General features: G+C 69.6%; 50 protein-coding genes, 3 pseudogenes and 1 riboswitch (1 of these 54 cut by a window edge). Of the genes and pseudogenes, 32 read left to right on the top strand and 21 right to left on the bottom strand.

Annotated elements, in window-relative coordinates; genetic code table 11:
• Positions 1-1,212: the 3' portion of a glycosyltransferase 87 family protein gene (locus tag OHT21_RS00875; protein WP_328766161.1), read on the top strand. 159 nt of this gene lie to the left of the window's left edge; 1,212 of the gene's 1,371 nt are visible here — the last part of the coding sequence; its start codon lies beyond the left edge, outside the window; the stop codon is at positions 1,210-1,212.
• A 35-nt stretch (positions 1,213-1,247) separates the two neighbouring features.
• Here the strand turns inward: OHT21_RS00875 and OHT21_RS00870 are convergent.
• The 3 genes and pseudogenes from OHT21_RS00870 to OHT21_RS00860 form a co-directional block, all read right to left on the bottom strand.
• Positions 1,248-1,928, bottom strand: a pseudogene (locus OHT21_RS00870) (D-alanyl-D-alanine carboxypeptidase family protein); the annotation flags it as partial.
• A gap of 334 nt (positions 1,929-2,262) precedes the next feature.
• Positions 2,263-3,462 carry a transcription termination factor Rho gene (rho, locus tag OHT21_RS00865; protein WP_443050303.1) on the bottom strand — a complete coding sequence of 400 codons (1,200 nt, stop codon included), beginning with the start codon at positions 3,460-3,462 and terminating at the stop codon, positions 2,263-2,265.
• A gap of 241 nt (positions 3,463-3,703) precedes the next feature.
• Positions 3,704-4,534: a class I SAM-dependent methyltransferase gene (locus OHT21_RS00860; protein WP_328766159.1), complete on the bottom strand. Its 831-nt coding sequence runs from the start codon at positions 4,532-4,534 to the stop codon at positions 3,704-3,706.
• Positions 4,535-4,701: 167 nt separating this feature from the next.
• On the opposite strand from OHT21_RS00860, the gene OHT21_RS00855 reads away from it, so the two are divergent.
• From OHT21_RS00855 to OHT21_RS00845, 3 genes are read left to right on the top strand one after another with little or no spacing between them, the layout of a single operon-like run.
• Positions 4,702-5,439: an SgcJ/EcaC family oxidoreductase gene (locus tag OHT21_RS00855; RefSeq protein WP_328766158.1), complete on the top strand. Its 738-nt coding sequence runs from the start codon at positions 4,702-4,704 to the stop codon at positions 5,437-5,439.
• Positions 5,436-5,777 carry a YciI family protein gene (locus OHT21_RS00850; protein WP_328766157.1) on the top strand — a complete coding sequence of 114 codons (342 nt, stop codon included), beginning with the start codon at positions 5,436-5,438 and terminating at the stop codon, positions 5,775-5,777. Before OHT21_RS00855 ends, OHT21_RS00850 begins: the two co-directional genes overlap by 4 nt.
• A gap of 4 nt (positions 5,778-5,781) precedes the next feature.
• Complete coding sequence (locus OHT21_RS00845) at positions 5,782-7,035, top strand: RNA polymerase sigma factor (protein WP_328766156.1); 1,254 nt, start codon at positions 5,782-5,784, stop codon at positions 7,033-7,035.
• 137 nt (positions 7,036-7,172) lie between these two features.
• Here the strand turns inward: OHT21_RS00845 and OHT21_RS00840 are convergent, their stop codons facing one another.
• On the bottom strand, positions 7,173-7,829 hold the full coding sequence (locus OHT21_RS00840; protein WP_328766155.1) for a TetR/AcrR family transcriptional regulator: 657 nt from the start codon (positions 7,827-7,829) through the stop codon (positions 7,173-7,175).
• A gap of 123 nt (positions 7,830-7,952) precedes the next feature.
• On the opposite strand from OHT21_RS00840, the gene OHT21_RS00835 reads away from it, so the two are divergent.
• The 4 genes from OHT21_RS00835 to OHT21_RS00820 all read left to right on the top strand — a co-directional run bounded on the left by OHT21_RS00835 (position 7,953) and on the right by OHT21_RS00820 (position 11,110).
• Positions 7,953-9,155 carry an FAD-dependent oxidoreductase gene (locus tag OHT21_RS00835; RefSeq protein ID WP_328766154.1) on the top strand — a complete coding sequence of 401 codons (1,203 nt, stop codon included), beginning with the start codon at positions 7,953-7,955 and terminating at the stop codon, positions 9,153-9,155.
• A gap of 37 nt (positions 9,156-9,192) precedes the next feature.
• Positions 9,193-9,411, top strand: coding sequence for a transposase (locus OHT21_RS00830; protein ID WP_328766153.1), 219 nt, complete (start codon positions 9,193-9,195; stop codon positions 9,409-9,411).
• A 204-nt stretch (positions 9,412-9,615) separates the two neighbouring features.
• Entirely contained in the window at positions 9,616-10,341 is a 726-nt protein-coding gene (locus tag OHT21_RS00825; RefSeq protein WP_328766152.1) for a class I SAM-dependent methyltransferase, read from the top strand.
• 79 nt (positions 10,342-10,420) lie between these two features.
• Complete coding sequence (locus OHT21_RS00820; RefSeq protein WP_328766151.1) at positions 10,421-11,110, top strand: CPBP family intramembrane glutamic endopeptidase; 690 nt, start codon at positions 10,421-10,423, stop codon at positions 11,108-11,110.
• 524 nt (positions 11,111-11,634) lie between these two features.
• Here OHT21_RS00820 and OHT21_RS00815 read toward each other — a convergent pair.
• Both OHT21_RS00815 and OHT21_RS00810 read right to left on the bottom strand, forming a co-directional pair.
• Positions 11,635-12,600 (bottom strand): acetylxylan esterase, encoded by a 966-nt coding sequence (locus OHT21_RS00815; RefSeq protein WP_328766150.1) that lies wholly within the window; start codon positions 12,598-12,600, stop codon positions 11,635-11,637.
• Positions 12,601-12,706: 106 nt separating this feature from the next.
• Entirely contained in the window at positions 12,707-13,291 is a 585-nt protein-coding gene (locus OHT21_RS00810) for an Rv1733c family protein (protein WP_328766149.1), read from the bottom strand.
• Between the two features lie 170 nt (positions 13,292-13,461).
• Between OHT21_RS00810 and OHT21_RS00805 the strand changes: the two genes are divergently transcribed.
• Positions 13,462-14,337 (top strand): universal stress protein, encoded by an 876-nt coding sequence (locus OHT21_RS00805; protein WP_328766148.1) that lies wholly within the window; start codon positions 13,462-13,464, stop codon positions 14,335-14,337.
• A 216-nt stretch (positions 14,338-14,553) separates the two neighbouring features.
• Here the strand turns inward: OHT21_RS00805 and OHT21_RS00800 are convergent, their stop codons facing one another.
• On the bottom strand, positions 14,554-15,309 hold the full coding sequence (locus tag OHT21_RS00800) for a ferredoxin reductase (RefSeq protein WP_328773926.1): 756 nt from the start codon (positions 15,307-15,309) through the stop codon (positions 14,554-14,556).
• A 19-nt stretch (positions 15,310-15,328) separates the two neighbouring features.
• Complete coding sequence (locus OHT21_RS00795; protein ID WP_328766147.1) at positions 15,329-15,934, bottom strand: sulfite oxidase-like oxidoreductase; 606 nt, start codon at positions 15,932-15,934, stop codon at positions 15,329-15,331.
• A 126-nt stretch (positions 15,935-16,060) separates the two neighbouring features.
• Here OHT21_RS00795 and OHT21_RS00790 point away from each other — a divergent pair, with 126 nt between their 5' ends.
• The 4 genes from OHT21_RS00790 to OHT21_RS00775 all read left to right on the top strand — a co-directional run bounded on the left by OHT21_RS00790 (position 16,061) and on the right by OHT21_RS00775 (position 20,869).
• On the top strand, positions 16,061-16,981 hold the full coding sequence (locus OHT21_RS00790; RefSeq protein ID WP_328766146.1) for a quinone oxidoreductase family protein: 921 nt from the start codon (positions 16,061-16,063) through the stop codon (positions 16,979-16,981).
• A gap of 375 nt (positions 16,982-17,356) precedes the next feature.
• Positions 17,357-18,151, top strand: coding sequence for a putative protein N(5)-glutamine methyltransferase (locus tag OHT21_RS00785; protein WP_328766145.1), 795 nt, complete (start codon positions 17,357-17,359; stop codon positions 18,149-18,151).
• Positions 18,152-18,243: 92 nt separating this feature from the next.
• Positions 18,244-20,259, top strand: a complete 2,016-nt coding sequence (locus OHT21_RS00780) for an NADPH-dependent 2,4-dienoyl-CoA reductase (RefSeq protein ID WP_328766144.1) — start codon at positions 18,244-18,246, stop codon at positions 20,257-20,259.
• Between the two features lie 40 nt (positions 20,260-20,299).
• Positions 20,300-20,869, top strand: a complete 570-nt coding sequence (locus OHT21_RS00775) for a PadR family transcriptional regulator (RefSeq protein WP_328766142.1) — start codon at positions 20,300-20,302, stop codon at positions 20,867-20,869.
• A gap of 21 nt (positions 20,870-20,890) precedes the next feature.
• Here the strand turns inward: OHT21_RS00775 and OHT21_RS00770 are convergent, their stop codons facing one another.
• From OHT21_RS00770 to dhaK, 4 genes are all read right to left on the bottom strand, one after another.
• Entirely contained in the window at positions 20,891-21,463 is a 573-nt protein-coding gene (locus OHT21_RS00770) for a hypothetical protein (RefSeq protein WP_328766141.1), read from the bottom strand.
• A gap of 213 nt (positions 21,464-21,676) precedes the next feature.
• A complete protein-coding gene (locus OHT21_RS00765; RefSeq protein WP_328766140.1) occupies positions 21,677-22,087 on the bottom strand; it encodes a PTS-dependent dihydroxyacetone kinase phosphotransferase subunit DhaM in 411 nt (136 codons plus the stop codon).
• A complete protein-coding gene (gene dhaL / locus OHT21_RS00760; protein WP_328766139.1) occupies positions 22,080-22,679 on the bottom strand; it encodes a dihydroxyacetone kinase subunit DhaL in 600 nt (199 codons plus the stop codon). The genes OHT21_RS00765 and dhaL overlap by 8 nt, the downstream gene beginning before the upstream one ends.
• A gap of 63 nt (positions 22,680-22,742) precedes the next feature.
• Positions 22,743-23,735: a dihydroxyacetone kinase subunit DhaK gene (gene dhaK / locus OHT21_RS00755; protein WP_328766138.1), complete on the bottom strand. Its 993-nt coding sequence runs from the start codon at positions 23,733-23,735 to the stop codon at positions 22,743-22,745.
• 172 nt (positions 23,736-23,907) lie between these two features.
• Here dhaK and OHT21_RS00750 point away from each other — a divergent pair, with 172 nt between their 5' ends.
• Complete coding sequence (locus OHT21_RS00750; protein WP_328766137.1) at positions 23,908-24,279, top strand: ferredoxin; 372 nt, start codon at positions 23,908-23,910, stop codon at positions 24,277-24,279.
• Between the two features lie 126 nt (positions 24,280-24,405).
• Here the strand turns inward: OHT21_RS00750 and OHT21_RS00745 are convergent, their stop codons facing one another.
• Positions 24,406-24,975: a histidine phosphatase family protein gene (locus tag OHT21_RS00745; RefSeq protein WP_328766136.1), complete on the bottom strand. Its 570-nt coding sequence runs from the start codon at positions 24,973-24,975 to the stop codon at positions 24,406-24,408.
• Between the two features lie 131 nt (positions 24,976-25,106).
• Positions 25,107-25,248: riboswitch (cobalamin riboswitch) on the top strand.
• Positions 25,249-25,285: 37 nt separating this feature from the next.
• Between OHT21_RS00745 and OHT21_RS00740 the strand changes: the two genes are divergently transcribed.
• The 5 genes from OHT21_RS00740 to OHT21_RS00720 all read left to right on the top strand — a co-directional run bounded on the left by OHT21_RS00740 (position 25,286) and on the right by OHT21_RS00720 (position 32,846).
• Positions 25,286-25,519 (top strand): CbtB domain-containing protein, encoded by a 234-nt coding sequence (locus OHT21_RS00740; RefSeq protein WP_328766134.1) that lies wholly within the window; start codon positions 25,286-25,288, stop codon positions 25,517-25,519.
• Between the two features lie 25 nt (positions 25,520-25,544).
• Entirely contained in the window at positions 25,545-26,300 is a 756-nt protein-coding gene (locus OHT21_RS00735) for a CbtA family protein (protein WP_328766132.1), read from the top strand.
• 157 nt (positions 26,301-26,457) lie between these two features.
• Complete coding sequence (locus OHT21_RS00730; protein WP_328766131.1) at positions 26,458-27,636, top strand: acyl-CoA dehydrogenase family protein; 1,179 nt, start codon at positions 26,458-26,460, stop codon at positions 27,634-27,636.
• A 630-nt stretch (positions 27,637-28,266) separates the two neighbouring features.
• Positions 28,267-31,110, top strand: a complete 2,844-nt coding sequence (locus OHT21_RS00725; protein WP_328766129.1) for a carbohydrate-binding protein — start codon at positions 28,267-28,269, stop codon at positions 31,108-31,110.
• Positions 31,111-31,139: 29 nt separating this feature from the next.
• On the top strand, positions 31,140-32,846 hold the full coding sequence (locus tag OHT21_RS00720; RefSeq protein WP_328766128.1) for a ThuA domain-containing protein: 1,707 nt from the start codon (positions 31,140-31,142) through the stop codon (positions 32,844-32,846).
• A gap of 154 nt (positions 32,847-33,000) precedes the next feature.
• On the opposite strand, the pseudogene OHT21_RS44575 reads toward OHT21_RS00720, so the two are convergent.
• A pseudogene (locus tag OHT21_RS44575) lies at positions 33,001-33,168 on the bottom strand (PAS domain-containing protein); the annotation flags it as partial.
• 306 nt (positions 33,169-33,474) lie between these two features.
• Here OHT21_RS44575 and OHT21_RS44570 point away from each other — a divergent pair.
• Entirely contained in the window at positions 33,475-33,783 is a 309-nt protein-coding gene (locus OHT21_RS44570; protein ID WP_443050302.1) for a hypothetical protein, read from the top strand.
• 106 nt (positions 33,784-33,889) lie between these two features.
• Positions 33,890-36,133: a glycoside hydrolase family 9 protein gene (locus OHT21_RS00705; RefSeq protein ID WP_328766127.1), complete on the top strand. Its 2,244-nt coding sequence runs from the start codon at positions 33,890-33,892 to the stop codon at positions 36,131-36,133.
• Here the strand turns inward: OHT21_RS00705 and OHT21_RS00700 are convergent.
• The 4 genes from OHT21_RS00700 to OHT21_RS00685 all read right to left on the bottom strand — a co-directional run bounded on the left by OHT21_RS00700 (position 36,078) and on the right by OHT21_RS00685 (position 41,791).
• Positions 36,078-36,521, bottom strand: a complete 444-nt coding sequence (locus OHT21_RS00700) for a hypothetical protein (protein WP_328766125.1) — start codon at positions 36,519-36,521, stop codon at positions 36,078-36,080. The genes OHT21_RS00705 and OHT21_RS00700 overlap by 56 nt on opposite strands.
• 21 nt (positions 36,522-36,542) lie before the next feature.
• Positions 36,543-36,674 (bottom strand): RICIN domain-containing protein, encoded by a 132-nt coding sequence (locus tag OHT21_RS00695; RefSeq protein WP_328766124.1) that lies wholly within the window; start codon positions 36,672-36,674, stop codon positions 36,543-36,545.
• 12 nt (positions 36,675-36,686) lie between these two features.
• Positions 36,687-38,168, bottom strand: a complete 1,482-nt coding sequence (locus OHT21_RS00690; protein ID WP_328766122.1) for an arabinofuranosidase catalytic domain-containing protein — start codon at positions 38,166-38,168, stop codon at positions 36,687-36,689.
• A gap of 71 nt (positions 38,169-38,239) precedes the next feature.
• A complete protein-coding gene (locus tag OHT21_RS00685) occupies positions 38,240-41,791 on the bottom strand; it encodes a ThuA domain-containing protein (protein WP_328766120.1) in 3,552 nt (1,183 codons plus the stop codon).
• Between the two features lie 655 nt (positions 41,792-42,446).
• Between OHT21_RS00685 and OHT21_RS00680 the strand changes: the two genes are divergently transcribed.
• The 6 genes from OHT21_RS00680 (at position 42,447) to OHT21_RS00655 (ending at position 50,425) form a co-directional block, all read left to right on the top strand.
• Positions 42,447-43,958, top strand: coding sequence for a sugar ABC transporter ATP-binding protein (locus OHT21_RS00680; protein ID WP_328766119.1), 1,512 nt, complete (start codon positions 42,447-42,449; stop codon positions 43,956-43,958).
• On the top strand, positions 43,955-44,926 hold the full coding sequence (locus OHT21_RS00675; RefSeq protein WP_328766118.1) for an ABC transporter permease: 972 nt from the start codon (positions 43,955-43,957) through the stop codon (positions 44,924-44,926). Before OHT21_RS00680 ends, OHT21_RS00675 begins: the two co-directional genes overlap by 4 nt.
• A 1-nt stretch (position 44,927) precedes the next feature.
• Complete coding sequence (locus OHT21_RS00670; protein ID WP_328766117.1) at positions 44,928-45,899, top strand: ABC transporter permease; 972 nt, start codon at positions 44,928-44,930, stop codon at positions 45,897-45,899.
• A 39-nt stretch (positions 45,900-45,938) separates the two neighbouring features.
• Complete coding sequence (locus tag OHT21_RS00665; RefSeq protein WP_328766116.1) at positions 45,939-47,111, top strand: ABC transporter substrate-binding protein; 1,173 nt, start codon at positions 45,939-45,941, stop codon at positions 47,109-47,111.
• Between the two features lie 4 nt (positions 47,112-47,115).
• A complete protein-coding gene (locus tag OHT21_RS00660; RefSeq protein ID WP_328766115.1) occupies positions 47,116-47,997 on the top strand; it encodes a sugar phosphate isomerase/epimerase family protein in 882 nt (293 codons plus the stop codon).
• Positions 47,998-48,124: 127 nt separating this feature from the next.
• On the top strand, positions 48,125-50,425 hold the full coding sequence (locus OHT21_RS00655) for an RICIN domain-containing protein (protein WP_328773925.1): 2,301 nt from the start codon (positions 48,125-48,127) through the stop codon (positions 50,423-50,425).
• A gap of 301 nt (positions 50,426-50,726) precedes the next feature.
• Here the strand turns inward: OHT21_RS00655 and OHT21_RS00650 are convergent, their stop codons facing one another.
• Both OHT21_RS00650 and OHT21_RS00645 read right to left on the bottom strand, forming a co-directional pair.
• Complete coding sequence (locus OHT21_RS00650; protein WP_328773924.1) at positions 50,727-51,332, bottom strand: lytic polysaccharide monooxygenase auxiliary activity family 9 protein; 606 nt, start codon at positions 51,330-51,332, stop codon at positions 50,727-50,729.
• A gap of 207 nt (positions 51,333-51,539) precedes the next feature.
• Positions 51,540-51,914, bottom strand: a complete 375-nt coding sequence (locus OHT21_RS00645; RefSeq protein WP_328766114.1) for an IS3 family transposase — start codon at positions 51,912-51,914, stop codon at positions 51,540-51,542.
• A gap of 122 nt (positions 51,915-52,036) precedes the next feature.
• Here OHT21_RS00645 and OHT21_RS44565 point away from each other — a divergent pair, with 122 nt between their 5' ends.
• Complete coding sequence (locus OHT21_RS44565; protein WP_443050708.1) at positions 52,037-52,273, top strand: hypothetical protein; 237 nt, start codon at positions 52,037-52,039, stop codon at positions 52,271-52,273.
• 19 nt (positions 52,274-52,292) lie between these two features.
• Here the strand turns inward: OHT21_RS44565 and OHT21_RS00635 are convergent, their stop codons facing one another.
• Positions 52,293-53,063, bottom strand: coding sequence for a FadR/GntR family transcriptional regulator (locus tag OHT21_RS00635; protein WP_328766113.1), 771 nt, complete (start codon positions 53,061-53,063; stop codon positions 52,293-52,295).
• A 158-nt stretch (positions 53,064-53,221) separates the two neighbouring features.
• Here OHT21_RS00635 and OHT21_RS00630 point away from each other — a divergent pair, with 158 nt between their 5' ends.
• From OHT21_RS00630 to OHT21_RS00615, 4 genes and pseudogenes are all read left to right on the top strand, one after another.
• Positions 53,222-54,418, top strand: coding sequence for an ABC transporter substrate-binding protein (locus OHT21_RS00630; protein ID WP_328766112.1), 1,197 nt, complete (start codon positions 53,222-53,224; stop codon positions 54,416-54,418).
• Positions 54,419-54,422: 4 nt separating this feature from the next.
• A complete protein-coding gene (locus tag OHT21_RS00625; RefSeq protein ID WP_328766111.1) occupies positions 54,423-55,334 on the top strand; it encodes a carbohydrate ABC transporter permease in 912 nt (303 codons plus the stop codon).
• Positions 55,334-56,161 carry a carbohydrate ABC transporter permease gene (locus OHT21_RS00620; RefSeq protein ID WP_328766109.1) on the top strand — a complete coding sequence of 276 codons (828 nt, stop codon included), beginning with the start codon at positions 55,334-55,336 and terminating at the stop codon, positions 56,159-56,161. The genes OHT21_RS00625 and OHT21_RS00620 overlap by 1 nt, the downstream gene beginning before the upstream one ends.
• A gap of 3 nt (positions 56,162-56,164) precedes the next feature.
• A pseudogene (locus tag OHT21_RS00615) lies at positions 56,165-57,043 on the top strand (mandelate racemase/muconate lactonizing enzyme family protein); the annotation flags it as partial.
• Positions 57,044-57,120: the final 77 nt, after the last annotated feature.

The raw sequence follows: 57,120 nt of genomic DNA, 5'->3' as shown, positions 1-57,120 counted from the left end.
ATCTACGACTACCACGTGCCTGGGACGACGTACGGCTTCACCTACCCGCCCTTCGCGGCGGTCAGCATGGTCCCGATGGCGCTCCTCGGACTGCACGCCGCGATCGCCGTCGGACTGCTCCTCAACCTCGCGGCGACAGCCGTGGTCCTAGGCATCCTGATGCCGCGCGAACTGCGTCGCCGACACGGCTGGTTCGGTTTCGCCTTGGCCATCTGCATGCTGGCCATGTTCGAGCCCGCCCGCGACACCTTCAGTTTCGGCCAAGTCAACCTTCTGCTGCTGGCACTCGTCCTCGTCGACGCCTGGCTGCTGTCCACCGGGCGCGGTCGCCGGGCGGGCGTCGGCATCGGGCTTGCCGCCGCGATCAAGCTCACGCCCGCGATCTTCATCGTTCTGCTGCTGCTCGCCCGGCGCCCCCGCGCTGCCTCGGTCGCGGCGGCCGTCACCGCGACCGCCACCGCCCTCGCGGCTTGGGCGGCACCAGATCCCTCCCGCTTCTACTGGACCGAGGCCGTCTGGGACACGACCCGCATCGGCCGCCTCGCCTATGTGTCCAACCAGTCCCTGCAGGGCGTACTGGCTCGGCTCGCCGACCCCGCCGAACCGAGCCGTATCGTCTGGGCGCTGGCCGCTCTCGCCGTCCTGGGCGTCTGGGCCTGGCGCGCCCACCGGGCCATCGCCGCCGACGACCTGATGGGCGCCTTCGCTCTGACCGGGCTCGTCGCCTGCCTGGTCAGCCCGATCACCTGGGTGCACCATCTCGTCTGGCTGCTGCCGTCCTTCGCGATCCTCGTCGAGGAGGGGCTGCGGCGCCGGCGGCTGCTGTGGGCCGCGGGCGTGTCGTACGTGCTCTTGTGCAGCAGCGTGGTGTGGCTGTGGTTCGACGACGCGTCCGGTGTCGACGGCTTCCTCGGAAGCAACCTCTACGTGTGGATCACCCTCGGCCTGCTGTTCGCCCTGCCCGTCGGTCAGACACGCGTGAACCATCTGGTGCGCAGCACCACGGCCACGGCTCCCGCACCCAGACAGGCCGCGCCCGAGATCGCCCCCGCCGCCGCCCACCGGTCGGAGCCGTCGGCGACCACCATGGCCGCGGGCACCGGCGCCGGGCCCGCCTGCGGTACGGAACGCGAGGGCACCAGCGAGCCCACCGGCTCGACACGCCCGGCGGCCCCGAAGCCCCAGTCGAGCAGCGAGCGCGCCTCTTCGTAGACGGCGAAGCGGCCGCCCGACCGAGGGTTCATCACCGTGACGACCAACGTGCGCCCGCCCCGGCGTGCGGCGGCGATGAGCGTGTTGCCCGCCTTGGAGGTGTAACCGTTCTTGACGCCGATGAGCCCCCTATAGGGCTCGACTCCGTCGGCTCCGGTCAGCAGCCGGTTGGTGTTCTGGATGTCGTACGACCGGCCCTTGACCGGGAATCTGGCCGTCACCGTGGCGCAGTACCGGGCGAAGTCCGCGTTGCGCAGCCCTGCCCGCCCGAAGACAGCCAGGTCGTACGCGGACGACACCTGGCCCGGCGTGTCGTATCCGTCGGGCGAGACAACCCGCGTGTCGCGGGCGCCGAGCGCGCGGGCCTTGGTCTGCATCTGGGCGGCAGTGGCACGCCAGCCGCCGTTCAACGCGGCCAGGACGCGCACGGCGTCGTTGCCAGAGTTGAGGAAGACACCCCGCCACAGGTCAGAGGCACGGTAGGTGCGCCCCGCCTCGACGCCGACACGGCTGCTGCCGTCCCCGACCCCCTTCAACTCCCGCTCCGTGACGGTTTGTTGGATCGCTGCGGGCAGCGTCGGCAGCAAGGTCACCGCGAAGAGAGCCTTCAAGGTGCTGGCGGGCGGCAGCTTGCGGTGCGCGTTGCGGGAGGCTAGCACCTCACCGGTGCCCGCGTCGGCCACCAGCCACGACCGGGCGGAGAGTTTGGCGGGCATCTTGGGCGCCCCGTCCCCGAGCCGTACGTGCGTCCCGGACCGGTACAGTCCCGTGGGCTTCGAGGCCGACGGGCTCGGCGCGAGCGGCTCGGCTTCGGCAGGCGCGGTGGAGACGTCGGCTCCGGTATGTGCCGCGGCAGCGGGGCTGGGTGCGAAGGCCAGCGCGGTGGCCATCCAGGCGGCGGAGCAGCAGACGGCGACACGGCAAGAGAGTCCGATGGTCATACCGCAAACGTAGGAATGGCCAGGGGACATCCCCGGCTCCCCGGGCCGAGCCGCGGCATCGAGCACCCGGATGCCGCAGCGGGGCCACGGCCTTGCAGGCGGGGGAGGCTCACCGGCCTCCGGGCACGGTCTGCTGGACCTGACGCAGAAACGTGGCGTTGTCCGGCGTGTCCCGCATCCGCTCCAGCAGAGTTTCGAGGCCCGCCTGCGTGTCGCCGCGGGAGTGCAGGGCGCGCCGCAGACCTCGTACCGCCGCCAACTCACTTGCCGGAACCAGGAGTTCCTCGCGTCGCGTGCCGGACGGCGTGATGTCGACGGCCGGAAAGATCCGCCTGGACGCCAGCGCGCGGTCCAGGCGCAGCTCCATGTTGCCGGTGCTCTTGAGCTCCTCGAAGTAGAAGTCGTCGGCACGCGAGCCCGTCTCCACCAGTGTCGTGGCGAGGATCGTGAGCGAACCGCCCTCCTCGGCAAGACGCGCGGCACCGAAGAGCCGCTTGGGCCCGGCGAGCGCGGCGGCGTCGACACCGCCGCTGAGGGTGCGGCCACCGGTGGCGGCCGCGTTGTTGTGCGCCCTGCACAGCCGGGTCAGCGAGTCCAGAAGGATCACGACGTCCTGCCCCGCCTCGACCAGCCGCTTGGCCCGCTCCACGGCCAGCTCGGCGAGCGCGATGTGCTGCTTCGGCGCCCGGTCGAAGGTCGAGGCCAGCACCTCACCGCGTACGGAACGCCGCATGTCGGTGACCTCCTCGGGACGCTCGTCGAGCAGCACCACCATCAGATGGCACTCGGGGTGGTTACCGGCCACGGCGGCGGCCAGCTGCTGAAGCAGCACCGTCTTGCCGGTCTTCGGCGGGGCGACGATGAGCCCGCGCTGGCCCTTGCCGATCGGCGAGACCAGGTCGATGACCCGGGTCGTCAGGCCGCCCGCCGGGTGTTCGAGCCGCAGCCGCTCGCGCGGGTGCAGCGGTGTGAGGTCACGGAAGTGCGGGCGGGAGCGCAGCTCTCCGGGTGAGCGGCCGTTGACGCGCTCGATCCCGGTGAGGGCGCGCTGCTTGCCGCGTACTGCTGCGCCTACGCCTTCGACGAGGTCTCCCTTGCGCAGGCCGTACCGGCGGATCAGCGCGGGGGAGACCTGGAGGTCGGTGGACTCGGGCAGGCAGCCGGTGGCACGCAGATGGCCCTGTCCGTTGGGGGTGATGTCGAGTACGCCGGTGGCCTGCTCCTGCGTGTGCGAAGTGGGCGGGCGTTCGAGTGTGGTGGTCATGTGGGTGGGTCCTTTCGCGGACGAATGCATGTGGTCGGGGGTCATGTAGGGGAGAGGCCGGATGACGGGGCGGCATGGTCACGCCCCGTACGGCGGAGACATCACCTCTCGTGCGGCGGGCGGGAACGCCCATGGCCGTACGTGAGTGAAGAGAGGTGGTGCTGAGAAGCTGCTTCGCCGGTCGGAAAAGGACGGGCGGATCAGCTGACTGAGATGAGACCAGCACCGGCGCCCTAGAAGGGGCGTACGCGAGTGCTAGAACAACCGTAGCACGGCAGGATTTTGATCAGCGGCGGGCGAGAAGTCCGTACAGGAGCGGGATGCGCGGGGAGCTGTCCGGCAGGCGCCACCAGCCGGACGAGGTGCGGTTCATCTCGGGCCAGCGGGGCCACGGAAGTTCGTCGCTCTCCCGGAGCCGCTCGATCCGCAGACCGGCTCCCACCAGAGCGCCCACGACCTCGCCGAGACCGTGCATCCACTCATAGCTGTCGGTCGCGCCCTGAACCGGCGGGCCGTCCGTGTACGTGTACCTGCCGGTCCGGTGTACGGCTGTCCCGCGGCCCAAGTAGTCGTGACGCAACAGGAGTTCGGAACCTTCGCCCTCGGCGGGCTTCGGGCCCAGGGAGTTGAGGAGGGGGTGGAACTCGGCGATGTACAACCGGCCCTCCGGACGCAGGAGTTGAGCGACCGTCGCCGCCCAGCGGTCCAGATCGGGCAGGTAGCACAGGGCGCCCTTGCCGGTGTAGACGACGTCGAACCGTCGCCCGCCGAGGGCTTCCACGGCGTCGTACACATTGGCCCGTACGTACTCGACGTCGGCGCCCGCACGCCCGGCGATGTCCGCCGCGGCCTTGGCCGACGCCTCGGAGATGTCGAGACCCACCGCCCGGGCGCCGCGATGGGCGAAGGCGATCGTCTCCGTGCCGAGGTGGCACTGGAGGTGGAGGACGTCACGGTCGGCCAGTTCACCGAGGTCCTCCCACTCCCAGGCGGCGAACCAGCGCTCCGGATCGAGGGAGGTGTCAAGGCCGTAGAACCGGCTGGCGAGGTGGACGGGGGTACGGGCGTCCCAGTTGGCCTGGTTGGCGCGCATCATCCGCTCGTGCTCGTCGGTCATGAACGTATCCAACCGCGGACGGGCTCCGGGTGGGAATAACTCCCCGATCCTCCCTGGTGCTTCCGGATGTGGCTGCCGTCCGGCAGGACAATCATGGGGAGGTGTCGATTCGGCGCCGGCCCGTTCGTCGGTGGGGTGTCAGGACCTCATGAGCACCAGGAGGAACCATGAAGTACATGCTGCTGGTCTGCGGTGACGACACCGCCGACGCATCCGGCATGGCCCCCGTCGAACCATGGGTCGAGGAGCTGAGCGCCCAGGAAAATGTACGACTGCATGGCCACCGGCTGCGGCTGCCCGCCGAGGCGGTCACGGTACGGGTGCGTCGCGGTGAAGTGCTGCGTACGGACGGGCCGTTCGCGGAGACGAAGGAATACGTCGCCGGGTACGACATCCTCGAGTGCGACAGCATGGAGGAGGCCATCGAGGCGGCCGCGAGGCATCCCGTGGCGACCATCGGGGCCATGGAGGTGCGCCCGTTCTGGGAGGACGAGGACGCCAAGGGAGAGATCCGCCGCCTCGACGACGAGCTGACGCAGGCCACGCGCGAGCGGGACATCGAACGGATGGCGGCCTGTTACGCGCCCGACGTCGAGGTCTTCCACCCCATGAGCGGTCTCGAGCAGCGCGGGATCGACGCCTTCCGCAAGGCCCAGGAATGGTGGTTCTCCACGGTCACCGGACCCGTGAGCCGTGACGTGCTGGAGTTCCGCGTCCGGGTGGACGAGAGCGTCGCGTTCAGCCACTCCCTCGTCCGGAAGCGCGCCACGCTCACCACCGGCGAGCCGCTGGACACCACGGTGCGGGTGACCACCGGCTATCGCGCCGCGGGCGACCGCTGGCAGATCGTCCACCAGCACCTTTCGGTCCCGTTCGACGCAGGCGTGGAGGAGAACCGGTCATGAAGTACGCACTGTTCATCTGCACCCCCGTCGGCGGCGAGGAACTCAGCCCCGAACAGATCGCCGACGATCCCCGTTTCACGTCGTACATCGACGAGGTGCGCAGCCGCGACATCGTCAAGGGCGGGGCACGGCTGAGGCCGGCCAGCGACGCCACCACCGTGCGCGTCCAGGGCGACGAAGTCCTGCTCAGCGACGGGCCGTTCGTGGAGTCCAAGGAGTACGTCGCCGGCATCGACATCGTCGAGGTCGCCGACCTCGACGAGGCCATCTCACTCGCCTCCAGGCATCCCGCCGCGCTCGGCGGCGGCTCCATCGAGGTGCGGCCGGTCTGGGAGTGAACGGTTGGGAGTGAACGACGTCGAGGAGGCGGTGGCCGCCGCCTTCCGCGAGGAATGGGGCCAGGTTGTCGCCACCCTGATCAGGGTGACCGGCGACTGGGACCTCGCCGAGGAATGCGCGCAGGACGCCTTCGCGCAGGCCCTGGACCGGTGGCGGCGCGACGGAGTCCCGCGCCGCCCCGGCGCCTGGCTGACCACGACCGCGCGCAACCGGGCCCTGGACGTGCTGCGCCGGGAGGCGGTGGGGGCGGCGAAACTGCGGGAGGTGGCGGTGCTGGCGCGGGACGACGGGCCGTACGACCCGGACGACGAGGACGACAGCGGGGTGACGGACGACCGGCTGCGGCTGATCTTCACCTGCTGCCATCCGGCGCTGCCCATGGAGGCGCGGGTCGCCCTGACCCTGCGTACGCTCGCGGGGCTGACCACGCCCGAGATCGCCCGGGCCTTCCTCGCACCCGAGGCGACGATGGCGCAACGCCTGGTGCGGGCCAAGCGGAAGATCCGTAACGCCGGAATCCCGTACCGCGTACCGCCGGCGCATCTGCTGCCCGAGCGCACGACCGGTGTGCTGGGCGTGGTGTACCTGCTGTTCAACGAGGGGTACGCCGCCACGTCCGGCGCCGATCTGGTGCGTACGAACCTGTGCGCGGAGGCCATCCGCCTCGCCCGCGTGCTGGCCCGGCTCATGCCCGACGAGCCCGAGACGCTCGGCCTGCTCGCGCTGCTGCTCCTGCACGACGCCCGGCGGGGCACGCGGGTGGACGCGGCGGGCGATCTGGTGACGCTGGAGGACCAGGACCGTACGGCGTGGGACCGCGCTGCGATCGACGAGGGCGCCGCCCTGCTGGAAACCGCTCTGCGCCGCGGCCGGCCGGGGCCATACCAGATCCAGGCCGCCATCGCCGCCTGCCACACCACTGCCGCCACGGCCGAGGACACCGACTGGGCCGATATCGCCGCGCTGTACGGGGAGTTGAGGCGCTTCGTGCCCTCCGCGGTGGTGGAACTCAACCGCGCGGTTGCGGTCGGCATGGCCGAGGGACCGGAGGCGGGGCTGGCCCTGCTGGCCGAGCTGGAGAAGGCGGGCGACCTGGCCGGATACCACCTGCTGCCCGCCACCCGCGCGGATCTTCTGCGGCGCATGGGGCGGACGGGGGAGGCGGCCGAGGCGTACGCGCGGGCGCTGGAGCTGGTGGAGAACGAAGCGGAGCGGCGTTTTCTCGAGAAGCGGCTCGCGGAGTGTCGATCGGCGTAGGGGGCGTTCGTCGGTGGGGTGAGTACGTGTTTCTGAACCGGGTGCTTCGGTCGGGTGTGTGAGCGCGCGATCCCCACCGTGTGGTGAAGCTGGGGGACAGCGGTGCCGTAGATGGCAGAGGTTCGGGCCAAACGCTGTCAGGCAGACAGCAGGTAGCGCACCGCCGTCTCTGCCAGATCGGCGATGAACGCGTCGTCCTCGACAGGTGCCGGCCTGGCGAATTCCGGACCGTAGGCGACACGGATGACCGACGCGGCGAAGACGGTGCTGAAGCAGGAGTGGACCGCGGTCTCGACGTCGGGGAGCGTGATGGCGTCCGCCGCCCGAAGGACCACCTTGGCGAATCCGTTCCCGAACTCCTGGCCGTAGCGGGAACCTCGGCGCCGGACTTCCGGATGCGACGCGGAGGTCAGGACGACGGCCCGTAGGAACCGTTCGTGGCGCAGGGACATGCCGACCGTTTCGGCCACTGCTGCGCGGACGAGTTCGGCCGGAGGCAGGTCTGCCCATCGGCTGTTGTCGGAGAAGACCTGCTGCTCCGCGCGCAGGCGCTGGATGCCGTGCTCGTAGACGGCGAGGAAGAGAGCGTCCTTGCTGGTGGTGCGGGCGTAGATGGCCGGCGGCGCGACTTCGGCCCGCTCGCATACGGCGGCGATGGTGAACGCCTCGTACCCGCCGTCCTCCAGGATGGACACCCCGGCATCGAGCACCCGGTTCCACGCCTCGCGACTGCGGCGCTGCTTGGGCGGCCGGATCTCCAGGTCGGCCGCTTGCGCCGCTTGGGCCTCGCCCATGACCTCAGCCTCCCATTCCCCAGGTGCATGCACAGGTCTTGACTGAACCGTAGTTCACACTACAGTCTGCGGCTAACAGTAGCGCTCGCTACTGTTTTCCTCCCGATGACGCGAGGTGTCCCCATGCCTGTTCCGAACAACCCCGGCGGCCGCGTCGCCGTCCTCGGCGCCGGTCCGGCCGGTATGGCCGCGGCCCTGTCCATAGCCCAGGCCGGTCACGAGGTCACCGTCTACGAGCGCTACCGCGAGGCGCGGCCGGCCGGCAACATCCTCAACCTGTGGCCGCCGCCCCTGAAGGCGCTCCGCGCACTCGGAGTGGACACCGAAGACCTCGGCTCCCCCACGGATTCCGAGTTCCGCAACCTCCGTGGCCACGTGCGCGTGCACGTCAAGCAGGACCCGGAGACCAAGCGCGCATACGGCGGCGGGTTCATCGGACTGCTACGGCCCGAACTGTACGAGCGGATGCTCGCCGCCATCCCGCCGGGCACCCTCCGGTTCAACCAGCAGGTGACCCGGATCGAGCAGAACGAACAGGCGGTCACTCTGCACTTCGCCGACGGCAGCACAGCGGAGCACGACGTACTGGTCGGCGCCGACGGCATCGACTCGCTGGTACGGCGCACGCTGTGGGGGGATACGCCCAAGCGCGAGCACCGACTGCACATCTTCGGCGGATTCACCTTCACCAACGTCCCCGGCACCGAACCGAACATGTGCGTCCTGACGCACAGCAGGACAGTGCAGGGAAGCTGGACATCGATCCGGCACAAGGGCCGCGACGGCTTCCAGTGGTGGGTACTCACCGCCACCGACCCCGACGCCCCGGCACCGTCCGACCTCAAGGCCGCGGCCACCGCGTTGGCCGCGGAGTTCCCCGCGCCCCTGCCCGGGCTGATCGCCCAGACAGAGCCGGACAACGTGCAACGCTGGGTGCTGCGCGACCGGCCCCGCCTGAAGCAGTGGTCCAAGAGACGGGCCACCCTCGTGGGCGACGCCGCACACCCGACCTCGCCCTACGCCGCCTACGGCGCGGGCATGTCCATCGAGGACGGCTACTTCCTCGGCAGGGCCCTGCGCGGCGTCGACCTCACCGACCCCACCGCCGTACAGCGTGCATTGCAAAGCTACGAGGACCCGCGCAAGCCCCACACCGCCCGGCAGGTCCAGCAAGCATGGATTCTCGGCAAGGTCTTCCACCACGCGCCGGCACCACTGCGGCCGGTCCGGGACTTCATCCTCGACCACACCCCGCTTCTGCAGAAGGTCGCAGGCGACACCAACCCCCGCGAAATCCAGAAGCAGCTGGCCCTCATCCAGGACTGACGTACCGCTGGAGGGGACTGGTCGATCCTGCGACGAGGTGTCCTGGCCAACGTCGCCTTTACTGAGAAGCCGCTCAACGGATCATGGAACGTGCGGGTCGAACAGGGTTCCTGGTCTGCTGCCGGTGCCGTCCTGGCTCCACGGCAGAGGCGGGCAGCCGCAAGGCTATTGCCACCGCCAGATGCTGGACGCGATCCGCTACCTGGTCGCGGGCGGGATCTCCTGGCGGGCGATGCCCGCGGACTTCCCCGCCTAGGGCCGGGTTTATTTCCTTCCGCGCCTGTGCCACCGCCCTCTGGCACCCGGTGCACCCGGAGGCAGGGGGCCGGGCGAGCCAGACATCTGGCTCGCGGGCCTCCGCCTGGGGAGCTGAGGGCTTCAGCCGAGGACGCTGTGGTGCACAAGAGGCCTTCGCCCCGTGTGCACCACAGCGCGCTCATGCCTGGCTAAGCTGGCCGCGATGTTCACCCCGGAGGGCCCCACGTTCCGCGAGCTCGCCGTTCAGGCGCTGTCGTCCGTCGAGCACGGCTACGACCTGCTCGCGCCGAAGTTCGACCACACCCCGTTCCGTACGCCGGACCCGATCCTGCGCTCCGTCGCCCGGGCGCTGGAGCGGATCGGACCCTTCGACAGCGGGCTCGATCTGTGCTGCGGCACCGGCGCGGGCATCGACGTGCTGCGCACCGTATGCCGGGAGCGGATCACCGGCGTCGACATCAGCGCGGGCATGCTCGCCGTGGCCCGCGAACAGACGCGTCCCGCCGGGCCGCCGGTGGCGTGGGTACGCGGCGACGTGCGCGCCTTGCCGTTCGGGCCGGCCTTCGACCTGGTGGTGAGCTTCGGGGCGTTCGGCCACTTCCTGCCGCGCGAACTGCCGGGGCTGTTCGGCCAGGTGCACTCGGTGCTGCGGCCCGGCGGACGGTTCGCCTTCCCCGTCGTGGCTCCGGCCCGCCCCGGCTCTCCCGGCTACTGGGCGCTCCTCGCCTTCGATACAGCGATGCGCGTACGCAACGCGGTGTGGCGACCCCCGTTCGTCATGTACTACCGCGCCTTCCGCCTCAGCGACGTACGCCGCGAACTGATCCGCGCCGGCTTCGTCGTGGACCTGGAGACACTCCCCGAGTTCGGCCGCAGGGACGACGGCAGTCCGCGCTGCCGGATGGTGGTGGCGACCCGCCAGGGGTAGCCGACGCCTTGAGGATCAGTGCTCCACAACGAGGGCGAGTGAGGTGACAGAGCTTTCGCAGCGCAGGCAGAGCGGCCCGATGTCCACTGGGACAGCGCTGGTGGCCGCCGTCACGCTGCTGGTGCTCACGAACCTGCTCAACAACCGGTGGGCGCCGTCCTGGATCGTGCTCAGCTCCGCGATCGCCTCGGCCGCGCTGATCGCGATCACTTTCCGGGCCGGTGGCGGGTGGGCCGACCTCGGACTGTCCCGGGACACGCTGCGCCGCGGTCTCGGCTGGGCGCTCGCGCTGGTCGGGATCGTCGCGGCGGTGTACCTGTGCGCGGCGGCCATGCCCGTCACCCGCGAGCTGTTCGAGGACGAGAGGGCGAGCGGACTGAGCGGCGCGGAGGTCGTCGGCCGGGTGCTGATCAAGGTGCCGATCGGCACGGTGCTGCTGGAAGAGGTCGCCTTCCGCGGAGTGCTCTACGGACTGGTGCTGCGCGCCCGCGGCCCGGTCGCGGCCACCTTGTTCTCCTCCGTACTCTTCGGCCTCTGGCACATCCTGCCATCGCGCCATCTCACCGACTCCAACCAGGCGGTGGGCTCACTCTTCGGGCATACGGCCCTCGGCACCGTCCTGGCCACCTTCGGCGCGGTCCTCCTCACCGCAGCGGCAGGCTGCCTGTTCTGCTACCTGCGACACCGCACGGGCAGCCTGCTCGCCCCCACGGGACTCCACTGGGCGACCAACTCACTCGGCTACGTGTTCAGCTCTGCGCTGGCCTGAACCGGCCCGAGCGCAAGAACCGGAACGGCGGCGTCCACGACGTAGCTCCATTGTCCATTCCCCTGAACTGGGCTTACGGACAACTCCCGTTGTCTCGAGAGTCGAGTCACCGGCCTCGCCGGCGACGTGTCCCGACGTGGAGGAGAGACGTACATGCCCAGCCAGCCTCGTACCAGCCGCCGCACCCTGGACTCCCGGAGGGAGTCACACGTACCGCATTCCCGCCATCGTGCAGGCGCCCAGGTCCGGTGACCTGCTCGCCTTCGCCGAGGACCGGCTCGGCGACGCGGACGACAACGGCAACATCAACCTCGTGATGCGCCGCTCCAAGGACGGCGGCCGTACGTGGGGCGAGCTGAAGGTGGTCTGGAGCGACGGAAGGAACAATTTCGCCCGACAACCAGGCATACCGCGACCTGAAGAACGCCATGGCCTGAGCCCGAGCGCCGGGAAACGACGAGTCCTCGCCCTCCCAAGGGCGAGGACCCGCAACTCCGCGACCGCGATGCCGGCAACCGCTCCCTCTACAGGCGCTTTGGCAGCCACGCCAACTGGGCCGCCTCCTGGTACGGGCCGCCGCCCTCATGGTCGTTGAAGTCGTACACCTCGATCGTCTTCTCCTCGTGGGGCCAGGCGTTGAATGCGGCGAACACCGTCGACGGCGGGCAGGTCTGGTCCTCCAGGGCCGCGGAGAACAGGGCGGGCGCCCGGCCCCGCGCCGCGAAGTGCACGCCGTCGAAGTAGGCCAGCGTGCGCCGCACCTGCTCGGTGCGACCGCGGTGCGTCTTGAGGTACTTGCCTATCTCCCGGTACGGATCGCGGTCCGTCAGCGTCGTCGCACGCGGGAAGTCGCACAGGAACGGCACGTCCGGGGCGATCGCCGCCAGATCCGGTACGAGACCGGCGACCGCGATCGTGATGCCGCCGCCCTGGCTGGAACCGACCGCCGCGGTGCGCGAGGCGTCGATCAGGGGATGCGAGCGGGCCGCCTCCACGGCCCGTACCGCATCGGTGAACACCCGCCGGTAGTAGTAGCTTTCGGGATCCTCGATCCCCCGGGTCATGAAGCCGGGAAACGCGGGTGCGCTGCCCACCGGGTCCGGTGTGTCACCGCCTCCCCACGCACTGCCCTGCCCCCGGGTGTCCATCACGAAGTGCGCGAAGCCCGCCGAGGCCCACAGCAGATGCGTATGCGGAAGTCCGCGCCCACCGCCGTACCCGACGAACTGGACGACCGCAGGCCGCGGTGTGTCCGCCGAGGCCGGCAGCGTCAGCCAGCCCTTCACCGGGTGACCGCCGAAGCCGGCGAACGTGACGTCGTACACCTTCACGGTCTTGAGCTGCGTCTCGACCGGCTCGAAGGAGGCGTCCAGGTCGTACTCGCGCGCCTCCTGAAGCGTCTTGGCCCAGAAGGCGTCGAAGTCCTCGGGCTCGACGGACGCGCTGCGGTAGTTCCGGAGCTGGTCGAGGGGCAGGTCGAACAAGGCCATGGATGACCGCCTTTACGGGATCACGGGACAGGGTGCGGATGATCACACCGTACGGTGGCCGTCAGCGCGCCACCAGACCCTTTTCCGCGCACCGGCCGCGCCCCGGTCATGCCCAGCGTCGACCCCACTCCGGTCCCGTACGGGCCCACTCGCGTTCCCACTCGGCCATGCGATGGCGCAGGGCGACGCGGCTCACGACGAAGTGTCCGGCCAGAACGACGGCCGCGGCGCCGCCGGCGCTGCAGCCACCCACCGCGAGCGCCTGCTGCCAGATCGCCGTGCTGTCCGCCGGGGCGGCGACCACCCGGCCCGCCTCGTCCAGCCATACATGGGCGTGGTCGCCGGGGCGGGTGCCGGCCGGGACCCGGGCCTCGCCCGTGCGCACTCGTGCGCCGGACTCGGTCCAGCGCACGGCGACCCAGTAGCTGGGCTGCTTGCCGCCTGTGGCGCTGGGTATCGCGGCGGGCGCCCGCTCGGTGACCTCCGCGCGCACCCGATGGCGTTCGGCCCGTTGCTCCGCGGCCGCGTCCCGCGCCGCGTCGTACGCCTGCCAGCCCGTGACGAGTCCGGCCAGCGGGGCGCCGACGCACAGCAGGACAGCGACAACCAGGGCCGTCCACGCCTCCACCACGTCACAGCGGCGGCGCAGCGGATTGGGCCGCCAACGCCAGCCGCGCACCCGCGTGCCCATGTCCACGCCTCCTCCCGTCGTACGTCGCCCGAGTTCCCCATCGGCGCCGAACGGACCCTCTGAGTCGCCATCCCGTCGCGGCCGGTGCACGCGCCGGCGCGAATCCGCCCGCGCACGACTGATACGCGCCCCGCGTGGAACCCGGGCCGGGACGAGGAGAGGCGTGAGCCATGGGCAAGGACATCCGGGCCATCACCGTCGGCATCGACGGCTCCCGCGCCGGCCTGGACGCCGCGGACTGGGCGGCCCGCGAGGCTCAGCGCCGTCACCTCGCGCTGCGCCTGCTGCAGGCCGGTCCGGACCCCGCATCGCCGCCGGACGGCGAGCCGTCCCGCGTGACACTCGACCGCGCCGCCGTCCAACTCGCGTACGCTCACCCGGCGTTGGACATCATGGCCCGTCGCACCGACACCCCCGCAATCCCGGCGCTACTGGCCGCCGCTGCGGAGTCGGAGGCGCTGGCCCTCGGCTCCCGCGGCTTCAGCGACGTCGCCGGTTTCCCGGTCGGCTCGGTCGCGCGCGCCGTGGCCGCCCGCGCCGAGCGGCCGGTGGTGCTGGTGCGCGCGGGAGAACTCCCCGAGGACGAACGCGTGCCCGTCGACGAGGCGACACCGCCGGCCCAGGTCCCGTACCTGCCGGTGGTCCTCGGCCTGGACCTCTCGCACTCGGCCGACCGCCTCATCGGCTACGCCTTCGACGCGGCCGCCACCCGCGCGGCACCCCTCCACGTCGTGCACGCCTGGACGCTGCCACCGCCGCCCGGCTACGCCGTCGGCACGCGAACGCTGGACGACACGGCCGGACTGGAGGACGCCAACCGCCGCTCCCTGGCGGTGATTCTGCAGCCGTGGCGCCACAAGTGCCCGGAGACGCCCGTCCTCGAGGAGGTGGCGTACGGCCTCGCGGGCCACCACCTGCTGAAGGCGTCGATCCAGGCGGGCCTGCTGGTCATCGGCCGCGCCACCTCCGGCGCGGGCCTCGGCCGGGTGGCCCACTTCGTGATCCACCACTGCGCTTGCCCGGTCGCGGTGGTCCCGCACGAGTAGCTCCGCTGGAGGTGCAGTTCGAATCTGCGGGTTCGTTGTGGCTGGTCGCGCCCGCGCGGCGGAGCCGCAAATTGATACAGCCCGCGCTCCTATCGGGGCCTGCGGCCCGCTCAAGCGGGGGCAGTTCCGCGCGCCCCTGTCGCGGCCCGCGGCCCTCAAGCGGGCCCGGTACCGCACCGGACGCCAATAAGGCCGCTCAGCGCCCGCCGACCAGCGTCAGCCGAAGCGTTCGATCCGGATACGGTCCACTGGCTGCCCCGCCTCGACGAGGAGCCGCGACGCATGCTCGGCGAACCCGTTGGACCCGCACACGTAGGCCTCCCAGCCGCCGTCCGGCGCGTCGGCCACGAGCGCCGCCACCTGTGCGGCCGACAGGCGTCCCACCGGCACGCCGGGCGGCGCGCTGCGCGTGAACACAGGTGTGGTCTCGGAGCCGTACTCCGACGCGTAGATCAACTCCTCGGGTCCGCGCGCCGAGACGAGCAGGCGCAGTGGCACGGACAGTGAGCGTGCCCGATGGTGGCGGACCATCGACATCAGCGGTACGACACCCGAGCCCGCGCCGACGAGAAGCGCGGGCCGGTCGCCGGTCCAGGCGAAGAAACCGCTGTTCGGGCCACGGACTTCGACCTGGTCGCCCGGCTCGGCGACCGCGTGGAACCAGCCCGACACCTCGCCGCCCTCGACATGGTCCAGAGTCAGCTCGATGTGCCCCACGTCATCGGGCGGCGACGCGATCGAATAGTGCCGCTGGGCGGTGTAGCCGTCCTCCGCCGTGAGCCGCAGCATCACGTGCTGGCCGGGCACATGGCCGCGCCAGCCGGGCACGGCGAACCGGAAGGTGGCCGCGCGCGGGGTCTCGCGGCGGATCTCGGTGAGCGTGGCGCGCTGCCAGGTCGTCGCCGTGTCGTTGTCCACGGCGATCCGCCCGGGCACGGCGAATCGGGTCGGGGGCGTGAACGTCCCGGTCACGCAAAGGTCTTCGGTCGTCTCAGTCACCGGAGTAGCGCTGCTCTTCCCAGGGGTTGCCGCGGTGGTGGTAGCCGTTCTGCTCCCAGAAGCCCGGCTCGTCGTGGTCCAGGAGCCTGAGGCCCGCGATCCACTTGGCGCTCTTCCAGAAGTACAGGTGCGGTACGAGCAGCCGTGCCGGACCCCCGTGTTCCGCGGGCAGCGGCTCGTCGCCGTACTCCCAGACGATCCAGGCGCGCCCGCCGGTCAGATCGGCCAGCGGGAGGTTGGCGGTGTACCCGGTGTGGGAGTACGCGACCGCGTGCGTCGCCTGCGGGGCCGGACGTACGAGATCCAGGAACGCGTCCAGCGACACACCCCCGAAGCGCACCCCGAACTTCGACCAGCTCGTCACGCAGTGGATGTCGCCCTCGTACGCGGACGCAGGCAGCGCGTGTGCCTCGTCCCAGGACCAGGTGCGCGGCTCGGCCACCAGCCCGTCGACCGTGAACGTCCAGTCCGCGGGCGCCAGTTCGGGCGTGACCTCGGCGGACAGGACCGGCCAGTCGTCGCCCGCGTCGTACTGGCCGGGCGGTAGCCCGGAGTTGGGGACGCGCGGGCGTCCGGTGAAGCCTCGGGTGACATGCATCGGTCCACGGTACCCGGCGCCCGCACGGGGAATGAGTGCGGGAATAGCCGCCCGGCGATCTTCCCGGCATGCTGAGCTGAGCAGGCGCAGCCCGGTGGAGAATCCCGGTGGAGGAAGAGGAAGCAGATGCCCAAGGCGTACGTCTTCACGCGGTTCGGCGGTCCGGAGGCCGAGGCCCTCGTCGACCAGGACCGGCCGAGCCCCGGTCCCGGTCAACTCCTGGTCGCCGTACGGGCGGCGGGTGTGAACCCCGTCGACTACAAGCAGCGCAACGGCTACGCACGCCCGGGCCAGACGGCGCGCGAGCTGCCCGCGGTGTTCGGCAACGAGGCCGCCGGAGTGGTCGAGGAGATCGGCGAGGGAGTCACCGGCTTCACGGTGGGCGACGCGGTGTTCGGCAACCCGGTCGGCGGCGGCTACGCCGAGTACACCCTGCTGCCCGTCCCGGTGACCGCGCACAAGCCCGACTCGGTCTCCTTCACGGACGCGGCGGCCCTGCCGGTCGCGGGGGCGACGGCGTACGACGGCATCCGTCAGCTCGATCTGCCGGCCGGTTCGACGCTGCTGGTCACGGGCGTCGGCGGTGGCGTGGGCGTGGCGGCCACCCAGATCGCGCGCGCCTTCGGGGTGAAGGTCATCGGCACGGCCAGCGCGGGCAAGAAGGACTTCGTCGAGTCGCTCGGAGCCGTGCATGTGCCCTCGGGCCCGGACTTCGTGGCCGGCGTACGGGCCGCCGCCCCGGACGGCGTGGACGCGGTCTACGACCTGATCGGCGGCGAGGTCCTCGAAGCAGCGGCCGAACTCCTCACCGACCGTACGAAGTTGATCACGGCCGGCGGCAAGGACATAGTGGGCCGCCTCGGCGGCGCCCCCGTCGCCCGGGCCCGCAACGCCGCGATCCTCGACGAGGTAGCCCGCCTTGTGGCCGACGGCAAGCTGAACCCCCACGTCACGCAGACATTCCCCTTGTCCCGCGCCGGGGAGGCACTGCGGCTGGTGGAGGACGGCCACGCCCGCGGGAAGATCGTCATCGAGATCGGCGGCTGAGCGGATATTGGGCGGCGGTGTGCGCCCCTTCACGGGCGTGGGGCTGTTTCAATTTGCGGCTCCGCCGCGATGGGGGCCCCGCTCGAGCGGAGCCGAGAGTGGGGGAGCGACCAGCCACTGACCACCAGCACTCGCCTGCGAACCCAAACCCACCACCCCCATAGGCGCCCCGCGGTCGAGCCCGGAGGGCCTCGTGAGGGCAGCCGCGCCCCGTGTAATGTTGCCGTCCGGCTGCGGACCGCCCCAGCCGTGCAGGAACCGAGGAGGTGAGCCCCATTTCCGCTGTGTCAGCTCGGGTGCTCTCGCCTCAGGGGTTCACCGCCGCCAGGTGACCGGGAGAGCACTCTTCGGGTTCCCGAAAGGCTCTCGGCCTCCATGCCCAAATCCTCCATCCCTTCCGTCTCGTATGCCACTGTCGTCGCCGCACTCCGCACCGCGGGCTGTGTCTTCGCCGAGGACGAGGCGCGGCTGATCGTCTCCACCGCCCGCACCCCGGCCGAACTCACCGCCATGGTGGACCGCCGCTCCGCGGGCCTTCCCCTCGAACACGTCCTGGGCTGGGCCGAGTTCTGCGGTCTGCGCATCGCCGTCGAGCCGGGCGTCTTCGTGCCACGCCGACGTACCGAGTTCCTGGTCCAGCAGGCCCTCGCGTCGACCCCCGAAGCCCCGGCCCCCGTCATCGTGGACCTGTGCTGCGGCTCGGGCGCGGTGGGCGCCGCGCTCGCCGCTTCCCTCCCCGGCGCCGAGCTGCACGCCGCCGACATCGACCCGGCCGCGGTGCGCTGCGCCCGACGGAACGTCGGCGGGCGCGGCCACGTCCACGAGGGCGACCTCTTCGAGCCGCTGCCGCACACTCTCCGCGGCCGCGTCGACATCCTGGCCGCCAACGTGCCGTACGTCCCCACCGAAGAGGTCGGCCTCCTGCCCCCGGAGGCCCGCGACCACGAACCCCTCGTGGCACTCGACGGCGGAGGAGACGGGCTCGACACCCTGCGCCGGGTGACCGCCGAGGCCCCGCAATGGCTGGCCTCCGGCGGCATCCTTCTGGTCGAGACGAGCGAACGCCAGGCACCCGTCGCCGTCGAAACCTTCGCCGACGCCGGACTCGTCCCGCGCCTGGCGGTGTCGGAGGAGCTGTACAGCACCGTCGTCATCGGAACGAGGTCCTAGTCACATCCCGCCTCCACTATTGTGCAACTAGTTGCAAAAAGCTCGGCCCCTCGTCTACAACAGATCGCACAACACCGAGCACGGAGGGGCCCATGAGCCGTTACCCGCACCTGCTGACCCCGCTCGATCTGGGCTTCACCACCCTGCCCAACCGCGTGCTCATGGGCTCCATGCACGTGGGCCTGGAGGAGGCGGAGCGCGGCTTCGAGCGCATGGCGGAGTTCTACGCGGCCCGGGCCCGCGGGGGAGTGGGGCTCATCGTCACGGGCGGCATCGCGCCCAACGAGGCGGGACGACCGTACAAGGGCGGTGCCAAGCTCACGACCGAGGCGGAGGCAGAGCGGCACACCGTCATCACCGAGGCCGTGCACCGCGAGGGCGGCAGGATCGCGATGCAGATCCTGCACTTCGGGAGGTACGCCTACCACCAGGACCTCGTCGCGCCCAGCGCTCTCCAGGCCCCGATCAGCCCCCATGTCCCGCACGCGCTCACCGACGACGAGATCGAGCGGACGATCGACGACTACGCCCGCGCCGCCCGCCTCGCCCGGCAGGCCGGCTACGACGGCGTCGAGATCATGGGCTCCGAGGGCTACCTCATCAACGAGTTCATCGCCACCCAGACCAATCACCGCGAGGACCCCTGGGGCGGCTCGTACGAGAACCGCATGCGCTTCCCCGTCGAGATCGTCCGCCGGGTTCGCGAGGCGGTCGGCGAGGACTTCGTCATCGTCTTCCGGCTGTCGATGCTGGACCTGGTGCCAGGTGGATCGACGCTGGACGAGGTGATCGCGCTCGCCCGGGCCGTCGAGGCCGCCGGAGCGACGATCATCAACACCGGTATCGGCTGGCACGAGGCGCGGATCCCGACCATCGCGACTTCGGTGCCGCGGGGCGCGTACGCCTGGGTGACCAAGAAGGTCATGGGCGCCGTCTCCATCCCGCTGGTGACGACCAACCGCATCAACACCCCTGAACTCGCCGAGCAGTTGCTCGCCGACGGCTACGCCGACATGGTGTCCCTGGCCCGCCCGATGCTCGCCGACCCCGAATTCGTCAACAAGGCACGGGACGGGCGCCCCGACGCCATCAACACCTGCATCGGCTGCAACCAGGCCTGCCTCGACCACACCTTCAGCGGCAAGATCACCTCCTGCCTGGTCAACCCACGCGCCTGCCACGAGACCGAGCTGGTCCTTGCGCCGACCCGGCACCGTAAGCGCGTCGCCGTCGTCGGGGCGGGCCCCGCCGGACTCGCCTGCGCGGTCTCCGCCGCCGAACGCGGCCACGACGTCACGCTCTACGACGCGGCGCGCGAGATCGGCGGCCAGCTGAACGTGGCCCGCAAGGTCCCCGGCAAGCAGGAGTTCGACGAGACGCTGCGCTACTTCCGTACGCAGCTCGAACTGCGGGGAGTGGAGGTGCGGTTGGGCACGTACGTGACCGCGGACAACCTCACCGAGTACGACGAGGTCGTGATCGCGACCGGTGTCACCCCACGCACGCCCGAAATCCCCGGCGTCGACCACCCGAGCGTCGTCGGCTACCTCGACGTGCTGCGCGACAGCGCGCCCGTCGGCGATCGCGTCGCGATCCTCGGCGCGGGCGGCATCGGCTTCGACGTCGCCGAGTACCTGAGCGACAGCGGCGACAAGGCGAGCGAGGACCCGGCGACGTACTTCCGGCAGTGGGGCGTCGACATGGACCACCGCACGCCCGGCGGCCTCGCCGCGCCCGAGCGGCCCACGTCGCCGCGCTCCGTCCACCTCCTGCAGCGGAAGCCCTCCAAAGTCGGCGCCGGGCTCGGCAAGACCACCGGCTGGATCCACCGCACGGAGCTCAGGCATCGCGGGGTCACCATGATCCCGGGGGTCCGGTACGACCGGATCGACGACGAAGGCCTGCACGTCACCGTCGGCGGGCAGAGAACGGTCCTGCCGGTCGACACGATCGTGCTCTGCACCGGGCAGGAGCCCCGCCGCGACCTGTACGACACGCTCCGCACCGCCGGTCGCAGCGTGCACCTCATCGGCGGCGCCGACGTAGCCGCCGAACTGGACGCCAAGCGCGCGATCAAGCAGGGCACGGAGCTGGCGGCGGCGCTGTAGCCAATGGATCGCCTTTCGGTGCCGTACCTAGGATGAGTTCATGTCACTGCCGCACGCCATCCTCACCGCCCTGCTGGAGAAGCCGTCGTCGGGCCTTGAGCTGACCCGGCGTTTCGACAGGTCGATCGGCTACTTCTGGTCGGCGTCGCATCAGCAGATCTATCGCGAACTGGGCAAACTGGAGGCCGAGGGCTACATCCGGGCCCTCACGGACGAGCAGCCGGCCCGCGGGCAGAAGAAGAGCTACGAGGTCCTGCCCGCAGGCCGCGCCGAACTCACCCGCTGGACCGCCGCCTCCCAGGACCCCAAGCCCCTGCGCGACCCGCTGCTGCTGCGCCTGCGCGCCGCGGCCGTGGTCGGCACCGCGGGCATCGAGGCGGATCTGCGCCGCCATCTCGACCTGCACCGGCGGCAGTTGGCGGAGTACGAGGAGATCCAGCAGCGGGACTTCCCGCCCGGCAGCAAGACGCCCCAGGACCGGCTCCAGCACCTCATCCTGCGCGCCGGGATCGACCTGGAGACCTTCTGGACCGGCTGGCTGACGCATGCGCTGGAGGAGTTCGGGCGACTGCCCGCGCAGGATCCGGCCTCCCGGGAGTCGACGGTGTGATCTGAGCCGGCTGGACTGTGGTCAGAGCCGGTTGGGCTTGGCGCGGCGGCGCAGGACCCAGGCCGTGGCTCCGACGCCCGTCGCCACCAGGATTCCACCCGCCGTGTAGGTGACGGTGCTGTAGTCCTTCGCGGAGCCGCCCGTACCGCCCATGACCCCGCGTGTCGCCGTGGCCGTCGGTGAGGGCGACCGCGTCGGCGTCGGCGAGGGCGATGGGGTGGCCGTCGCGGAGATCGTGGGGCTCGTGCCCGTGGACACGGTGATGGACTGGGTGCCCGCCGTCGTGCCGTTGTCGCAGACCACGATGACGGTGTACGTGCCCGCGCTGACGCCCGACCACGAGGCGCTCTGGCTGCTGGTGCCGGACAGCGCCACCTGGCGCCCCTGGGCGAAGTTCGTCTGTCCGCTGGACAGCAGCGAGGCGTCGCCGCCGCCCGGGCACGAGGTGGTGTTCACCTGGACCGTGGACCCACTGGAGGTCACGGTGATCTGTGTGTTCACCGCGGCAGCGGGCCCGGCAGTGAGGGCCAGTGGCAGCGCGGCGGAGGCCGCCACGGTCAGACCGGCGCGGACGAACATCTGAGTAGTACGCATTGGACTGCCCTCCGGCGGCACGGTTGGCGGTACATCCCATGCGCCGCCGAGGGTTGGGAAACGCCCGTGCTGCCCTGGGACGAGCCAATGCGCACTCCACCGCCCCCGCACGCGGGGCGGGCCCGGCCAGGTGACGGAGTCCTCCGTACGGCGTACCCGGACGGCGCGCCACGCCGTGTCACCGAACCGGCGGCCCACTCCGCGTCCGCCGCGTCACACCTTCCGGTACGTGTACGCCTCCGAAGCCGCCGCTTCCACCGCCGCGAGGTCCGCTCCCGACGAGGCCGTGACGACCGCGGCGACCGCGCCCTCGACGAAGGGGGCGTCCACGAGGCGGGTGTGGGCCGGGAGTTCGTCGCCTTCGGCGAGCAGGGTCTTCACGGTGAGGACCGCGCTGCCGAGGTCGGTGAGTACGGCGACACCGGCGCCGCGGTCCACGGAGGCGGCCGCGGCGGAGATCAGCTCGGCGCTGGTCCCGAGGCCACCGCCCTCGACCCCGCCCGCCGGAGCCACCGCCGCGGTGGTGCCGCCGCCCGCGAGCCCTACCGCCAGCTCGGCGACCGAGGCGGCCACCGCGGCACTGTGCGACACGAGCACGATCCCCACCAGCTTCTCGTCACTCACCGGCCGCCTCCTCAAGAGCCGCGATCAGCAGGGCCGAGGACGTAGCGCCCGGATCCTGGTGCCCGATGCTCCGCTCGCCCAGATAACTCGCCCTGCCCTTGCGGGCCTGCAAGGGCGTGGTCGCCAGGGCGCCCTCCTCGGCGGCGGCCCGCGCCGCCGCGAAGGACTCGCCGAGCGCTGCGACCGCGGGCACCAGCGCGTCGATCATGGTCTTGTCGCCGGGCGCCGCCCCGCCGAGCTGCATCACCGCGTCCACTCCGGTGCGCAACGCGTCTGTGAACTGATCCTCGCTGACCTCGGCCGCGTCCCCGAGCGCCTTCCCGGTACGGCGCAGCAGAGTGCCGTACAGCGGACCCGACGCACCGCCCACCGTCGAGATCAACTGGCGTCCGGCGAGCATCAGGACGGCACCCGGCGTGCCCGGCGCCTCCTTCTCCAGCGTGGCCGTCACGGCCGTGAAGCCGCGCTGCAGATTGCTGCCGTGGTCGGCGTCGCCGATCGGCGAGTCGAGGGCGGTGAGCCGCTCCGTCTCGCGGTCGACGGACGCGGCGGTCGCCGTCATCCAACGGCGGAAGAAGTCGGCGTCGAGCACAGGATCTCCTCGCATGGTGTTTACGTGGTCGTCGAGCTTGTCCGGTAGGGGAGTTGACCGGCCTCAGGTGCCCCAGCGCAGGCCCGCCGTACGCACCGGAGCGTCCCACAACCGAAGAAGCTCCTCGTCGATCTGACACAGCGTCACCGATGCTCCGGCCATGTCGAGTGAGGTGACGTAGTTGCCGACGAGCGTGCGCGCCACTGCGACGCCGCGCTCGGTCAGGACGCGTTGCACCTCCGCGTTGAAGCCGTACAGCTCCAGGAGCGGTGTCGCGCCCATGCCGTTGACCAGGACCAGCACCGGATTCTTGGGGCTCAGGTCCTCCAGGATCGCGTTCACCGAGAAGTCGGCGATCTCCCGCGACGTCATCATCGCGCGCCGCTCACGGCCGGGCTCGCCGTGGATGCCGATGCCCAACTCGAGCTCGCCGGGCGGGAGATCGAAGGTGGGGCTGCCCTTGGCCGGAGTGGTGCAGGCACTCAGGGCGACACCGAAACTGCGGGAGCTCTCGTTGACCTGACGGGCCACCGCCTCGACGCGCTCCAGCGACTGGCCCTCCTGCGCCGCGGCGCCCGCGATCTTCTCCACGAACAGAGTCGCGCCGGTGCCGCGCCGCCCCGCCGTGTAGAGGCTGTCGGTCACCGCCACGTCGTCGTTGACGAGCACCTTCGCCACCTGGATGCCCTCGTCCTCGGCGAGCTCCGCCGCCATGTCGAAGTTGAGTACGTCCCCGGTGTAGTTCTTCACGATGAACAGCACGCCGGCGCCGCTGTCCACGGCGGCGGCCGCCCGCACCATCTGGTCCGGCACCGGGCTGGTGAACACCTCTCCCGGACAGGCCGCCGACAGCATCCCCGGACCCACGAACCCGCCGTGCAGCGGCTCATGCCCCGAACCACCGCCGGAGACGAGGCCCACCTGCCCGGCGACCGGAGCGTCCCGCCGTACGATCACCCGGTTCTCGACATCCACGGTCAGCTCGGGATGAGCGGCCGCCATGCCCCGCAGCGCGTCCGTGACAACCGTCTCCGCGACGTTGATGAGCATCTTCATTCCGTACCTCCGGGTGAGGTGAGCAGCCGTGGCCGCGTCCTGGATCTCTCAAAGCCTGCGGGTCAAGTATCGATCGCCGAGTGCGGTTGGGCACCGGTGGGAACGGCGGATCTCGTGCCCTCTTGGTGACGCCGCCGGGTTTGACCAAGCGGCGTACGGCAACTCGGTCAGCGTGTCAGCGACAGATCAGCAGGAACTCGTCCGTTTCCTCGAGGACCGGTTCGCCTGTGCGCAGGCGTGTACCGAGTGCGCGCGGGTGTGTGCGCTGCGCGCGAGTCTCGCCGATCTCGACGGTCCCGAAGACCAGCAGCTGCTGCGGCGCAAGAGCATCATGTGCGCGGAGGTCTGCGACGCGACCTGCCGCCTGCTGGCCGAGCAGACCTGGCAGGACGAGGCCGGAACACGCGCCCAGGTCGAATGGTGCCGCGCCGTCTGCCTGGAGACCGCGCACGTCTTCGACCGGAACCCCGACGCCGAAGAGGGCGCCCAGTCCTGCCGGGACTGCGCGCGCGCCTGCACGGAGTTCCTCGCCCAGCTGAGGTGACGAGCCAGCAGTGGCGAGGGCCGTCCCGAGGTGACGGACCGCCTCGCCCATCAGTACCCGAACGCCCGGCTTGCTGTGATGACAGCCGCCCCGAGGCGACGGACCGCCGCCCGGCCCTCGGCTCGGTCAGGCCCCGAGCGCTCGGCCCACCCGTACGTTCCAGCGCCCGGCCCGCCCGCTGAGCTCCGTCGCCGTCAGCGGTGGTACGTCGATCCGCCAGAACGCCGGCTCCGGAGCACCTAGAGCCCGTACCACCACGGCCCGTACGATCTCCGGCTCGACAACGGCGAGAGTCCGGCCCTCGAACTGCCCAGCCGCGTCCAGCCACTTGGCGACCCGATCGCACAATCCGCGTACGGATTCACCGCCGTGCGCGGCGTACGACGGATCCGCCAGCCAGCGCGCGACCGCCTCCGGCTCCTCGGCGCTCACCTCGGCCAGGCTCGTGCCGCGCCAGCGGCCCACGTCCAGTCCCACCAACTCTGGCTCGTCCGCGGCGTCGAGACTCAGCGCGACGGCCGTCTCGCGGCAGCGCACACCGGGGGAGACCAGGGCCCGCTCCGCAGCGGGCAGCGAACCCGCGGCCGCCTCCGCGAGCCGCAGCCCGGAGGCGTCGAGGGAGCATCCGTCGTCGAAACGCGCCTCCCGCAACGCGGCACTGATCGCTGGTGAGATCAACATCACTCGGCTGGTCATCGGCCCACTCTCGTACTCAAACGCCCGCTCAAAGCCCTTGCCCGCACCGGGAATTGGCGCGCGACCAGGGGAACGGCGCACGCTCCGGCACCCCGTGCGCCCTTGGCCGCCTCCCCACTTCGCGGTACGGTCACGTCGAAATTGACGACGGTTCGACGGAAGCCGGTGAGAATCCGGCACGGTCGCGCCACTGTAAGCCCGTACCGACCGCCTCCCACCAGGGGCGGTTCAGTCCGGGTAAGTCAGACCCGTGGCCGTCGTCCTGTGCACCACCAAGACGGGACGCGAGTTCCCCAGGAGGTCCTGCCACATGGCGCAGTCCGTCGCTCAGCCGAGCGCAACCAACCCCGCCGCACCGGCCGCCGTGCCGGCCACGCTGCCGATCGGCGCGATCGCCCCCTGGGCGGTCTTCTTCGGCATCCTGATGCTGGTCCTGCTCTACTTCGTCGGCGCCGAGCAGGGTGCCACCTCGCTGCTCTCCGGTGAAGGCGTGCACGAGTGGGTGCACGACGCCCGCCATCTGCTCGGCTTCCCCTGCCACTGACGGCGACGAGGAAGCGTACGAGCACATGGATTCAGCAACCGTCAGAAACCTCCTGGTGCGTGGCATGCTCGCGGGACTCGCCGCGGGCCTGCTCGCCCTGGTCGTCGCCTACTTCCTCGGCGAACCACGCGTCGACGAGGCCATCGCCTTCGAGGAGGCCCACGCCCACGAGCACGGCGGCGAGGAACTCGTCAGCCGCACCATGCAGTCCACCGCCGGCCTGAGCACCGGCGTCCTCGTCTACGGCGTCGCGTTCGGCGGTATCGCCGCCCTCGCGTACTGCTTCGCACTCGGCAGGATCGGCCGCTTCGGACCGCGCTCGAGCGCGCTGCTGCTGTCGACCGCGGGCCTGCTCGCGGTCTACGTCGTGCCGTTCCTGAAGTACCCGGCCAATCCGCCCGCCGTCGGCGACCCCGACACCCTCAACGAGCGGACCACGCTGTACTTCCTGATGGTCGTCCTCAGCGGGCTGCTGGCCGTCGGCACGGTGATCCTCGGCAAGCGCCTCGCGCCACGCCTGGGCAACTGGAACGCCACCCTCTCCGCAGGAGCCTTCTTCGTCCTCGTCGTCGGCCTGGCATACGCCGTCCTGCCGTCGTACAACATGGTCCCGGAGGGCTTCCCTGCCACGCTGCTGTGGCAGTACCGGCTCGCCGCCCTCGCCATCCAGGTGACCCTGTGGACCGCGTACGGCCTGGTCTTCGGGTACCTCGCGGAGCGCGTGCTGGCTCCGCGTACGGCTGCCGCCCCGCCCAAGGGGGCAACGGCCGTCGCGCACTGAGCCGTTGAACAGGGAAAGGGCTCCCGGCCTCGGCCGGGGGCCCTTTCGTCTGTGTCCGACCCTCCTGTGTGTTCCCAATTTCTGAAACAGGTTCTACGGTGTGCGCCGTCAGGACCGGGCGGCCGGAGCGGCAGGCCAGTGGGAGCCAGGAGGCGCCGTGCATCTCGAATACACGCCGGAGCAGCAGGAGTTGCGCACCGAACTGCGCGCCTACTTCACCGAGTTGGTACCGGAGAACGTGCACGCCCGGTACGCCGACCCGGCCGCGCAGAAGCGGTTTTACCGCGAGACCATCCGCCGGCTCGGCTCCGACGGCTGGCTCGGGGTGGGCTGGCCGAAGGAGTACGGCGGGCGCGGGCTGAGCCCGATGGAACAGTTCATCTTCTTCGACGAGGCCGCCCAGGCGGGCGTACCGCTGCCGCTGATGGCGCTGAACACGGTCGGGCCGACGATCATGCAGTTCGGCACGGACGAGCAGAAGGCGTACTTCCTGCCGAAGATCCTCTCCGGCGAGATCGACTTCGCGATCGGCTACAGCGAGCCCGACGCGGGCACGGACCTGGCCGCGCTCAAGACCAGGGCCCTACGGGACGGTGACGAGTACATCGTCAACGGCCAGAAGATCTGGACGACCAACGGTGACACCGCCGACTGGGTGTGGCTGGCCGTCCGTACCGACCCGGACGCGCCCCCGCACAAGGGCATCACCATGCTCCTCGTGCCGACGACCGACCCTGGCTATTCCTGCACCCTCATCAACACCCTCGCCTCGCACGACACCACCGCGAGCTACTACGAGAACATCCGCGTCCCCGTCTCCCGCCGCGTCGGCGAGGAGAACAAGGGCTGGCGGCTGATCACCAACCAGCTCAACCACGAACGCGTCACCCTCGCCGCCCACGGCACCATGGCCATCCGCGCCCTGCACGACGTGCAGCGCTGGGCCATGGAGACCAAACTCGCCGACGGCCGCCGCGTCGTCGACCTGCCCTGGGTGCGCCGCCGTCTCGCCCAGACCCACACGAAGCTCGACGCGATGAAGCTCCTCAACTGGCAGATGGTGAACGCGGTTCAGGAAGGCACCCTCACTCCCCAGGACGCCTCCGCCGTGAAGGTGTACGGCTCCGAGGCGCGCCGCGACGCGTACGCCTGGCTCATGGAGATCGTCGCCGCGGCGGGCGCCCTCAAGGAGGGCTCGGCGGGCACGGTCCTCCATGGCGAGCTGGAGCGCGGCTACCGCTCGGCCGTGATCTTCACCTTCGGCGGCGGGAACAACGAGATCCAGCGCGAAATCATCTCGTGGATCGGTCTGGGCATGCCGCGGGTGCGCCGCTGAGTGCTTGTGACGAGGCTTTTTAGTTGGCATAAAAGCGGGATAGTTGGCACTGGGCGGAGCGCTTGGCCTGACGCGCGATGGGCTTGGCTCGTTGGCGTCCTGGGCCCGCTGATCTGCTAATTCCTCAGGGCCAGCGCAACTGGGCCGTGCAGGGCTGAGGCGGCGGCCGATACTGAGGTCGCCGGCGTCCCGGATGTTGAACGGCGCCAGGCCGATCCTCTGGGCGCTCCGCCGCCCATCTGTGTCAGGCGGCGGCGATCACGTACCCGTCTGCGTCCCGCCAATCCGGGGTGGAGACGGCACCGAGTCCTGACGGGGCTCGGGCCCTTCGCGACTTTCTCCACAACAGGCCGATAGCCTGGCTGGCCCGGAAGAAAGTATGGACACATTGGGCTGAAGTCTTCTAGCCTTGTCGGCGGACCATCACGGTCGTCGATGTGACCCGACAGCGCGGTAGCCATCGACTTCTACTGTTTCCGAGCGGTTGCCCCCGCTCGGCCCCCGCTCGGCGTAGTGGCCTGCTGAAGCACACCCAGCGGGCCGAAGCGGCGACATCCCGCTACGGCATCGGCGCGGCAGCGCGCGCCCCAAGCCTGGCAGCCACCTGTTCAGGAAGGGGAGTGCATTGTCATGTTCATGAGAATCAAGAGGGCTGCAGCCGCGCGTTGGCCGGCCATCGGTTCGGCTCTGCTCCTGGTCGCGGCCACTCTCACCGCGGCCTTATCCAGTGCGACCCCGGCCTCGGCGCACCCGATCAACGCCGCCGACTTCCAGCAGGTCCAACTGGCCCGCGGGGTCGCGGAGGTCGGTGAGCCGATGTCGCTGGCCGTACTCGCCGACCGGTCGGTGCTGCATACCGCTCGCAACGGGACCGTGCGCCGCACGGATGCCAACGGCACCACCACGGTGATCGGCAGCATCCCCGTATACGTACACGACGAGGACGGTCTGCAGGGCATCGGCATCGACCCGGGTTTCGCCACCAACCGGCACATCTACCTCTACTACGCCCGGCCGCTGTCCACACCAGGAGGCGACGCACCGACCACCGGCGGCAACTGGTCGGCGTGGCAGGGTGTCAACCGGCTTTCCCGGTTCACGCTCAACGCCGACTTCACGCTCAACCAGTCCAGCAAAGTGGACATCCTCGACGTGGCGGCTGACCGAGGCATCTGCTGCCACGCCGGCGGAGACATCGACTTCGACGCGGCAGGCAACCTGTACCTGTCCACAGGCGACGACACCAACCCGTTCGAGTCCGCCGGATATTCCCCCCTCGACGAGCGGGCCAACCGCAACCCGGCGTTCGACGCGCAGCGCACCGCCGCCAACACCAACGACCTGCGCGGCAAGATCTTGCGAATCAAGGTGAACGAGAACGGGTCGTACTCGATCCCGGCGGGCAACATGTTCCCGCCCGGCACGGCCAGGACCCGGCCGGAGATCTACGCGATGGGCCTGCGCAACCCGTTCCGGATGAGCGTGGACAAGGCCACCGGCATCGTCTACGTCGGCGACTACGGCCCCGATGCCGGCGCCACCTCGGCGCGCGGGCCGCAGGGCCAGGTCGAGTTCAACCGCGTCACGGGCCCGGGCTTCTACGGCTGGCCCTACTGCACCGGCACGAACACGAGCTCCGAGACGTACGCCGAGTGGGACTTCGCCACCAACACGGCAGGCGCGAAGTACAACTGCTCGGGCGGGCCGACGAACAACTCGTTCCGCAATACCGGCTTGAGCACGCTGCCCCCCGCCAAGGCCGCCTGGATCCGTTACGGCGGAGACGCAGGCAGCCCGCCGGCGTTCGGCGGCGGCTCGGAGTCGCCGATGGCGGGCCCGGTGTACCGGTACGACCCCGACGTCAGCTCGCCCACGAAGTTCCCGCAGTCGTTCGACGGGCAGTTCTTCGCCACGGAGTTCGGCCGCGGCTGGATCAAGCCGATCCACCTCAACGCCGACGGCTCCCCGGGGACCATCGACAGCTTCCCCTGGAACGGCAAGCAGGTGATCGACTCGGCGTTCGGCCCGGACGGCTCCTACTACGTGCTGGACTACGGCACCGGGTGGTACCAGGGCGACCAAAACTCCGCCCTTTACCGCTTCGACTACGTCGGCGGCGGCAACCGGGCGCCCACGGCGATGGCCGGCGCCAACCGGACCTCCGGCGCGGCGCCGCTGACCGTGACCTTCTCCTCGGCCGGCTCATCCGACCCTGACGGTGAGGCACTGACTTATGCGTGGAGCTTTGGTGATGGCACCAGCTCCACCGCCGCCAACCCGACGAAGACGTACAACACAAACGGCGACTACACGGCCACGCTGACCGTGCGCGACCCGCAGGGTGCCACCGGCACCGCCGACGTGCGGATCACCGTCGGCAACACCGCGCCGACCGTGACCATCAACAGCCCCGCCGCGGGGGAGATCTTCGCCTTCGGCGACACCGTGCCGTTCCGTATCACCGTGACGGATCCGGAGGACGGCACGGTCGACTGCACCAAGGTCAAGCTCACGTACATCGTCGGTCACGACAGCCACGGCCACCCGATCACCTCGAAGACCGGTTGCTCCGGCACGATCACCATCCCGGTCGACGGTGAGCACGACGACGCGGCGAACATCTTCGGGGTCTTCGATGCCGAGTACACCGACAACGCCGGTCTCACCACGCACAAGCAGCACATCCTGCAGCCGAAGCACCGGCAGGCCGAGCACTACAAGACATCGTCCGGCATCGCCACCTTGGACAAGTCGACCGCCGAGGGCGGCAAGTCCGTCGGGAACATCGAGAACGGCGACTGGATCGCCTTCGAGCCGTACAAGCTGAGCAACGCCACGTCGTTCAGCGCCCGGGTGTCGTCAGCCGGCGCGGGCGGCACGTTGCAGGTTCGGGCCGGCTCGCCGACCGGCACCATCCTCGGCTCCGCCACCGTCCCGGTCACGGGCTCGTGGACGAACTTCACTACCGTCAACGGCTCGATCTCCGGTGCACCGGCCGGCACCACCACGCTCTACCTGACCTTCGCCGGCGGTTCCGGATTCCTCTTCGACGTCGACGCGTTCACCTTCAATCCCGGCGGCGGCCCGACACCCGGCGCGGGTCCGATCGTGGGGATCGCGGATAAGTGTCTGGATGTCCGTAACGGCAGCTCGGTGGATGGGACGGCGGTGCAGATCTCGTCGTGTACGGGCTCGGCGGGGCAGAAGTGGACGGTGACGCCGGGGTCGACGATCAAGACGTTGGGCAAGTGCCTGGATGTCAGCGGTAACGGCACGGCGGACGGGGCGAGAGTCCAGTTGTGGTCCTGCAACGGTGGCGCCAACCAGAACTGGCAGGCGTACCCGGACGGGTCGTTGCGGAACCCGCAGTCGGGCAAGTGCCTGGACGTGTCGGGCGCCAACTCGTCGGACGGCACCCTCGTACACCTGTGGACCTGCCACGGCGGAGCCAACCAGAAATGGACCCTGCCCTGATTTCTGTCACCAAGAAGAGAGCGACGGACATGCGCAGACAACCCCGAAGCCTGCTTGGTGGGGCGGCCGCGACACTCGCCGCCCTGGCCCTCGTCGGGCAGCCCAACCCAGTCAATGCCGCGGACACGTCCTACGACGTCCTCGTGTTCTCCAAGACGGCCGGTTTCCGGCACGACTCGATCCCGGCAGGGATCCAGGCCGTCCGCGACCTCGGCGCGGCGAACAGTTTCACGGTGACGGCCACGGAGGACGGCAACCACTTCACCACCAGCAACCTGAGCCGTTACGAGGCGGTGATCTTCCTCAACACCACCGGCGACGTTCTGAACGACGCCCAGCAGTCGGCGTTCCAGTCGTACATCGGATCGGGCGGCGGCTTCGTCGGCGTCCACTCGGCCGCGGACACGGAGTACAACTGGCCGTTCTACGGCGATCTGGTCGGCGCTTACTTCGCCTCGCACCCCGCTGTCCAGCAGGCCAACGTCAAGGTGGAGGGGCGGGCGCACGCGGCGACCGCCCACCTGCCGCAGACATGGACCCGCACCGATGAGTGGTACAACTTCCGGACCAACCCCCGTACCACCGCGCGCGTGCTCACCACGCTGGACGAGTCCTCGTACTCGGGCGGCTCGATGGGCGCCGACCACCCGCACTCCTGGTGCAAGACCTACTCGGAGGGCCGGGCCTTCTACACCGGCGGCGGGCACAGCCAGGCGTCGTACGCGGAGCCGGCGTTCCGGGCGCACCTGCTCGGCGGCATCCGGTACGCGGCAGGCCGGACCAAGGCCGACTGCCGGCCCGAGACCGGCTATACGACCCTATACAACGGCTCGACCACCGGCTGGTCGCAGGCCGGCCCAGGCGGCTTCACCAACTCGGACGCCACCCTCGCCTCGTACGGCGGCCTGGGCATGCTCTGGTACAGCGCCCGGCAGTTCACCAACTACTCGCTGAAGCTGGACTGGAAGATGCCCGGCGACGACAACTCCGGCGTGATCGTGGGCTTCCCACCGTCGAGCGACCCGTCGTCGGCACTGAACAACGGCTACGAGGTCCAGATCGACGCCACCGACGCGCCTGACCGCACGACCGGCTCGATCTACGCCATCAAGGCCCCGGACACGGCTGCCCGGGACGCCGCGCTCAACCCACCGGGCGAGTGGAACACCTTCGAGTTGCTGGTGGAGGGCGAGCGGCTCCAGGTCTGGCTCAACGGCGTGAAGATCAATGACTTCACCAACACCGACCCCGCCCGCTCGCTCGCCGGCCACGTCGGCATCCAGAATCACGGCACGGGGGACGACGTATCGTTCCGCAACGTCCGGATCAAGGAGCTGGGCGGCGGCCAGACACCCGGCGCGGGTCCGGTCGTGGGGCTCGCGGGTAAGTGTCTGGATGTCCGTGGCGGCGGCTCGGCGGACGGGACGGCGGTGCAGATCTCGTCGTGTACGGGCTCGGCGGGGCAGCGGTGGACGGTGACGCCGGGGTCGACGGTCAAGACGTTGGGCAAGTGCCTGGATGTCAGCGGTAACGGCACGGCGGACGGGGCGAAGGTCCAGTTGTGGTCCTGCAACGGTGGCGCCAACCAGAACTGGCAGGCGTACCCGGACGGGTCGCTGCGGAACCCGCAGTCGGGCAAGTGCCTGGACGTGTCGGGCGCCAGCTCGTCGGACGGCACCCTCGTGCACCTGTGGACCTGCCACGGCGGAACCAACCAGAAATGGACCCTGCCCTGAGCTGAAGCCGCACGCTGAAAGGGCCACCTGCCACTGTGCGGTGGCCCTTCCGAGTTGCCAGGCGGCCGTCACGGTGACGCAGTGCGAGCGTCCCGCTCCAGCTGAGGCTGCCCGGCGGGGGCGGCAGAAAGGATCCTCCAGAGGCGAGCAACTCGGCCGCGGGACGACCGACGACTTCCGTGGAGGGCCAGCCCAGCAGGCGTCGTGCCCCCTCGTTCCACTCGACGAGCGAGCCGTCGCCGTCCACGACCGCCCGCGCCGTGGCGGCACCGTCCAGGGCATACGCAGATACATCACCGTGCGTTATCTTGTGGCTCCTCATCGTCGCGAGTTCCATTCCGCCGGACCGAACGGGCTTACGGGTGGATTCAAGCCTCGTGCGTCGCGAGGCCGTACATCCGGGCAGTGACAGGAGTGCTGAAGGGTTTTGCGGCCGGCACCACGAGGAGGGCGACACCGTCGAGTTGGGCGTACTCCGACACCGGCCCGTCGAGCTGTTCCTCGACGCTAAGTCACTCGGGGCAAGGAAGTTCGACGAAGGGGACCGTCGACGGGCGCCCCTGCCTGGAGACCACCGAGGCGACCGGTGGCGACAAGACCTTCACCGACGGCCCTTACCGCAAGAGGGTTGAAGGCACTGGCCCGCAGGAACGGCAGGGTCGTCGCCACCGTCGTCCTGCGTACGGCCGGCGAGCCGCACGCCCTGCGTCCGAAGGCCGACCGCAAGGCCCTCGCGGCGGACCCGCGTTCCCTGGTCTTCGTGACCGCCGAGATCGTCGACGCCCGGGGAGTGGCGGTCCCCGACGCCGAGTACCTGATCTCCTTCGACGTAACGCGGGCCGACCACCAGGGGAGTACCGTCCCGGCGCGCAAGCGGAGTCATCGCTTCGAGGCCCGGACGGAGAAATCGGACACAGAACCAGTCCTGTCCGGGTAGTTGACGGGATGTCAGGTCTCGAACAACATGGCCGATGTAGGCCTCTGGGAGCGCTCCCACGCCATCGGTCACCGCTGTGCGCCCACCTCCCCCGAGGAGCCCAGACGTGAAACGACGCAGAACCACCCTGCTCGCCATAACGGCCCTCCTCGCGGCGGCGCTCACCGCGCTGCCCACCGGCTCGGCCCAGGCCGAGGAGGTCGAACAGGTCAAGAACGGCACCTTCGACACCACCACCGCCCCATGGTGGACGTCCAGCAACGTCACCGCGGGCCTGACCGACGGCCGCCTCTGCGCCGAGGTCCCGGGCGGTACCACCAACCGCTGGGACGCCGCAGTCGGCCAGAACGACATCACCCTCGTCAAGGGCGAGTCGTACCGGTTCAGCTTCTCCGCCTCCGGCACCCCCCAGGGCAAGATCCTGCGGGCGATCGTCGGCCTGTCGGTCGCGCCGTACGACACCTGGTTCGAGGTGAGCCCGCAGCTGAACGTCGCGGGCGACTCGTACTCGTACACCTTCACCTCGCCCGTCGACACCGCCCAGGCTCAGGTCGGCTTCCAACTCGGCGGCAGTGCCGACCCGTTCACCTTCTGCATGGACGAGGTGTCGCTGCTCGGCGGGGTGCCGCCGGAGGTGTACGAGCCCGACACCGGGCCCCGGGTGCGTGTCAACCAGGTCGCCTATCTGCCCGCCGGGCCGAAGAACGCCACCCTGGTCACCGACGCCACGACGAAGCTCCCCTGGCAGCTGAAGAACGCCTCGGGTGCCGTGGTCGCCCACGGCCGCACCACCCCGCGCGGTCTCGACGCCTCCTCCGGGCAGAACGTCCACTCCATCGACTTCGGCTCCTACCGCAAGCGCGGAGCGGGCCTCACACTGGTCGTCGACGGTGAGACCAGCCGACCCTTCGACATCGACGCGAGCGCCTACGAGCGGCTGCGGCTCGACTCGCTGAAGTACTACTACACCCAGCGCAGCGGCATCGGGATCAGCGACGACCTGCGCCCCGGCTACGGCCGCGCAGCCGGCCATCTGAACATCGCCCCCAACAAGGGCGACGACGACGTGCCCTGCCAGCCCGGCGTCTGCGACTACACGCTCGATGTCACCGGCGGCTGGTACGACGCCGGCGATCACGGCAAGTACGTCGTCAACGGCGGTATCTCCACGTGGGAGGTGCTCAGCACCTACGAGCGCGCCCTGTACGCCCGCACCGGGCAGGCCGGGAAGCTGGGCGACGGCTCGCTCGACATCCCGGAGAGCGGCAACAGGGTGCCGGACCTACTGGACGAGGTCCGCTGGGAGCTGGAGTTCCTGCTGAAGATGCAGGTGCCGGACGGGAAGCTGCTCGCCGGCATGGCCCACCACAAGATCCACGACGAGCAGTGGACCGGCCTGCCCCTGATGCCCGGCGACGACCCGCAGAAGCGTGAACTGCACCCGCCGAGCACGGCGGCGACCCTGAACCTGGCGGCCACGGCCGCGCAGGCGGCCCGCCTGTACCGCCCCTACGACCGCGCCTTCGCGGCGAAGACCCTCGACGCGGCGCGGACCGCCTGGGCGGCGGCCCGCCAACACCCCGAGCTCCACGCCTCCGAGAGCGACGGCATCGGCGGCGGCGCCTACGCCGACAACAACGCCACCGACGAGTTCTACTGGGCGGCCGCCCAGCTGTACCTCACCACGGGTGAGAAGGAGTTCGCCGACTTCGTCCTCGACTCGCCCGTGCACACCGCCGACATCTTCAAACCCATCGGCTTCGACTGGGCCAGGACGGCCGCCGCGGGCCGCCTGGACCTGGCGACCGTGCCGAACAGGCTGCCCGGCCGCGACAAGATCCGCCAGTCCGTGATCAAGGGCGCCGACCGCTACCTGGCCACGCTCAAGGCACACCCGTACGGCATGCCGTACGCCCCCGACAACAACCTCTACGACTGGGGCTCCAACCACCAGATCCTCAACAACGCTGTCGTCATCGCCACGGCGTACGACATCACCGGGGCGTCGAAGTACCGCGAAGGCGCGCTGCAGAGCATGGACTACATCTTCGGCCGCAACGCCCTGAACATCTCCTACGTGACGGGCTACGGCGAGGTCGACGCCCGCAACCAACACAGCCGCTGGTACGCCCACCAGCTCGACCCGGACCTCCCGAACCCGCCCGCCGGCACGCTCGCCGGAGGACCGAACTCGAGCATCCAGGACCCCTACGCACAGAGCAAACTCCAGGGCTGCGTCGGTCAGTTCTGCTACATCGACGACATCCAGTCCTGGTCGACCAACGAACACACGATCAACTGGAACGCGGCGCTGGCACGGATGGCGTCGTTCGTGGCGGACCAGATCTGACTCCGCCGTCCGCTCCCGTGCGGCCGACGCCCTCGCGAAGGGCGTCGGCCGCACTGCTTCGGTACCGCATCGCCACACGCCATCGCTCCGATCCCGCAGCATCGCATTCGGCGACCGCCCGGCGCCCCTCCTCTTCGCCTTCGCCCGGGGCGCCGCCCGCGACGTGGGCTCGGGCGAGCCACGCGAGCGCCCGGCCGGCATCGAAGGCGTCCTGGATGTCGAGCAGCGTCGTACGCGCGGCGCTCAGGGTCTCGATCGCCTCGGCAGGGCGGTGGAGTTCGAGCTGGGCCTGACCGAGGCAGACGTCGGTGATCGCCACGGCCCGCGTGTACGTGAGCCGGTCGGTCTCGGACTCGCTCGTGCGGCCGAGCTCGATGCGCAGTGTCACGTACCGCCTTCACTCGTGCGCCTATGCCCGCGTCCAGCGCTGGTTGGCGCCGTCGTGGCAGCTCCACACGATGACCGCGGAGCCGTTGGCGGTGCTTGCGCCGTTGACATCCGGGCACAACCCGTTCTGACCGTTGCGGATTGTGCCGTCCATGGATGTAGCGACTCAGCGGTAGCCGGCGGCGACGATGTTGGCTTGTACCGCGTTCTCGGTTGCGTCGGACGGGTATCCGGACACCATCGCGCCCTCGTAGAAGGTGCCGGCGCTGAGGTTCGCGCCGCCGCCGGGCTTGCAGCAGTCACCACCGCTGCCGAGGATGATGGCGCCCTGCTTCTTCATGGGGCTGTAGCCGGGCGGAAGCGCGCCGTCCCAGAGCGTGGTCAGGCTTCCGGTCTGGCCGTTGCCACCCTTGAGCGCGAAACGGCTCGTCCCGTTGTTCTTCAACATCGCTGTCACGAACTTGCTGGTGAAGGCCCTCTGGTTCGTGTTCCAGCTCTGACTGCCACCGGAGTAGAGCCCCCATTCGAGGTCGGCCTGGACCCATGGGCCGTTGCCGACGCACCCGCCGAACCAGCACTGGGTGCTGAAATTGATCGCGTCCATCGCCCCGGCCGCGTCGGCCGCTCGGGTCGTCTCACTGTTGCCGTAGTCGAAGCAGCAGCCACCGTTGACATGGGTGCCGCTGGTCACCATGTACATGCCTTCGGGGGCGCTGCCGGTCGGCACGCCGGTCAGGTGGCCGTCCCGCCAGTAGCTGTTGCCGGGGTTGATGTAGAGCGAGTAGGCCTTGCTGCCGCCGACCGCCAGCGACTCCGACGTCGCGATCGCCGGGCGGCTCTGGTTGGAGCCGGGAACCACACTCGATCCCTGGTACCACAGGTCGTTCCCGCGTCCGGACTGGTCGTAGATGACGGTGATGACACAGGTGGTCCCCGCGCAGAACGAGTCCTGCGCCGTCGCGTCGGCGGTGCCACCCGCGCTCAGGACGCCGATGTTCCGGGTCGTGCTGTCGGACGAGCGCCGGACCTGGTAGAGGTTGCCGTTGTAGGTGCCGTAGAGCGCTCGTACGGTGCTGTGGGCGGCGATGCAGGGGGTGCTGCCTGAGGCGTAGATGTCGCACGTGCCCGCGCCGCCTGGCACCGGCGGGGTCGGCGAGTTCCACTGCTGGTTGGTGCCGCTGTGGCAGGACCAGAGGGTGGTCCTGGTGCCGTTGGCGGTGCCGCCGGCGTTGGCGTCGAGGCACAGTCCGGACTGGACGCCGGTGATGGTGCCGTTGGGGTTGACGTTCCACTGTTGGTTGTTCTGGCCGTTGCAGTCCCAGATGATGACCGGGGTGCCGTTGGTGGTGCCGCGTCCGCTGGCGTCGAGGCACTTGTCGCCGTGGACGGTCAGTTGTTTGCCGGCGGTGTAGGTCCAGGTCTGGCCGGCTGCGCCGGTGCAGTCCCAGAGTTGGGTCTGGGTGCCGTTGGTGGTGCTGGAGCCGGGGACGGTCAGGCAGCGGCCGGACTGCGCGCCCACGATGGGGGCGCTCTGCCCGGGCTCGATCGGTGCCGCCACCGCGGTGGCGCCGACGGCGACAAGCGCCAGGGCGGTGCCCAGCGCAGACAGCCGTCCGTACCGGCGGGGCCGAGGTATCCGAAACACCATGGTGGTTCCTCACCTGTTCGTAGGGAGGGATGCCCGGCGCGCAACCGCGCCGGGCATCCCGTTCGGACGGGTTATACGGCGGTGAACCGCCACTGTTGGTTGGTGCCGCTGTGGCAGCTCCATTGCAGGAGTCGTGCGCCGTCGGCCGTCGAGCCGCCGTTGACGTCGACGCACAGTCCACTGGGGAGGCTTTTCACCGTGTACACGCCCACCGTGGTGGTCGGTGTGACGAGGAACTTCTGCGGGTTGCCGTTGTCGCAGGTGGACTGCTGAAGGAACGCGCCCTCGGCGGTGGACCCGCCCGTGACGGCGAGGCACTTGTCGCTGTGCACCGCCTTCAGGTGGACGGCTCCGCCACCGGCGTCGACGGCCTGCCACTTCTGGTTGTTGCCGTCGGTGGCCGGCCACTGGACGATCTGGGCGCCGTCAGCGGTCGAGGCGCCGTTGACGTCCATGAATTTGCCGCTGTGCTGCGCTGCGACCGTCCAGGTCCGACCGGCCACGCCGCCACCGCCGCCGCCCGGTTCGCCGACCCCGTTGCCGCCGAAGGTGAGCGAGTCGAGGTCGAACCAGTTGTTCGAGGTGCCCTTGAACACCAGGTAGAGCCGGTGCGAGCCGGCGAGATCGGCAGTGTTCACCGCCGGCGTGGACTGGTAGTTGTTCCAGCCGCCGGTGCTGGGCACCGGTGTCGTGGCCAGGAGTGTGCCGGTCGGGGAGTCGGCGCGCAGTTCGATCGATCCGCCTCCGCTCGGCGACGACAGGCGGTAGCTCACGCTCGTGATGCCCGACAGGCTCATCGGGTCGAACGCGATCCAGTCGTTGTCGGAGATGTTGCCGACCCGCTTGCCGCTCTCCGCGCTGGCCTGCTCGACGACCTGCACACCCGACTGGTCCGTGTAGAACTCGGCCTGCTTGTGCTTGGGCTGGAGGATCGCTTGGGCGTAGCCGGTGAGCGGGTTCGCACCGCCGGGGCCGCCGTCGTCGGTGTAGCGGGCGTTGAGGACGTAGTACAGGTTGGCGCCGTCGGGGTGCCCGCCCAGCAGCGTCGTGTCGATGGTGCCCGAGCACCCCGGATGGTCCGTGGTCTCGTGCTGGTGGTCGTCGTGGCCGAGGGCGGGGTTGACGAACACCTTGGCGCAGTCGATGGGCGCGCCGCCGGGGTCCGAGACGGACACCTTGTACGGGACGCGGTCGCCGAAGTCCAGCATGCCGCCGTTGGACGGAATCGTGAGGGTGACGATCGGTGCGGTGTTGCCCACGGTGATCGGCACGTTGGCGAAGGCTGTCTTGCCGGTGTTGTCGGTGACCTTGAGCTGGGCGGTGTAGTTGCCGTTGGCGGTGTAGGTGTGTGACGGGTTGGCCGCCGTGGACGTGGTGCCGTCGCCGAACGTCCAGTGGTAGCTGAGCGTGTTACCGGGATCCGGGTCCGTGGACCCCGCGCTGCTAAACTGCACGTTCAGTGGCGCGTCCCCGTTGGTGGGCGTTCCGGTGGCTTTGGCGATCGGCGACCGTCCGCCGTGGTTGTAGTCGATGCGGTAGAGCCCCGAGTCGTTGTTGCCACCGCCGAAGTTGTTGCCCCATTCGAGCAGGTACAGCGAGCCGTCGGGCCCGAACTCCATGTCCATCGGCTTGAGGAACTTGGCGGCGGGCATGAAGGGGTTGGTCCGGGTGACCGCGGTCGCGGAGTCGAAGTGGACCTCCTTGACGGTGTGGCGCGACCACTCGTAGAAGAAGTGGACGCCGTCGTAGTAGGGCGGGAACTTCGTCTCGGACGGATTCGCGGCGTCGTAGCGGTAGACCGGTCCACCCATCGGCCCCGAGCCGCCGGAGCCGAGTTCGGGGAAGTTCGGTGAGACGCCGTAGCCATACCACATGTTCGGCGCGACGATCGGCTTGAGGCTGGTCAAACCGGTGTTGTTCGGCGAGTTGTTGACCGGCGCGTTGCAGTTGAACTTGGCGCCGACGGCGCCTGTGCTCGGGTTGTAGGGCGCGTAGGCCTGGTTGTCGCCGTGGCAGAACGGCCAGCCGTAATTGCCCGGGGCCTTGATGACATTGAGCTCGACGAGCCCTTCGGGGCCGCGGTTGGTCGCGGGCGGGTTCCGGTCCGGGCCGTAGTCGGCGAGGTAGACCCACCCGTTGTCCGGGTCGATCGAGAAGCGGAACGGGTTGCGGAAGCCCATCGCGTAGATCTCCGGCCGGGTCTTGGCTGTCCCTTGCGGGTAGAGGTTGCCGGCCGGGATGGTGTAGCCGCCGTCGGCCGACGGCCGGATGCGCAGGAGCTTGCCACGCAGGTCGTTGGTGTTGCCGGCGGTGCGGGCGGCGTCGAGGTTGGCCTTGCCCGGCCGCCAGTCCAGCGGGGCGTAGCCCTGCCAGTTGGAGTCGAGGTTCGGTGGGACGTCGTCCCCGGTGCCGATGTAGAGGTTCTTGTCGGGGCCGAACTCGATGTAACCGCCCGTGTGCCCGGGCTCGGCGAACGTGCGGTCCCGGGTCGCGGGGATGTCGATGATCGTCACCTGGCTCGACATGTTCAGGGTGTCGCCGGTGAGCGTGAACCGGGAGACCCGGTTGATGTCGGTCGGGACTCCGGCCGGGGAGTGATACAGGTACACGTAGCCGTTGCTGGCGAAGTCGGGGTCGAGCGCCAGTCCGGTGAGGCCGTCCTCGCCGCCGGTGTAGACGCTGAGCGTGCCGGCTGTCACGGTTCTGTTTGTGGTCGGTTTGAAGATCTTCAGCTGCCCGGCCCGCTGGACGTAGAGCACCCGCCCGTCCGGGGCGACCGCGAGGGCCATCGGGTCTGCGGTGTTGTCGTCGAGGGTGCGCTTCTCGAAGTTGCTCCACACGGTGCCGCCGCAGTCGCCGGGCTCCTTGCCGGCCGCCCACTTGACGCCCCCGAGGACGTGGTTGCGGAATTGGGTCTCGCTGTACGCCGCGCTGGTGTGCCCCATGGCGGTGGCCCACACGCGGCCGCCGCCGCTGTTGCGGCACCAGGAGATGGGGTGGTCCGGCCCCATGGCGCGGGGGCCCGGATTGTACGTGCGCTCGTCCGCGGTGACCAGTACATGGACGTCGCCGCGGGGGTTGCGGTCGAAGTTGTACCACTCCTCGCTGCGGTTCCAACGGTCCGGCAGGCCGGCCGTCGACGGGTGCTTCTTGTCCGCGACGATGGCGGTGCCGGACAGCACGCCGGGGGAGTGCTCCGGCATGTGTGCGCCGCCGTTGATGGTCTGGTCCCACCACGGGTACTCGTTCTCGATGCCCATGTCTGTGGCGTTGTGGATCGCGACGATGCCCTTGCCGCTGGCGAGGTAGCCCTCCACCGCCTGACGTTGGGCCGCCGTGTTCCACACCATTCCCGAGGTCTGGAACATGATGAGCACGTCGAAGGTGGCGAGGTTTGCCGGGGTGAAAACGCTCGAGTCCTCGCTATGGACCAACTCGAAGTTGTTGGCCGCCGCCTGCTCCCGAAACATCGCGAGACCGGCCGGGATCGAATCGTGCCGGTAGCCGGCCGTCTCCGTGAAGACCAGGGCTCGGAAGGCCGGCGCCGCTGACGCCGGTTGGGCGATGACGAGCGACAGGAGCACGCTCGCGATCGCCCCGAAGATTAATATGATGCGACGCATGCCGTCTCCTATTTCGGCGGAGCAACGATGGCATGACCACGGGCACGCGTCGGCCGCACCTCCGATGCGCCAGAGTGCCTGAGCGCGTCGTAGGCACGCGTGTGCCGTCAGCTCGTCATCCCGTCCGCCGTGACGGGCAGTCAAGTACCTACGGAATACAGGGGCGTCACTCCAGATGCGACCGTCTCCCGTGGTCTGGCGGCCAGCATGCAGCGGCGTATTGCAACAGTCAATATGGCTCGGGTGCGGCCGGTTCCATAACACTTTTTGCGCATCAATCGTCGTGGTTTGGCGCGCGACTGTCGTCGAGCCGATTCCATAACACGTTTTGCGCATCAGTCGTCATGATTTGGCGCGCGACCGCGGACGGGCCGATTCCATAACAGGTTTTGGCGTATCAATCCCTTTCGGCTGATCGCCGGCCCACATTGAGCAGTTCGAACGGCGAACGTCCTACTGTGATGTCCGGTGGTATTGCCAGGCGCTCATCGAGGCATTTACCCTCGGGGCCGCGATGTCGCCATCGCGTCCGGCGAAAGTTCGCGGCTATTCGACGACAGCTCGCGGGCGGGAGCTGTCATTCCATGCCGGCCGTACCAGATTCAGCTATCGGTGACTCAATCCTGCTGACGACGCGAATGTAGAGGGTCCCACGATGTCTGGCCTGCTGCCGTCGCCGCTGCTCGCTCTGCGAGGCATCGGCAAGTCGTTCCTCGGCGTGCGGGTGCTCGATGGCGTCGACCTCCAGGTCCGGCCGGGCGAGGTGCACGCGGTCGTCGGCGAGAACGGCGCCGGCAAGTCCACGCTCATGAAGGTGGTGTCCGGCGTCTACCAGCCCGACGAGGGAACGGTTGAGTTCGCCGGCGCACCGCGGACGTTCCGCAGCCCGCGTGAGGCCCAACAGGCCGGTATCGGCATCGTCTACCAGGAGCTGACCCTGCTGCCCGAGCGCACCGTCGCGGAGAACGTCTGGCTGGGCCGCGAGCCCCTGCGCCGCGGGCTCGTCGACCGTAGGGCGATGCTCAGCCACACCGCGGGGCTCCTCGCCTCGATCGGGGAGGGCTCGTTACCGCCCGACACGCGCGTGGGACGACTCGGCGTGGCGCAACAACAGGTGGTCGAGATCGTCAAGGCGCTCGCCCTCAACGCGCGGCTGCTCATCATGGATGAGCCCACCGCGGCGCTCGCCGACCACGAAGTCGACCAGCTCTACGCGCTCGTACGGCGGCTGCAGGAGCAGGGGATGGGCGTGCTGTACGTGTCGCACCGCCTCAAGGAGGTCTTCGACCTGTCCAGCCGGATCACCGTGCTCAAGGACGGCCGGGCGGTGGCCACCTTGGACACCGCGGACACCAGCGCCGATCAGCTGGTGCGCCACATGGTCGGCCGCGAGCTGTCGAGCTACTACCCCGACCCGGCGAAGCCGCAGGAGCTGGGCCCGGTGCGGCTGACCGTCCGGGGCGGAGGCAACCGGAAGCTGCGCGGCATCGACCTGCGGCTGCGCGCCGGCGAGGTGCTCGGCGTCGGCGGCCTGCAGGGCTCCGGCCGGTCGGCGTTGGCCCGCGCACTGTTCGGCGCCGCACCGTTCACCACCGGCCAGGTGACCGTCGACGGAGCGCCGGTCCGGCTGCGCTCGCCCCGCGCCGCGATGCGGGCCGGTATCGCCTACGTCTCCGAGGACCGCAAGGGCGAGGGGATCGTCGCCGAGCAGTCGGTGCTCGACAACGCGCTGCTGGCCGGCCGCGCCGTCCGCCCGGGCCGGATCGGCCGCGGTGCCCGGACCGCGCGGGTCCGGGAGCTGCTCGCGGCCGTTGAGCTTCGCGCCGCGGGGGAGGACCAGGAGATCCGTTTCCTGTCCGGGGGCAACCAGCAGAAGGTCGTGCTGGCCAGGTGGCTCGCGCTCGCCCCGAGGATCCTGCTCTTCGACGAGCCGACCCGGGGCATCGACGTGGGCGCCAAGTCGGCGATCCACGATCTCGTCCGCCGGCTGGCCCGCGACGGCGCCGCCGTGCTGATGGTCTCGTCCGAGCTGCCCGAGCTGCTCGGCATGAGCGACCGGATCATCGTCATGCGCGACGGCCGGATAACCGGCGAGCTACCCCCCGGCGCGACAGAGGAGGCCGTCGTCGCCCTGGCGGTCGGCACCGCGCGGGAGGCGGCCGGATGAGCGGCGCGCTGTCCCTGCCGGACCGGCGGACCCCGCCCGGCGTGTTCGTCGCCCTGGTCCTCACCCTGGCGATCGGCTGGCTCATCGTCACGGTCGACGGCGGCCGGCTGTTCAGCCAGCCGACGACGGTGAGCCTGCTGCACGTCGCCGCCGGTCTGGGCCTCGTCGCGGTCGGCCAGACGCTGGTCATCATCGGGGGCTCGCTGGACCTGTCCGTGGCGTACGTGGTCAGCCTGAGCACCCTCGTCGCCGCCGAGACCATGGCCGGTGACGACGGTGCGCTGGTGCCGGCGATCGGCCTGACGCTCGCCGTCAGCGCCACGATCGGCCTCGTCAACGGCCTGCTCGTCACCACAGCGCGGATCAACCCCTTCATCGCGACCGTCGGCGTCGGACTGCTGCTGAAGGGATACCTCGACAACGGATACGACGGCCCGGCCGGCAAGACCGCACCCGCCCTGGTGCAGGGCCTGGGGTACCAGCGCATCGGCCCGGTGCCGCTGTCGTTCCTGCTGCTGCTCGCCGTCGCCGCCGCGGCCTGGTTCGTGCTGGCGCGCACCCGCTTCGGCCACCACCTGATCGCCGTGGGCGGTGACCCGGAGGTCGCCCGGCTCTCCGGCGTGCGGGGCAGCCGGGTCCTCGTCACCGCCCATGTGCTGTGCGCCCTCTGCGCCGGCCTCGCCGGGGTCTACCTCGCCAGTCGGCTCGGCGCCGGCGCACCGAGGGTGGGCACCGAGGGACTGTACGACCTGGAGTCGATCGCCGCGGTGGTGCTCGGCGGCACCGCCCTGGCCGGCGGGCGCGGCGGCGTCGTCGGCACGGTCGGCGGCGTGCTGCTGCTCGCGAGCATCGACGCCATCTTCAACCAGCTCGAGGTCGACGTGTTCTTCAAGCAGGTGATCCGTGGCGTGATCATCATCGCGGCGGTCGCCGTCTACGCCCGCCGGGCGATGCGAAAGGCGTCCTAGCATGCAGATCGCGCGCCCCCTGCGGCTCCTCACGTTCCGCTCCGGCGGTCTCGCACCGATCATCGTGATCCTGGCGGTGCTGGTGGTTCTGCTGACCGCCCGCCAACCGGACTTCCTCTCGCCGCCGTCGCTGATGTCGTTCCTCGGCCGCTCCGCGCCGGTCGTCCTGCTCGCCGCCGGCCAGTACTTCGTGATCGTCTCCGGCGAGTTGGACCTGTCCGTCGGCTCTCTGGTCACCGCGCAGGTGGTCATCGCCGCCCGGCTGATCGACGGCGATCCGTCGGCCGGCTGGCCTGTCGTCGTGCTCCTGCTCGCGTTCGGCATCGCCGTCGGCCTGGTCAACGGCCTCGTCACCACGCGGCTGCGGGTGCCGTCGTTCATCACGACCCTCGGGATGTTCCTGATCCTCGTCGGTGCCGTGTACCTGTGGTCCAACGGCGCCCCGAAGGGCGGCCTCTCCGAGGAGTTCCGCCGGCTCGGTCGGTCGGCTTTCGAGGACGTGCCCGCGCTGGGCCGGATACCGTACGCCCTGGTCATCCTGCTGGCGGCGGCCGCTCTGGCGCTGGTGCTGACGCGTTCGGACTTCGGCCGCACCCTGGTCGCCGTCGGCGGCAACCCGCGGACCGCCGAGCTGAGCGGCGTGCGCGTGTGGCGCGCCAAGACCATGGCGTTCGTCCTCAGCGGACTCGCCGCCACGCTCGCGGCGGTCCTGATCGGCGGGTACAGCGGAGTGTCGTTCCAGGCCGGTGCCGGCCTTGAGTTCGGCGCGATCACCGCGGCGGTCCTCGGCGGTGTCGCTCTGGGCGGGGGCCGCGGTTCGGTCGTCGGCGCGATGCTCGGCGCGCTGACCCTCGAGACGCTCTTCACGCTCATGAACTTCTACGGCGTCTCCGGCGCCCTCAAACCGACCGTCCAGGGCGCGATCATTCTGTTCGCCGTGGCGGCGGCGTCCTTCCGTTTCCCGTCCAGATAAATTTCCCGTCCAGATAAAGGGGATTCAGTGAGGCATTCCATGACGGTGCTGGCCGTGAGCGCCTTACTGGTGCTGGCCGGCTGCTCCACCGACGAGCCCACCACCGGCGCATCGGGTTCGCCCTCCGCAAGCAGCGGGTCGGGCACGGGGGAGCAGTCGAAGTTCTTCGTGCAGGCCGATTACGACAAGCAGCTCGCGCTCCTGGACGCCGCGCCCACCGGGCCGGCCGGCAAGCCCTGGGAGCAGGCGCTCAACCCGGCGATGGTGGAGACCGCGAAGTTCAAGAAGCCCGGACCGTACAAGATCTGCTTCTCCAACGCGGGGCTGAACAACCCCTGGCGCCAGGTCGGTTTCAAGACCATGCGGGCCGAGGTCGACACGCACCGCGGCCGCATCTCCGAGTTCGTCCACGTCGATGCCGAAGGCAAGGACCAGAAGCAGATCGCCGACATCAACGACCTGCTCGGCAAGGGCTGCGACGCGCTCATCGTCTCGCCCAACACCACCGCGACGCTCACCCCGGCCGTGGAGGCCGCCTGCCAGAAGGGCCTGCCGGTCATCGTCTTCGACCGCGGCGTCGACACGACCTGCCCGGTGACGTTCATCAACCCGATCGGCGGCTACGGATTCGGCCACGTCGCGGCGGAGTTCGTCACCCGGAAGATGAAGCGGGGCGGCAAGGTGCTCGCGCTGCGCATCCTGCCCGGCGTCGACGTGCTGGAGACCCGCTGGTCCGCGGCGAAGCTCGCCTTCGACAAGGCGGGCGTCGACGTCGTCGGCGTCGAATTCACCGACGGCGACCCGGCCAAGACCAAGAAGATCGTCAACGACTACATCCAGCGGTACGGCACGATCGACGGCGTCTGGATGGACGCCGGGGCGGTCGCGGGCGCGGCGGTCGAGGCGTTCGAGGACGCCGGCAAGCCCGTGCCGCCGATCAACGGCGAGGACCAGCTCGACTTCCTGAAGCTGTGGAAGGACAAGAAGCTCACGGCGATCGCCCCGACCTACCCGACCTACCAGTGGCGCACCCCGATCATCGCCGCACTGAAGATCCTCGACGGCGAGCAGGTGCCGAACCCGTGGAAGCTGCCACAGCCGACCATCACCCAGGACAACCTGGACAGTTACGTCGACCCCACCATGCCGCCGCTGCACTACGCGATGTGCGGCTGCACCGACCTGCCCGGTTACCCGAAGCGCTGGAAGTAGTCCGGTGTACACCATCGGTGTCAACCCGTGGGTCTGGGCCTCGCCGGTCGACGACGAGGCCATGGCCGAGCTGGTGCCGCGGATCGCCGCGTTCGGTTTCGACGCGGTCGAGCTGCCGATCGAGCAACCCGGCGACTGGGACCCGGCCCGCACCCGGGACCTGCTGTCGGCGTACGGCCTGCGCGCGGTCGGAGTCTGTGCGGTCACCTCGCCCGGACGTGACCTGGTGAACGCCCCGCCGGAGGCCGTCGCCTCCACCGTGGCGTACCTGAAGACATGTGTGGACAGTGCGGTGGCCGTCGGCGCGCCCTGCGTCGGCGGCCCGGTCTACGCCGCGGTGGGGCGGACCTGGCGCATGTCACCGTCTGAGCGCGCGGCCTGCTACGCGGACGTCCGCCGCGCCCTGCGGCCAGTGGCCGACTACGCGGGGGAGCGGGGCGTGAGCATCGGTGTGGAGGCCCTCAACCGCTATGAGACGAGCGTCGTCAACACGGTCGAGCAGGCGGTGGAGCTGATCGACGGCCTGCCTGCGAACGTCGGTCTCATGATCGACACCTATCACATGAACATCGAGGAGGCCGACCCCTACGAGGCGCTCGTCACGGCTGGTCCGCACATCAAGCACGTCCAGGTCAGCGGCACCGACCGCGGCACCCCGGGCGGCGACCACTTCGACTGGCCACGCTTCCTCGCCGGCCTGGCCACGACCGGCTACGGCGGCGCGGTGTGCATCGAGTCGTTCACCGCGCAGAACGAGGCCATCGCCACCGCGGCCTCGATCTGGCGGCCGCTCGCCCCGTCGCAGGACACCCTCGCCCGTGACGGGCTGTCCTACATCCGAACCGTCCTCCGCGGACTGGAGAACGCTCCCCCGCACACCGAGTAGCCCGGTCGCGCCGTCATTCTCTTCCGCCCGGGCACCGCCATAAGGAGAAAACGTGTTCACAACTCGCACGATACGAAGGCGGCTTCTGGCCGGAGCCGCCACAGTCGGTTTAACCGCGACCGCCGTGATGGCGTCCCCCACGCCCGCATCCGCAGCTCCCCTCACTGTGTACGTCTCGCCGTCCGGCACCGGCACTGACTGTTCCAGCGCGCAGCCGTGCTCACTGACAGCCGCGCAGGCGGCGGTGCGATCGCTCAACGACGACATGTCGGACGACATCGTGGTGCAGTTGGCCGACGGTGTGTACCGGCTGGCCCAACCCTTCCGGCTGACGGCGGAGGACTCCGGCTCAGGCGGTCACACGGTCGTGTGGCAGGCCGCCCCGTCGGCGCGTCCGGTGATCACCGGTGCCCGGGCGGTCACCGGCTGGTCGGTGGCCGACGCAGCCAGGAACATCTGGCGGGCCGACGTGCCCGCCGGTCTAGATGCCCGGCAGCTCTATGTCGACGGCGCCGTCGCCACCCGGGCCCGCACGCAGGTGAACCGGGCCGATTTCACGGCCTCCAGCGACGGAATGAGGTTCTCGGGCGGTGCGCTGAGTTATCTGAACAACCTGGCCAACCAGAGCCGGATCGAGGTGGAGAGCGTCAACTCCTTCACCGACCGGTACTCGCCGGTGCAGAGCATCAGTGCGAACTTCATCACGATGCAGCAGCCGGCGTGGAACAACAACAACTTCGGCTACGACACCCTCATGCGGCCACACCGGGCCGGTCCGTTCTACCTGTCCAACGCGTACGAGTTCCTGGACTCGCCCGGCGAGTGGTACCTCAACCCCACGGCCGGAGCCTTGTACTACATCCCCCGGGCCGGGCAGAACATGAGCACCGTCAGCGTGGAACTGCCGACGCTGCAGTCGCTGGTGAACCTCGGGGGCACGTACAGCGAGCCGGCGCACCACATCACGTTCAGCGGGATCACCTTCACCGGTACGAGCTGGCTGGGCCCCAGCAGCAACCAGGGTTACGCAGACCAGCAGACCGGCGCGTACATCGCCGGCAATCGGAGCTGGCCGAGCTTCGACTCCTGCCACAACGGCTGCGCGCAGTTCGAGGCGGCCCGGCCACACTGGCTGCAGATGCCGGCCGCCGTGCAGATCTCCGCCGCCAACACCATCACCCTCAGCGACTCCAAGTTCGTCAACCTGGGCCAGACGGCCATCGGTATCGGCAACGACGCCAACGCGCACGCCAGCGGCGTCGGCCTGGGCGCCGGCAACATCACGGTGACCCGGTCGGAGATCGCCCGGAGCTCAGCCGGGGGCATCCTCGTGGGCGGCGTGCGCGCCGACGCCCACCACCCCAGCGACCAGCGCATGGTCAACAGGGACATCACGATCAGCGACAACCGCATCCACGACCTCGGGGCGGACCACCGGGGCATCGTCTCTGTCCTGACCACGTACGTCACCAACAGCACCGTCGCCCAGAACGAGGTCTACAACATGCCGTACTCCGGCATGTCGATCGGGTACGGCTGGGGCGCCAACGACGCGGGCGGCAGCAACCACTATGCCAACCGCGGCCTGTACGACTACCAGCCGCGCTACACGACGCCGACCACCGCGTCCAACAACCGGCTCATCGGCAACTACATCCACGATGTCATGCAGCAGATGAACGACGGTGGCTGCATCTACACGCTCGGATGGAACCCGAGCGCGCTGATCAGCCGGAACCACTGCCTGCGGACCAACGGACACTTCGGGCTGTACTTCGACGAGGGCTCGAAGTACTACACGGCCACCAACAATGTCTTCTCGAACACCGGTACGTGGGCGACGGCCAACTACTGGGGTGGCGAGAACATGGGGAACTGGACCGTCACCAACAACTGGTCGACCAACGGCAGCACGAACGTGACCAACGGGGACCGCGGCAACGTGGTCTCCGGCAATGTCACGGTCACCAATGGCAACTGGCCTTCCGGTGCCCAGGACGTGATGGCGTCCGCCGGACCGCGGGACACCACTCCACCGCCGCCAGAGCAGGAGATCGTGGGCGCGCACTCCGGCCGCTGCCTGACCGTCCCCGGCGCCGGCACCACCAACGGCACCCAGACCCAACTCTGGGACTGCACCGGCGCATCCGGCCAGACCTGGACCTACACCGCCGGCAAACAACTGACCGTCCACGGCGACAAGTGCCTCGACGCCAGCGGAGGCGGCACCACCAACGGCACCCCGGTCATCATCTGGGACTGCAACGGCCAGAACAACCAACAGTGGAACGTCAACCCCAACGGCACCATCACCGGCGTCCAGTCCGGACTATGCCTCGACGCCAACGCCGGCGGCACCGCCAACGGCACCAGGATCACTCTCTGGTCCTGCCACGGCGGCACCAACCAGCAGTGGGCACTGCGATAGCGGAACCGGTCGTTCAGCGGGGTGTGCCAAGGCCCAGACAGGTGAAGTCGTCAGCAGGACCAGCAGCGTCGTCGTCAACAACGCGGTTGTGCTCGCGACGGCGTTCGACCTGACCGGGGACGTCTGCTACAGACGGATCCGGAACGACAAGATTGGTCACGACATCACACAGACCCCAGGAGCGCAGGAAGCCCCGTCGGGGCAGGGTGACCAAATGGGTCCCCTGGCCCGACGGAGCTCGGTCGGCCGACGGGTTACCGGCGCCCGGCAGGGGCCGATCCCCTGTGCGGCGCTCCCCGGCTCAGCCGAAGTTCACGTCGCTGCACCACATGTAGGCCTGGTCGAGGTGCGAGGCCTGCCAGATCACGAACAGGATGTGGTGTCCGGTGTAGCCGGAGGTCTGGACGGGGAACGTGATGTTCTGCGTCGGGGCGAAGCGGCCGGTCTGCGTGATGAAGTCGAGGTTGCTCCAGCCCAGGGTCTGGGTCTCGGGGTTGAAGCCCTGCTTGCTCACGTAGACCTTGAAGTAGTCGGCACCGTGGGACGCCTGGTCGTACAGGTGGACCGAGAAGTTGTTGCCGACGGTGGTGGTCTTCCACTGCCCGGGCTTGTCCAGGCTGGCGTTCCTCGAGAGGTTGTTGCTGCAGAGCGTCCCGTCGGGGGTCCGCGCCTGGAACTGGCCACCGAGGCCGTCGCGGAGCGCGCTCATCCAGTTCCACATGGTGTCGGGGTTGGCCTGGAAGGCCTGCCAACACATGGGGTCTTCGGTCTGCATGGCCGGGTTCGTGTGGTTGCTGCCCCACGTCTTCCAGCACTGGTACGCGCGGGAAGCGGGGCCGACGACGGTGCCGTGAGCCTGGGCGGGGGCCGACCAGGTGAGTGCGCCGACAACCACGGCGAACAGCATGACGAGCGCCTGGAGAGGCCGGCGGAGGGACGACCGCGAACGCCCGGCTAACGGACTCTGTGTGCGCATGTGGGGGGACTCCTTCCAGTTGCAAGGCTGTCATGGGAGCGCTCCCAACGGTAGGACTTCTGAGTGAGATGTCAATGAGACAAACGGAGTTGATTGCAGGGGTGGGCGGCGAGCAGGGAATCTGCCGTGAGCCGGGAGTCAGAACCGTTCCCGGGACCGGAAAGCGAGGGTGCGCCTGGACTGGTGTGCGGGGCGATGCCAGGGAGGGGCGTTCGCGGCATGGCAACGGGACCTGGTTCTGGCGTGAGGGCTGTCCAGTTTGAGGTTCCCCCGGCGTGCGGGAGGTGCTGATGAGCTGGTCAGGGCCGGGTGATGGGGTTTCAGGTTCGTTCGTTCGGCCGTTGCCGGGTCGGCGTAGTGCTTCTCCTCGAATTCGATCGGGCTGAGGTAGCCGAGCCGCTTCTGGATGCGCCGGGAGTTGTAGAAGCCGTCGATGTACTCGAACAGTGCGAGAGTCGCCTCGACCTGGGTGGTGAAAGCGCGGCCGGGGATGGACTCTGCCTTGACGATCATCCACGGGTCCTCCGCAGGGCCTTGTCGTAACTGTCCCCGACCGAGCCCATGGATGCTGCAACTCCCGCTCCCGGTAGTCGAGTTGTCCGCTTCGCGGATGTGTATTGGCAGCCGTGGCCCGCGTGGTGGATCAGTTTGCCCGGTTCGACTTCCCGGCTTGCGAGCGCGTACTCAAGGGTGGTCAGGACCAGGTCAGCGTCCGCGTGGGCGGAGGTCTCCCGGGCGACCACCCGGCGGGAGAACGGCTGAAGGGCTGGCGCGGCATCGCCACACGCTTCGACAAGACGCCCGAAAGCTATCTCGCCTGCCTCCACCTCCGCGCCTCGATGATCTGGATCAACGACCTGGCAACCCGTTGATCACGACGTCACACAGGCCCTAACGCCGCAGCCGGGTCGGCTCGCCCGGCCCGCTGCGGCGCACCACCCACGCCTCGGTGATGTGGGTGAACATCGCCTCGGCCGCACCCTTGGGGTCGTGCGCGGCGATCCGCTCGTAGATGCGCCGATGGCCGTGGTTGGACGCGACGCAGAAGGCGCGGCCGGTTCGGCCCATGTAGCGGGCGGAGTTGATGACCTGGCGCTCCAGCGAACGGACCACGGCACGGCCGATGCGGTTCCCCGACGCCTGCATGACGGTGTCGTGGAACGCGCGGTCCTCTTCCTGGTACGAAGCGGGGTCCTCGACGAGCTCATCCATCCGCTCCACCAGACTGCGTAGCTGGTCGATCACCTCGGCGTTCGCCAGGCGGGCGGCCACGTTGGCCATATCGGACTCCAGCACGCGGCGGGTCGCGACGAGGTGATCGAGGATGGCCAGGCTCTCGTCTTCGGCGATGGTGGCGCCGAGGACCAGCTCGTCAAGCATGTTCCACATCGCCGGCGGGGTAACCATCGTGCCGGCGCCCTGGCGGACCTGCACCAGCCCCTTCTCCTGAAGAATCTTCACCGCCTCGCGGACCACGGTGCGGCTGACCGAGAAGGTCTCGCAGAGCACGGGCTCGGAGGGTAGCGGCGAACCGGACGGATGGACTCCACGGACGATCCGCTCCACCAGCTCAGCCGTGACCGCGGCGGCAAGGTTCGCCGGGCGCCGGCTCCAGGCGGGGGTCTGGGAGTCCTCTGCGGATGACTGCGGTACTGCCGTCATGACACCCCCCGGAATCCGTGCCGGACCACGAATGCTCGCCAACTATAGGGCATCCGGTTGACGTCATACGTCATACGAGTTACATACGTCATACGAGTTGCGTTCCTCCTCAACCTCAACTGCCGGACAGCCGGCCACCTCAGGAGAGCGGGGCAGCAATGCGAACACTGTGGGCGGCGATCCCGGTTGCCGGGATCGTTGTCTTAGCCGGCTGCGGAAGCGCCTCCGACTCGGATTCGGCGTCCGGTGGTTCGAAGGGCAAGCTCGTCGTCTGGGACTGGAAGTCCGGCGACGCCACAGCATCCTCATACGTCAAGAAGGCCAAGGCCACCCTGCTCGGGGCAGCCATGCAGGCCGGCAAGGGGCCGGACGTCATGCTCTTCAACGGCGGCGGGCAGATCCGTGACCGCGGGGACTCCCTTCTGCCGTTGGACGAGTACGTCTGTGATGACAAGAAGCGGCTGGCCGGGTGGGAGGCATTCACCAAGGACAGCAAGACCTACGCCGCTCCGGTGACATTGCAAGGTCACCCGATCTACTACAACAAGTCGCTCTACCGGAAGGCAGGGCTGGACCCGGAGCAGCCGGCCACCAGCTGGGACGAGTTCGTCGCCAACTGCCAGACCATCACCAAGGCGACCGGTGCCAGGTGCTTCACGCAGGGCAACAAGGAAGGCACCGGTATCCAGTTCCTCCTGTCCGGGCTCGGCTCGGTCCTGTCGCCCACGGAGTACGACGACTGGATCGCCGGCAAACGAGACTGGTCTTCGCCGGCGGTCGAGCGGGTCTTCTCGCTTTGGAAAGAGGCCAACGACAAAGGCCTGAACAACGACGGGGCGAATTCGACGGCGATGTTCAACGACGCGTTCGCGGGGTTCCAGTCCAGCAAGGCCGCCCACGTCATCGGGTTGATGTCGGACACCGGGCGCTGGACGGACTTCGCCGAATTCCTCGACGCCGGCAATGTCGGCGTCATGAAGTCGCCGGTCGTCACGGCCGGCGCCACGCCGAGCCTTCCCTATGGAGGCGGCATCGGCTACGCCGTCGCGAAGTGGACCAAGGACCCCAAGCTCGCCGCCGACCTGGTGCGCTCCCTGACCTCGACCGACGCACTGAAGTCGGTCTACGCCGACGCGGGCGCCATCGCGGCCGACCGCACCGTGGACGTCTCGAGCGGTGGCCCAGCCGTCGTCACCATCGTGTCCGAGCTCGACCGTGGCAAGCCCGCCCCGCACGTGGCCCTGTCGTCCAAGACGGTAGACCTGATGGGGCGGCTGTCTCAGCAACTGCCGAGCGGATCGGTCACGGTCGACGCGGCGGTCAAGCAGCTGGCGACGTCCGACCAAGCAGGCTGAGGCCATGTCACCCATTGGTTCGTCGGTCAGCGCCGCTCAAGCAGGGCGGACCGACGGGGCGCGAGCAGGTGAGGCGGCAGGTGGCCGCGGCCCTGCGTCGAAATCTCCGCGTGTCCGGAACGGCCGGCGCGCCGAACGTCTCGCCCCCTACGTCCTGGTCGCTCCCGCTGTCCTGATCATCGTGGTGCTCCGGCTATGGCCACTGGGATTGGGTGTCAGCTTCTCCTTCACTGGGGACGGCGAACGCAACGGCGCCACGGTGGGACTCGACAACTACGCGGAACTCATCGACGACCCGCTGTTCCGCACCGCGCTGCGCAACGTCGGACTGCTGGTGCTGCTGCTGCCGGTCGCGGTCGCGATCCCGGGACTGCTCGCTACCTTCATCTACCTGCGGGTGCCAGGACACCCGTTCTTCCGGAGCGACGGTCCGCTGAACACCGTGCTCGGCAGCTCAGGGGTCGGCCCGGTGGACTGGCTCGGCGATCCCGACGTAGCCGTCTTCGCCGTTGTCGGCGTGCACATCTGGGCGACGTCAGGGATGGCGCCGGTGGTGTTCCTGGCCGGGTTCGCGACCCTGGACTCCGCACTTCCGGACGCCGCCCGGGTCGACGGCGCCTCGCTCGCGCGGATGATCTGGCACGTCATCATCCCGGGTCTGTCCCGCACCATCCAGTTCGTCGTCGTCACCACGATGATCGGGATGCTGACCTCGTTGTTCGGGCTGCTCTACGTCATGACCAGTGGTGGCCCGGAAGGGTCGACCTACCTGCCGGAGTACTACATCTGGGTCCAACAGGGACAGATGAGCCGCCCGGCGCTCGCGTCGGCCGCGTCCACAGCCCTCTTCCTCATCATGCTGGTCGTGGGCCTGCTGCAGGTCGGCCTGCTGCGCCGGGCGGGGAGGGAGGACTGATGTCCCGCCTGGGGCCGAGCAGATGGCTGGTCGCCGTGCCGATGGTGCTCCTCGCCCTGGCGACGATCTACCCGCTGCTGTTCACCGCCAACGTCGCGATGAAGACCCGCCGGGAGTACATCCTCGACCGATTCTCCCTGGCAAGCACTCTCCAGTGGGACAACCTCAGCACCGCGTGGAACAGCGTCGGCATGGGGCGGTACTTCCTCAACTCCGTGATCGTGGTGGCCTGCGCCTTGGCGCTGTTACTGCTCGTCGGGTCCATGGCCGGGTTCGCGCTGGCCCAGGTGCGGTTCCGTGGCTCGTCCGCGCCGGCTCTGGTCTGCCTCGCGGCACTGTTCATCCCGTTCCAGGTGATCATGGTGCCGCTGGCCAGGATCATGGCCAGCGGCGGTCTCATCGACACCTATCCGGGGCTGATCCTCGCCTACGTCGCGCAGTTCCTGCCGTTCACCGCCTTCTTGATGACGAGCTACCACCGAGCGGTGCCCACCGAGCTCGTCGACGCCGCACGGATCGACGGAAACACCCTGTACGGCGGCTACCGGCGAATCATGCTGCCGAGGGGTGCTCCGGCACTGCTGTCGGTGGGCATCCTCGACGCGCTGTTCTGCTGGGACGACGTGCTCATCTCGCTGCTGATGATGCCGTCGGCCGACCATCGCACCCTGATGGTGGGCATCACCTCACTGCGCGGGCAGTACTCCGCCGACATCCCCACCTTCGCAGCCGGTGTCCTGATCGCCGGGCTACCCGTGTTGGTGACCTACCTGTTCCTGCAGCGCCAGATCGCTGACGGCGTGACGGCCGGCGCGACGAAGGGCTGACGCATGCGCATCACTGGGTACAGAAGCCTGACGACGGCGCAGCATTGGGGTCGACCTGTCGGTGACGCCAATGGCATCTACGTCGACGGCGTCGTGCCCGTGCCGGTCGTCATCGTCGAGACCGATGAGGGGATCACCGGAGTCGGCCTGGGACCGCACGTAGAAGCCGACGTGATTTTCGCCGCCCTCGACGGCCAGGACCCGCGCGCGGTGACTGCCCTCTACGACCGCATGCTGCGGCACACCTTCAAAGCCGGGCATGCCGGCGTCGTGTTCGGCGCGATCGGTGCGTTCGACACGGCGTTGTGGGACACCAAGGCACAGGCCGTGGGTGAGCCGCTGTGGCGGTTGCTCGGCGGCGACGACCGCATGGTCCACGCCTACGCCTCCGGCCTGGACATCGGCCCCACCGACGACGAGCTCGTCGCCACCTACCAGCTCTATGCCGAACGCGGGCTGAGGGCGGCGAAGCTCAAGGGCGGCCTGGACATTGAGCGTGACCGGCACCGGCTGTTGCTCGTGCGCGAGGCATTGACCGAGGCTGCGCACGGGACCCGGCCAGGGCTCATGCTGGATGCGAACGAGTCCTGGAGCCGTAAGCAGGCGGTACGCCACGTCGGTGAATTGGAACGCACACTCGACCTGACCTGGATCGAGGAGCCAGTCCGGCGCTGGGACGCCGACGGCCTGGCCGCTGTCAGCCGTGGCGTACGGACGGCGGTCGCCAGTGGGGAGAACCTCACCGGCCTCGAGCAGTTCCGCCCGCTGATCGCGGCCGGAGGCGTCGACATCGTCCAGACGGCCGCGGTCTGGGGAGTCACCCACTTCCTGCGTGTCGCCGCGCTGGCGCACGCCTACGCCCTGCCGGTCAGCCCGAATCGGCAACACGCCTGTCGCGCTGCTGCACGCCGCGACGTCGGTGCCCAACCACCTCGTCAGCGAGCTGCAGGGCCTGCAGC

The sequence above is a fragment of the Streptomyces sp. NBC_00286 genome (assembly GCF_036173125.1).
In the GTDB taxonomy this organism is placed as follows: Bacteria; Actinomycetota; Actinomycetes; order Streptomycetales; family Streptomycetaceae; genus Streptomyces.
This window is presented reverse-complemented; position numbering and strand designations above follow the sequence as displayed.

Bases quoted from the DNA above. Each gene is read 5' to 3' on its own strand.
- OHT21_RS00625 (WP_328766111.1), top strand. From the start codon at position 54,423: ATGTCACCCATTGGTTCGTCGGTCAGCGCCGCTCAAGCAGGGCGGACC.
- OHT21_RS00695 (WP_328766124.1), bottom strand. From the start codon at position 36,674: ATGGACGGCACAATCCGCAACGGTCAGAACGGGTTGTGCCCGGATGTC.
- OHT21_RS00675 (WP_328766118.1), top strand. From the start codon at position 43,955: ATGAGCGGCGCGCTGTCCCTGCCGGACCGGCGGACCCCGCCCGGCGTG.
- OHT21_RS00735 (WP_328766132.1), top strand. From the start codon at position 25,545: ATGGATTCAGCAACCGTCAGAAACCTCCTGGTGCGTGGCATGCTCGCG.
- OHT21_RS00655 (WP_328773925.1), top strand. From the start codon at position 48,125: ATGGCGTCCCCCACGCCCGCATCCGCAGCTCCCCTCACTGTGTACGTC.
- OHT21_RS00850 (WP_328766157.1), top strand. From the start codon at position 5,436: ATGAAGTACGCACTGTTCATCTGCACCCCCGTCGGCGGCGAGGAACTC.
- OHT21_RS00630 (WP_328766112.1), top strand. From the start codon at position 53,222: ATGCGAACACTGTGGGCGGCGATCCCGGTTGCCGGGATCGTTGTCTTA.
- OHT21_RS00860 (WP_328766159.1), bottom strand. From the start codon at position 4,534: ATGACCGACGAGCACGAGCGGATGATGCGCGCCAACCAGGCCAACTGG.
- OHT21_RS00725 (WP_328766129.1), top strand. From the start codon at position 28,267: ATGTTCATGAGAATCAAGAGGGCTGCAGCCGCGCGTTGGCCGGCCATC.
- OHT21_RS00770 (WP_328766141.1), bottom strand. From the start codon at position 21,463: ATGCGTACTACTCAGATGTTCGTCCGCGCCGGTCTGACCGTGGCGGCC.
- dhaK (WP_328766138.1), bottom strand. From the start codon at position 23,735: ATGAAGATGCTCATCAACGTCGCGGAGACGGTTGTCACGGACGCGCTG.
- OHT21_RS00835 (WP_328766154.1), top strand. From the start codon at position 7,953: ATGCCTGTTCCGAACAACCCCGGCGGCCGCGTCGCCGTCCTCGGCGCC.
- rho (WP_443050303.1), bottom strand. From the start codon at position 3,462: ATGACCCCCGACCACATGCATTCGTCCGCGAAAGGACCCACCCACATG.
- OHT21_RS00645 (WP_328766114.1), bottom strand. From the start codon at position 51,914: ATGATCGTCAAGGCAGAGTCCATCCCCGGCCGCGCTTTCACCACCCAG.
- OHT21_RS00650 (WP_328773924.1), bottom strand. From the start codon at position 51,332: ATGCTGTTCGCCGTGGTTGTCGGCGCACTCACCTGGTCGGCCCCCGCC.
- OHT21_RS00745 (WP_328766136.1), bottom strand. From the start codon at position 24,975: ATGACCAGCCGAGTGATGTTGATCTCACCAGCGATCAGTGCCGCGTTG.
- OHT21_RS00685 (WP_328766120.1), bottom strand. From the start codon at position 41,791: ATGCGTCGCATCATATTAATCTTCGGGGCGATCGCGAGCGTGCTCCTG.
- OHT21_RS00810 (WP_328766149.1), bottom strand. From the start codon at position 13,291: ATGGGCACGCGGGTGCGCGGCTGGCGTTGGCGGCCCAATCCGCTGCGC.
- OHT21_RS00670 (WP_328766117.1), top strand. From the start codon at position 44,928: ATGCAGATCGCGCGCCCCCTGCGGCTCCTCACGTTCCGCTCCGGCGGT.
- OHT21_RS00680 (WP_328766119.1), top strand. From the start codon at position 42,447: ATGTCTGGCCTGCTGCCGTCGCCGCTGCTCGCTCTGCGAGGCATCGGC.
- OHT21_RS00825 (WP_328766152.1), top strand. From the start codon at position 9,616: ATGTTCACCCCGGAGGGCCCCACGTTCCGCGAGCTCGCCGTTCAGGCG.
- OHT21_RS00820 (WP_328766151.1), top strand. From the start codon at position 10,421: ATGTCCACTGGGACAGCGCTGGTGGCCGCCGTCACGCTGCTGGTGCTC.
- OHT21_RS00775 (WP_328766142.1), top strand. From the start codon at position 20,300: ATGTCACTGCCGCACGCCATCCTCACCGCCCTGCTGGAGAAGCCGTCG.
- OHT21_RS00855 (WP_328766158.1), top strand. From the start codon at position 4,702: ATGAAGTACATGCTGCTGGTCTGCGGTGACGACACCGCCGACGCATCC.
- OHT21_RS00815 (WP_328766150.1), bottom strand. From the start codon at position 12,600: ATGGCCTTGTTCGACCTGCCCCTCGACCAGCTCCGGAACTACCGCAGC.
- OHT21_RS00795 (WP_328766147.1), bottom strand. From the start codon at position 15,934: ATGCATGTCACCCGAGGCTTCACCGGACGCCCGCGCGTCCCCAACTCC.
- OHT21_RS00740 (WP_328766134.1), top strand. From the start codon at position 25,286: ATGGCGCAGTCCGTCGCTCAGCCGAGCGCAACCAACCCCGCCGCACCG.
- OHT21_RS00780 (WP_328766144.1), top strand. From the start codon at position 18,244: ATGAGCCGTTACCCGCACCTGCTGACCCCGCTCGATCTGGGCTTCACC.
- OHT21_RS00785 (WP_328766145.1), top strand. From the start codon at position 17,357: ATGCCCAAATCCTCCATCCCTTCCGTCTCGTATGCCACTGTCGTCGCC.
- OHT21_RS00620 (WP_328766109.1), top strand. From the start codon at position 55,334: ATGTCCCGCCTGGGGCCGAGCAGATGGCTGGTCGCCGTGCCGATGGTG.
- OHT21_RS00840 (WP_328766155.1), bottom strand. From the start codon at position 7,829: ATGGGCGAGGCCCAAGCGGCGCAAGCGGCCGACCTGGAGATCCGGCCG.
- OHT21_RS00805 (WP_328766148.1), top strand. From the start codon at position 13,462: ATGGGCAAGGACATCCGGGCCATCACCGTCGGCATCGACGGCTCCCGC.
- OHT21_RS00790 (WP_328766146.1), top strand. From the start codon at position 16,061: ATGCCCAAGGCGTACGTCTTCACGCGGTTCGGCGGTCCGGAGGCCGAG.
- OHT21_RS00690 (WP_328766122.1), bottom strand. From the start codon at position 38,168: ATGGTGTTTCGGATACCTCGGCCCCGCCGGTACGGACGGCTGTCTGCG.
- OHT21_RS00635 (WP_328766113.1), bottom strand. From the start codon at position 53,063: ATGACGGCAGTACCGCAGTCATCCGCAGAGGACTCCCAGACCCCCGCC.
- OHT21_RS00720 (WP_328766128.1), top strand. From the start codon at position 31,140: ATGCGCAGACAACCCCGAAGCCTGCTTGGTGGGGCGGCCGCGACACTC.
- OHT21_RS00665 (WP_328766116.1), top strand. From the start codon at position 45,939: ATGACGGTGCTGGCCGTGAGCGCCTTACTGGTGCTGGCCGGCTGCTCC.